Raw genomic sequence first — 57,072 nt, 5'->3', positions numbered from 1 at the left:
TGGTACGGGCGCCTCGCCGCTCACCTCCCTCAAGCACGCGGGTGGTCCCTGGGAGCTGGGTCTCGCCGAGACCCAGCAGACGCTGCTGCTCAACGGCCTGCGCGACCGCATCGTCGTACAGACCGACGGCCAGCTGAAGACCGGCCGTGACGTCGTCATCGCCGCGCTGCTGGGCGCCGAGGAGTTCGGTTTCGCGACCGCGCCGCTCGTTGTCTCCGGCTGCGTCATGATGCGCGTCTGCCACCTCGACACCTGCCCGGTCGGCATCGCCACGCAGAACCCGGTGCTGCGCGACCGGTTCGCCGGCAAGGCCGAGTACATCGTGAACTTCTTCAAGTTCATCGCCGAAGAGGTCCGCGAGATCCTCGCCGAGCTGGGCTTCCGCACCATCGAGGAGGCCGTCGGCCACGCCGAGTCGCTCGACGTGACCCGTGCCGTCGACCACTGGAAGGCGCAGGGCCTGGACCTCACCCCGCTCTTCTACGTGCCCGAGCTGCCCGAGGGCGCCGCGCTGCACCAGGTCGTCGAGCAGGACCACGGCCTGGAGAAGGCGCTCGACAACGAGCTGATCAGGCTCGCCGCCGACGCCCTGGCCGCGTCCGGTGCGGCCGACGCCCAGCCGGTCCGCGCCCAGGTCGCGATCCGCAACATCAACCGCACGGTCGGCACCATGCTCGGCCACGAGGTGACGAAGAAGTTCGGTGGCGCGGGCCTGCCCGACGACACCATCGACATCACCTTCACGGGTTCCGCGGGCCAGTCCTTCGGCGCCTTCCTGCCGCGCGGTGTCACGCTGCGCCTGGAGGGCGACGCCAACGACTACGTCGGCAAGGGCCTCTCCGGCGGCCGCGTCGTGGTCCGCCCGGACCGGGGCGCCGACCACCTCGCGGAGTTCTCCACCATCGCGGGCAACACCATCGCGTACGGCGCGACGGGCGGCGAACTGTTCCTGCGCGGTCGTACGGGCGAGCGCTTCTGCGTCCGCAACTCCGGCGCGACGGTGGTCTCGGAGGGCGTGGGCGACCACGGCTGCGAGTACATGACCGGCGGTCACGCGGTGGTCCTCGGTGAGACGGGCCGCAACTTCGCGGCCGGTATGTCGGGCGGCATCGCCTACGTCATCGACCTGAACCGCGACAACGTGAACGTCACCAGCGCCGGTGCGGTCGAGGCCCTCGACGACACCGACAAGCAGTGGCTGCACGACGTGGTGCGCCGCCACCAGGAGGAGACCGGCTCGACGGTCGCCGAGAAGCTCCTGGCCGAGTGGGACACAGCGGTGGACCGCTTCAGCAAGATCATCCCCAGCACGTACAAGGCAGTGCTCGCCGCCAAGGACGCCGCCGAGCGAGCCGGTCTCACCGAGACCGAGATCACCGAGAAGATGATGGAGGCGGCGACCAATGGCTGATCCCAAGGGCTTTCTCAACCACGGCCGCGAGGTCGCCAGGACCCGCCCGGTCGAGGAGCGCGTGCGTGACTGGAACGAGGTCTACGTTCCCGGCTCGCTGCTGCCCATCATCCCCACGCAGGCCTCGCGCTGCATGGACTGCGGCATCCCGTTCTGTCACAACGGCTGTCCGCTGGGGAACCTGATCCCCGAGTGGAACGACTACGCGTACCGCGAGGACTGGTCCGCCGCGTCCGAGCGCCTGCACGCGACGAACAACTTCCCGGAGTTCACGGGCCGTCTGTGCCCGGCGCCCTGTGAGTCGGCGTGCGTGCTGGGCATCAACCAGCCCGCCGTGACCATCAAGAACGTCGAGGTGTCGATCATCGACAAGGCGTGGGACTCCGGGGACGTCGCCCCGCAGATCCCCGAGCGCCTGTCGGGCAAGACCGTCGCCGTCATCGGCTCGGGCCCGGCGGGCCTGGCCGCCGCGCAGCAGCTGACGCGGGCCGGTCACACGGTCGCCGTCTACGAGCGCGCGGACCGTATCGGAGGTCTCCTGCGGTACGGCATCCCCGAGTTCAAGATGGAGAAGCGGCACATCAACCGCCGTATCGAGCAGATGCGCGCGGAGGGCACCCGCTTCCGTACCGGTATCGAGATCGGCCGCGACCTCAAGGCGACCGACCTGCGCAAGCGGTACGACGCCGTGGTCATCGCCGCCGGCGCGACGACCGCCCGCGATCTTCCCGTCCCCGGGCGGGAGTTGAAGGGCATCTACCAGGCCATGGAGTACCTGCCGCTGGCCAACAAGGTCCAGGAGGGCGACTTCGTGGCGCCCCCGATCTCGGCCGAGGGCAAGCACGTCGTGGTCATCGGCGGCGGCGACACCGGCGCGGACTGCGTCGGCACCGCCCACCGCCAGGGCGCGGCGTCGGTCACGCAGCTGGAGATCATGCCGCAGCCGGGCGAGGAGCGGAACCCGGGCCAGCCCTGGCCGACGTTCCCGATGCTCTACAAGGTCACCTCCGCGCACGAGGAGGGCGGCGAGCGGGTCTACTCCGTCTCCACCACCCACTTCGAGGGCGACGAGGACGGCAACGTCCAGTGGCTGCACCTCACCGAGGTCGCGTTCGTCGACGGCAAGCTGACCCCGAAGCCGGGCACGGAGCGCACGATCCCCGCCCAGCTGGTGACGCTGGCCATGGGCTTCACCGGCACGGACGTCGAGAACGGCCTGGTCTCCCAGTTCGCCCTGGAACTCGACGCACGCGGCAACATCGCCCGCGACGCCGAGTTCGCGACCAACGTCCCCGGCGTCTATGTCGCCGGCGACGCCGGCCGCGGCCAGTCCCTGATCGTCTGGGCGATCGCGGAGGGCCGTTCGGCCGCGCGTGGTGTCGACCGGTTCCTCGCGGGTGCGAGTGATCTGCCGGCTCCGATCCGTCCGACGGACCGTTCCCTGATGGTCTGACGTTCCGTCCCAACAGACGTCCCGTACAACGGTGTACGGAACTGAACGCGGCGCCTGCCTTGTCCCCGACCGGACTGTGGCGGGCGCCGTGGTGCGTCCGGGGGCGGGACGGGGCGTCAACTCACCTTCAGGTCCTGGAACTTCACGGTGGCGTCCTCCGTGTACGCGCCCACCCGGCCGTGCAGGTAGGGGCGTTCGGTGTCGGTGAAGGTGACCAGGGGGCGGTCGGGCCGGGCGGCGAGGGTGACTTCGAGTGCGGGGCCGTGCTGTTCGACGACGACCTTGTGGTCCTTGCCCACCGGGAACCTCTCCTTCCCGGTGGCCAGGAAGCGCTGGCCGCCGGGATAGTCGGGGTCCCGCTTGCCCAGTTCCCAGCCGTTCGGCTTCAGGGTGATGTAGTAGAAGTGCTCGGGGTCCGTGTACGCCCAGACCAGCCACGGCACTTCCCAGGGGTTGGGGGCGCCCTCGCGCAGCTGCCGTATCGTCCGCATCCGGGCCTCGTAGCGCAGATCGCCGTACGAGGCCGTGCTGACCACCAGTCCGGCATGTGTGGTGCCGGGGTCCTCGGCGACCATGGGCGACAGGGTCAGCGAGTCGTCGTCGCCCCGGTTGGTGCCATGGCCGTTGAACACCGAGAACCAGCGGCCGTGCGTGGAGCCGTCGGCCCACGGTTTGACCGGTGCCGCGGCGTCCTCGCTCCGGCACTGGCCGAGCGTGACCGCGAGTACGGCGATCAGCGCGCCGGCCAGTGCCAGCAGGGTGAGGAGGCGTCCTCTTCGCTCCGGCGGAGTCGCCGGAATCCGCCATGGGGGGTCCGGAGGCGACGAGGTCATGCCGTCGAGTATGGCCTCGGGGAGGCGAGCGTGACCGGTACATCGGCGGCGAAGTCCTCGTCCAGCTGGGCGAGTACACGCTCAGCGGCCTGTCCGTCCCCGAACGGGTTGCCCGCCCGCGCCATGCGCCGGTACGCGGCGGGGTCGTCGAGCAGCGCCGTCGCGGTGCTCACGATGGCGTCCGGATCCGTGCCGATCAGCTGGGCCGCGCCCGCGTCCACCGCCTCCGGGCGCTCGGTGGTCGTCCGCAGCACGAGCGCCGGCTTGCTCAGGCTCGGCGCCTCCTCCTGGATGCCCCCGGAGTCCGTGAGTACGAGGTCGCACTCGGCGAGGGTGGCGGCGAAGTCCACGTAACCGAGCGGCTCGATCAGGGAAATGCCGGTCCTGCCTTCGAGTTCGGGCAGCAGGACGTCCCGTACGGCGGGACTTTTGTGCAGCGGCAGCACGATCTCCACGTCCCCGCGCTCGGCGAGCCGGCACAGCGCCCGGCCCATCCCGCGCATGCGGTCGCCCTGGTTCTCCCGGCGGTGCAGCGTCACCAGGATGCGTTTGGCTCCGGTACGGAAGGCGGAGGTCCCGGAGCCCTCGCCGAGCACCCACAGCAGGTTGTCGATCACCGTGTTGCCGGTGGTGAACACCTGCTCCGGGGGCACGCCCTCGTCCAGCAGGTGCTGGGCCGCGCGCGGCGTGGGCGCGAAGTGCCAGCGGGCGATCCGGCCGATCAGGCTGCGGTTGAGCTCCTCCGGGAAGGGGTTGTCGATGACGCCGGTGCGCAGCCCCGCCTCGACGTGGGCGACCGGGATCTTCTCGTAGAACGCGGCGAGGGCTCCGGCGAGCGCGGTGGTGGTGTCCCCCTGGACCACCACGAGGTCGGGCCGCTGCTGGCGCATGACCTCGCCGAGCTCGCCGACCAGGCGGGCGGTCAGTTCGGACAGCTGCTGGCGGCTGCGCATCACGTCGAGGGCGATGCGGACGTCGACGCAGAGCAGCCCGAGCATCTGGTGCAGCATCTCGCGGTGTTGTCCGGTGGTGACGACGATCGGGTCGAACCGGGTGCCGGTGGACATGGCCCGTGCGACGGGTGCCAGTTTGATCGCCTCCGGCCGGGTGCCGAGCACGAGCATGGCGCGTACGGGCACGGCTGACGTGGGTGTGGACATGGGCCCCCCTAGGGCATACGCGAGCGCAGTCGCGCGAGGGTGATGAGAGAGCAGATGAGATGAGAGATCAGCGATGAGAGAGCCGCGACGAGAGAAGCCGCGACCTCGGAGCAGCGAGGAGCAGCGAGGAGCGACGCACGAGCGGCGTGCGGGCGGCGCTCGTGCCGCATGCGGTGGTGAGGGAGCGGGCGCGCGCGGGGACTCGGCGCGCCCCGGCGGCCCTCAGGTACGGGCGGTCTTCAGCCAGCCCCGCTGGCCGGTCAGGGTCCGCCAGAACCCCCACCAGCCGGCGGCGAACCAGATGTAGCCGTAGAAGACGAAGACATGCGCGAGCAGCACCGAGCGCAGCAGGCCGAGGTCCCGCTCCCGCTTGGCGTACACGAAGCCGTACGCGTACGCGGCCGTGAACGACAGCAGATACGGGCCCAGCAGCCACATGGGCGAGACCAGCGGACGGCCCACGTGGAGCGAGGCCACGACCGTGGCGCCCAGCGCGACGAGGAAGGACAGCGGCAGCAGCGAGGTGAGCAGGATGAGCACCGGGCTGGACAGGTGGTAGAGCAGGTCCAGTGCCGCTCGGGTCGGGACCTCCCGCAGGATGAGCGGGACGAGGTTCGCCGACTGCAAGTGCCCCTGGAACCAGCGGGATCGCTGCCGGATCAGGCGCTTGAGGTCGAGTACGGCCTGCTGGGACACCGAGGCGGTGGTGCAGTGCTGGTTGGTCCAGCCCTTGGCGAGCAGCCGCACCCCGAGGTCGAGGTCCTCGGTGAGGCTGTCGCTCCAGGGACCGTCGCCGTCCAGGGTGTTGAGCGCCGACAGCCGCATGAACTGGCCGTTGCCGCCCATGCCGACGCTGCCGATGAAGCGGCGCGCGCTCTGGAAGACGTCGCCGTAGACCACGAACTCCATGTCCTGCATGCGGGCGAGGAGTCCCTGCCCCCGGTTGTACATGCGCACGCAGATCTGTACGGCGCCCGTCCGCGGATCGTCGAAGCAGGGGTCCACCGACTGCACGACGTGCGGGTCGAGGCGCCCGTCGGCGTCGACCACACAGAGCACGACATCGGCGGGGTCGCGGCCCGCGAGCAGACCGGACGCCCGCAGGTGGCGCACTCCGTCGTTGAGCGCGGCTCCCTTGCCCCGGCGCGCGTTCGGCAGATCGCGCCGCAGCAGCCGGACCCGGTCGGGGTCGGCGGCAAGCGCGATCTCGCCCGTACGGTCGTCCGACGCGTCGTCGATGACCAGGGCCATGAAATTCCCGGCGGGCAGAGCGGTGATCCGCGCCAGGCTTTCGGCAAGCACTTTCTCCTCATTGAGGCAGGCGAGGAGGAATACGTAGAAACGCTCTCTTCGAGGCCCGCGCGCCCGGCGTATTCGACGGCGGGAGAGCGCGAAGAGACTGGTGTTGTAGCAGCCGGCCATCACGATCAGCGTGATGCTGGCCCAGAGCAGCAGTTCATTGATCATGACTGCTCCTGGTACTGGCATTCGCCCGGGCTTCGGGTTCTGTCCTCCTGCGCAGCCTGATCCGCGCCAGGATTATCAGGAATGCCGTCAGGCAATAGAACAGGAATCCGATTCCAGCGGTTTCCTGTAACGCTTTGGCCAAAGGCATGCCGGGTATTGCCTCCGGCGCGGCCATCGCCCCTGCCAGAGGCAGAAGAGCCCCCAGGGCGGGTCGTCCGTACATCGTCCCCCCACTTTTCATCACGCGTCCCCAACGCGTGAAAAGCGAACGTAGCAGACAAGGGTAACGGTCAAGAAGGATGAGTTGAAATTGCCGTCAGAGGTCTCGTCGGTGGGGTCGAATGGCCCTCGAAGAATGCACCGGCCGGCCCATTGACACTCTTCGAGATCGCGCAGAAGAATCTGGGCCTTATTTCTCGGCGAATGGCTTTGCCAATAGTTGGCAAAGTGGGGGGAATGGATCATGAGATCAGTGTGGAAACCGTCAGAAGGGTACCGGGGACTGTCCCGGGTCACCCTCGTTCTGATGCTCGTCGCCGCCCTGCTGGGCGGCTCCTTCATGGCCTCGTCCGCACAGGCGGGCCCCGGCGGCAGGCACCACGGCGAGGGCCGCGGCACCCGGTCCGGAATGAACCGCGTCGACCTCAAGAGCTGGGCCGCGGCCCAGGTCAAGGCCGACAGGGCGCGCCACGCCAAGCACCACAAGACGTCCGCGCGGCTCGGCGCGGCGGTCACGACCCTGGCATCCCCGGCCTCCGCCGGCACGGCGGTAAGGGCCCAGGCCGCGGTGTTCCGACAGGAGGACGTCGCCGCCGCGGCGGACCCGGCGACCCTCGTCCTCTACGACACGGCGGGCCCCTACGGGCAGTTGGGCGAGCTGTACGCGATGGCCGAGGCCAACCTCGCCGGCCACTTCGGCACCGTGACCGCCAAGCCGGTCCAGCAGTACACCGCCGGCATGCTCGACTCGTATGCGGCCGTTGTCTACATCGGCTCCACCTACTACGGCGGTGACATTCCGGACGCGATCCCCGCCGCCTTCTATCAGGACGCGGCCGCCACCACGAAGCCCGTGACCTGGATGGGCGCCAATATCTGGGGCATGGCCAACGCCGTCGGCATCGCCCCCTTCACGCAGAAGTACGGCTGGGACCCCACGAGTTCGTACTACGAGGACGGCGGCAGCGTCGGTACGGTCACGCAGGTGACGTACAGGGGGCAGACGCTCACCCGTAAGATCCCGGCCGGACAGGATGGTGGCGTGCTGCGCCCCAATGTCCTTACGGGGACCGGATATCCCGCGGTCACCCGCCTCGCGGAGGGCCTCGACACCTCCAACGGACACACCTTCGGGTGGGCGGTCCGCTCGTCCAACCTCACCTACATCGGTGAGATCCCCTTCGCCTACGTCTCCGAGAGCGACCGTGTGATCGCCGCCGAGGACCTGCTCTTCGACGCCCTCGCACCGGCCACCGCCGACCGGCACCGTGCCCTCGTGCGCCTGGAGGACATCAGCCCCGACGCCGACCCGGCGGCCCTGAGGTCCATGGCCGACTACCTGTATTCCCAGCGGATTCCGTACGGCATCAACGTGATTCCCGTCTACACGGACCCCAACGGCACCTACAACAACGGCGTGCCGCAGACCGTCACCCTCTCGCAGCGGCCCCAGGTGGTCAGCGCCCTGAAATACATGCTGAATCGGGGCGCGGTCCTCATGGACCACGGATTCACACATCAGTACGGCAATATCGCCAATCCCTACAACGGAGTGACCGGAGACGACTTCGAGTTCTACCGGGCGCACGTGGACGCCTCGAACAACGTCGTCTACGACGGCCCGGTCGCCGAGGACTCCACCGCCTGGGCCCAGGGCCGAGTCACCAGTGCGCTGGCCGAGTTCACCAAAGCGGGACTTCCGAAGCCGACCCTGTGGACCACCCCGCACTACGCGGGATCGGCCGCCGACTACAAGGTCTTCAGCGCCGCCTTCAATGCCCGGCTCGAACGTTCGCTGTATTTCGCCGGAACACTGAGCGGCACCTCGGCGGACCCGAACCGGTTCATCGGACAGTTCTTCCCCTACGTGGTCCGTGACGTCTACGGGACCAAGGTGATTCCGGAGAACATCGGGAATTACGAGCCCACGGCGTTCAACAACCATCCGCCACGGCTGCCCGCCGACCTCATCGCCTCGGCCAAGGCCAATCTCGCGGTGCGGGACGGATTCGCCAGCTTCTTCTACCACCCCTACTACGCGCTCCAGCCGCTGAAGGACACCGTCGCCGGGATCAAGGCCCTCGGCTACACATTCGTCAGCCCGGCCGCCCTGTGAGGGCACACGCCCTGAGGAGGACCGCTGCCACCGTGGCAGCGGTCCTCCTCGCCGTGGGCGGCTGCACCGAGCACCGGACGGCGGTCTCGAAGGACGGGAGGAAGACCTCGGCGGACGAACGGGGCACCGCGGCCGCCCTGCGCGGCATCACCCTGCCCTCCTGGAACCGGACCGACTACGACAGCCCGGCCGCGGCCCGGTATCTGCGCGACATCCGGGCCACCGGCGCCCACTGGGTCACCTTCACCCCGACCTGGTACCAGACCCACCCGGCCGACTCCGCCCTGCACACCACCGAGGAGACCGCGAGCGACGGCAGTCTGACGCGGATCGTCCGCCGCGCCCACCGGGCCGGCCTCAAGGTGATGATCAAACCGCACGTGGACCTGCCCGGCGATGTCGACCGCGCCGAGATCCGCCCCCGCGACCGGGCCGCCTGGTTCGCCGCGTACCGACGGTTCATCACCCACTACGCGGACCTGGCAGCCGACACCGACACCGAACAGCTCGCCGTGGGAACGGAGTTGGCGGGCGTCTCCGCCGACCGGGCCGACTGGGCGAAGGTCATCGCGGCCGTACGGCAGAGGTACGAAGGCCCCCTGACCTACGCCGCCAACTACGACGAGTACCGCAAGGTCCGCTTCTGGAAGGAGCTCGACCTCATCGGGATCGACGCCTACTGGCCGCTGTCCGAGAAACCCACCGACGACCCCGGACGGCTGCGCCGCGCCTGGAAGCCGATCGCCGCGCGCCTTGCCGCCTTCTCCGAGCAGCAGGGCCGCCGGATCCTGTTCACCGAGGCGGGCTACGTCAGCCAGCGGGGCTCCACGACCGCCCCCTACTCCTGGACCGTCAGCGCCCGCACCGGCAACGCCGAACAGGCCGCCGCCTACCGGGCGTTGCTCGACACGTTCGAGGGTCGCCGGTGGTGGGCCGGAGTCTGCTGGTGGATGTGGGACGACTGGCCGGACAGCGGCGAGACCCCGGCGAAGCTCGCCTACAGCCCGCACGGCAAGCCCGCGGAGGAGGTACTGAAGGAGAAGTGGACGCGCTGAGCCGCACTCGGACCCGTCCGGCGTGAGCCGAGGGGCAGGAGCTACGGCACGTGGTACGTCTCGCCGTACACCTTCCAGGTCAGCGGCGGCTTCAGCGCGAGGTTCCCGTCGTGGAGGAACCTCCGCTGGGCCGTGTCGATGCGGGTCGTGTCGCGGTCGGGGTTCTTCGACTTCATCGTCGTACGGCGGATGTCGAGGAAGACGTCCAGGTACGTCTTCTCGTCGCCGCCCGCGGAGGGCGGGTCGGCCTCCCTCGCGGCGCGCTCGCGCAGACCGTGGAAGCTGTCGGCGTTCGTGCCGGGGCCGTGCATCACCATCGCGTCGTAGTAGATGAACTGGCCGAGCGTGCCGAGGCCGTCGAGCTTGGCGAGGCGCACGGCCGGGTCGAAGTAGACGCGGTCGCGTTCGGCGTCCTGGGCCGCGCGGAAGGCCCCGACCCGCGCCTCCTTCTTCCATGCGGCCGGGAAACCTTCCAGGCCGGCGTGCGAGTCCGTGCCGTCCACCTTGCGCAGCGCGGGCAGGTAGCGGGCGAGCCCGTTGCCCGGATGGTCCTCGGTGTAGCCCTCGACCAGGGTGAGCAGGTCGTGGGTGCCCGTGCAGAAGCCGATGACGCCCGCCGTGTAGCCCTGGCCGTCGCCGATGTCCTCCACATAGCCGTACGCGCCGCGCCAGTCCAGCGTGGAGTTCTCGGCGCTCGCCACGATCTGCTGGGCGAGCTCCTTCTCGGCCGGTGCGGCGAGCCCGGGCGGCCGGTCCGCGATCGGCTCGTCGTCGTCGGACCGCCCGGCGCGCTTGCCGTCGTCCTGGCGGGCCTGCTGCCGCGCCGCCGTGGTGCTCCCGTCCCTGCCGTCCGCCGAGTCCGTGTGGAGGTACGGGACGAGGCAGACCGCTGCTGTGACGAGGACGGGGACGGCGGCGAAAAGCAGACAACCGGCTCGTTTCATGGCGCACAGACTACGGCCGGGCGGCGCCCGGCCCGTCCCGTTCGCCCCGGATGCTCCCCGGCGGTCGCGCTGCCGGCGCGGCGCTCAGGCGCCGCTCTTCAGCGCCGCGACCTTCCCCGCCACGAGCACCACCATCAGCACCAGCAGACCGGCGCACACCGCCGCCTGCACCAGGGTGCGGCGGCTGCCGCGGGGCGCGTAGGCGTAGGCGAGGGTGACCAGACCGCCCGCCAGCAGACCGCCGAGGTGGCCCTGCCAGGACGTGACGAACGCGGAGAGGACCAGCCAGAGCAGCAGGCTGCCGATGAAGCGGTTCACGGCGCGCATGTCGGAGCCGAGACGGCGCGCCATCACGTAGTACGCGGCCCCCAGCCCGAAGATCGCACCCGAGGCGCCGACCGTGTGGTCGCCCGGCGCGATCAGCAGGACGAGGACCGAGCCGCCGAGCGCGGAGAGCAGGTACAGGGCGAGATAGCGGACCCGGCCGAGCTGGGTCTCCACGACGCGGCCGATGCTCCACAGGGAGAACATGTTCATCGCGATGTGCGCGATCCCGAACGTCCCCTCGGTGGGCGGCAGATGAAGGAACGCGCCGGTGAGCAGCCGGTACCACTCGCCGTCGACGACACCGCTCGCGTGGAACTCCGGCGAGTACGCGCTCTGCCAGTAGTAGTGACCGCCGTCCGGACCCAGCAGCTCCGCGCCGAGCATCTCGAACCGGTCCACCACCGCGGGGCGCACCAACTCGGCCAGATACGCCAGCACGTTGAGACCGATCAGTACGTACGTCACGACCGGTACCGCCGAGATGCGGCCGCCGAAGACCGTGCGGGCCTGCCGGACCGACCGCGCCCCCTCCCTCACGCACTCCGGGCACTGGTGGCCGACGGACGCCTCGCGCATGCAGGACGGACATATGTGGCGGTCGCACCGGGTGCAGCGCACATGGGACTCCACCTTGGGATGGCGATAACAGGTGGTGACGTCGGACTCGGTGGTCTCGGCGGACTCGGATTCCACGACCGGCTCCTTGAAGCACGTACGAAGGGACTGCGCAGCCACTGCGCAGGGACGATGAGCCGGTGGGGACGGCGGCGAACAAAATAGCGAACCTGGGGGACGGCCGGGAGGACGGGGCACCGGTGACGTAGCCTCGACTCCTCCGTCCTGGACCGAAGGGAGCCCCGCATGGCCGCGATCAGCCTCGCGAAGGTGGAGGAGACCGCACCCGCGCTGGTCAGCCTGTACAAGAGCGCCGGAGTCTCCCTCACCAAACACGGGCTGAGCGACCAGCGGGCCGCCGTCTACCTGGTGGTCGACTACTCGGGCTCGATGAAGCCGTACTACCAGGACGGCAGCGTGCAGGCGCTCGCCGACCGCGTGCTCGGCCTGTCCGCCCATCTCGACGACGACGGGCGGGTCCCGGTCGTCTTCTTCTCCACGGACATCGACGCCGAGACGGACATCGAGCTCGCCGACCACCGGGGCCGGATCGACCGGATCGTGGCCGGGCTCGGCCACATGGGCAAGACCAGCTACCACCTCGCCATGGACGCCGTCATCGACCACTACCTGGACAGCGGCACCAAGGACCCCGCCCTCGTCGTCTTCCAGACCGACGGCGGACCGATCAACAAGCTCGCCGCCGAACGGTACTTGTGCAAGGCGGCGCAGCTCCCGCTGTTCTGGCAGTTCATCGGCTTCGGCGACCCGGGCAGCAGGCAGTTCGAATTCCTGCGCAAGCTCGACGAGTTGGCGGTGCCGCAGAAACGGCCCATCGACAACGCGGGCTTCTTCCACGCCGGTTCGGACCCGCGCAAGGTCTCCGACGACGAGTTGTACGACCGCCTCGTGGGCGAGTTCCCGCACTGGCTGGCGGCCGCCCGGACGCAGGGGATCGTGCGGTGATCAGACTGCTCCCCGCCGCCGGACGCACCGCCGTGGCCTGGAAGAACGGTGGCGGGGTGACCCGCGAGATCGCCGCCTGGCCGCAGGGCGCGGGCATGGACGACTTCGTGTGGCGGGTCAGTCTGGCCGAGGTCGGCGCGGACGGCCCGTTCTCCGCCTTCGCCGAGGTCGACCGCACGCTCACGGTCGTCGAGGGCGCGGGCATGGACCTGACCGTGGACGGCAAGCGGCAGATCCTCGACACCCGCCTCGTACCGCGGGACTTCCCCGGGGATGTCCCCACCGACTGCCGGCTGCTCGACGGGCCGGTCGTGAACTTCAACGTCATGTGGCGCAGAGGCCTGGAGCCGGCCCCCGCCGTCGCCGTGGTGCGCGGCCGGGTGCCCTTCGCCCTCAGGCCGGGCACGGCCATGCTGGTCCTCGCGCTCGACGCGCCCGCGGAGGTGTCGGGGCTGCGCCTGGAGCCGTACGACGCGGCGCTGCTCACGGACGGCGGCACGGTGCTGCACGCGGCGGGGTCGGCGGCGGTCGTCCGGCTGACCACTCCGCCGGCTCCGGACGAGGCGTGAACAGCCTTCGCGGGCAGGGCTGACGTCCCCGTTGGCGTAGCCCGCCCCGCGTGCCACCCTGATGTCGATCCCACGGGGAGGGCGACGTATGGACGGCGCACGATCGGTGAACGGGACGACGGGAAAGGGCAGTTCGCGGGCGCCCGCCGGAGCGAGGCCGGACGTGGCCCGGCCGGCCGGGGGCAGCCCGGCGGCCGCGAGGCCGAACGGCCGGGGCGACGGGCCCGGTTCGGGTGAGCGGCTCGCCGACTGGGCCGACGGGCGGCTAGGGGGTGTTTTGAAAGTCCTGTGCGGTGCCCGCGGTGTTCGGTGCGTGCCCTCGGCGTGCCGGACGAAGGCCCTCGTACTGGACGTACTTGGGGCTTTGGCCGGTGCGGCGAGGGTGCGTGCCGGGCGCCGTGGGTGCTGTGCGGGACTTTCAAAACACCCCCTAGGGTGTGCGTCGCGCCGGTGGCCGCGTTCGTCGTCACCAAGCGGGTCTGTCTCGGGCTGCAGCGCCGGGACCGGGACAAGGTGCTGCACGGCAGGGAGTCGGGCACCATCAAGCGGCTGCCGCACGGCGAGTTCGTGGAGATCCACGAACCCCTCTCGCAGGCACAGCTGTTCACGCTCACCCAGCACGAGCAGAGCCCGCCCTACGAGGTGGGCGCGCTCGTCGACGCGAACGGGGTCCGCCGCCCGGTCAAGCCCTCCCAGCGGCTGCGCGCCCGGCTCGCCCAGGCCATGTTCGGCCCCGGGACACGGCCTGGGGCCATGTTCGGCCCCGGGACACGGATCGCGAAACCGACGGCCGAGGAGTACCAGGAGCTCACGAGCGGCGACCACCACCACTGAGCACATCGGCCCGGCACTGCTGCGGGCTGCCCCAGGCTCCCAGCAGGGCACGGGACTTGGTCAGCCACAGGGACAGGTCGTACTCCGCCGTGTAGCCGATCGCGCCGTGCAGCTGGAGGGCGGTGCGCGCGGTGGCGTACGCGGCCTCGCAGGCCGTGACCTTGGCGGCGGCGACATCGCGCTCCCGCATGGTCAGCGCCGCGCCGAACAGCAGCGGGCGGGCGAACTCCAGGGCGATCCTCGCGTCCGCCAGCCGGTGCTTGACCGCCTGGAACGAGCCGATGGGAACACCGAACTGGGTGCGCTGCCCGACATACGCGACCGTCCTGTCCAGCAGGGCGAACCCGACGCCGAGCGCCTGGGCGGCGGTCGCGAGCCGGGCCAGCAGCAAGGCGCGGGCGAACGGCGGGCGTGGGGCGAGCAGTTCACCCCCTGAGGCGAGGTGAGTGAGACGCCGGGCCGGGTCGAGGGAGGGGCGGACCGGGCCGTGCCCGGGGGCGAGATACAGACCGTCGCCCGTCAGGGACAGCCGGACGTCCGCCGCGTCGCCGTCCAGTGCGTGCGACCCGGAAGGCGCGAGCGTCGCCATCGCCTCACCGGAGGCCAGCCGGGGGAGCAGCCGCTTGGCGGGCCCGGGGTCGGCCGCCTCCGTGAGCAGGGCGGCCGCCGCGACCGTCTCCACCAGCGGGCCGGGTACCGCATGGCGCCCCAACTCCACGAAGGCGACGGCCAGTTCGACGGGCAGGACACCCACCCCCTCGTACGCCTCCGGAATCGCCAGCGCGAAGACGCCCGCCTGCGCTGTGCGGGACCACAGCGCCCGGCCGGACGTGTGGTCGCCGCGGCTCCAGTCCCGTACGACCGAGGGGGTGTCCGCCGACGTCAGCATCGCGTCCAACGAGGCGGCGAACGCCCGCTGTTCGGCGTCCAGGAGGAAACGCATCAGCGGCGGCCCTTCGGCAGGCCGAGCAGGCGCTCGGCGATGATGTCGCGCTGGATCTCGTTGGTGCCCGCGTAGATGGGGCCCGCGAGGGCGAAGACGTACCCCTCGCACCAGTGCGTGTCCGCCAACTCGCCTTCCGCGCCCAGGAGTTCGAGGGCGGTTTCGTGCAGGGCGATGTCGTACTCGGACCAGAAGACCTTGTTCAGGCTCGATTCCGGGCCCAGGGACTCGCCGTCGAGGAAGCGGGAGGCGCCCGCGTAGGCGAACAGCTCGTACGCCCGGGCGCCGATCAGTGCGTCGGCCACCCGGTCCCGCGCCGAGGCGGGGCTCCCCTGCGCCTGCCACAGCCCGAGCAGCCGGTCGGCACCGGCGAGGAAGCGGCCCGGTGAGCGCAGTGTCAGCCCCCGTTCGTTGCCCGCCGTCGACATGGCGACCTGCCAGCCCCGGCCCGGCTCGCCGATCACGTCCTCGTCCGGGACGAACACCTCGTCGAGGAACAGCTCCGCGAAGGCGGGCCTGCCGTCGAGGCGGCCGATGGGACGGACGGTGACCCCGGGGGCGTGCAGGTCGAACATCAGATAGGTGAGCCCCTGGTGGGGCTTCGGCAGGCCCGCCTCGCTGCGGAACAGACCGAAGGCACGGTCGGCGAAGGCGGCACGCGACGACCAGGTCTTCTGCCCGCTCAGCAGCCAGCCCCCGTCCGTGCGCACCGCGCGGGAGGTCAGCGAGGCGAGATCGGAACCGGCCTCCGGCTCGGACCACGCCTGCGCCCAGACGACCTCGCCCCTGGCCATCGGCGGCAGCACCCGCGCGCGCTGCTCCTCGGTGCCGTGGTCGAAGAGCGTGGGGGCGAGCAGGCTGATGCCGTTCTGGCTCACCCGGCCCGGCGCACCCGCCGCCCAGTACTCCTCCTCGAAGAGCAGCCACCGTACGAGGCCCGCGTCCCGCCCGCCGTACGCCCCCGGCCAGGACACCACCGACCAGCGGTCCGCGGCGAGCTCGGCCTCCCAGGCGCGGTGCGCCGCGAACCCCTCCGCGGTCTCCAGGGAGGGCAGCGGCGGCGAGGGGACGTGCGCGGCGAGCCAGTCCCGGGCCTCGGCGCGGAAGGCCTCGTCGGCGGGGGAGTGCGTGAGATCCATCGCGGCGTCCTTCCCCGGGCTCTCGCCCACCTTCCCTAACAAGTGTTTGGTAGGTTAGCGTGGCGCTATGACAGACGTCGAGACTCCGGCCTACGTACCGGGGCACGGCCTGCTGAAGGAGCGCACCGCCGTCGTCACCGCCGCCGCCGGTGCCGGGATCGGCGGGGCCATCGCGCGCCGGTTCCTGGAGGAGGGCGCGCGGGTGCTGATCAGTGACGCCCATGCGCGCCGGCTGGGGGAGCACCAGGCCGCGCTGGCGGATGAGTTCGGGGACGACCGTGTCCGCGCCCTGCCCTGTGACGTCACCGACGAGACACAGGTCCGGGCGCTCTTCGACGAGGCCGTCGGGCTGCACGGCCGCCTCGACGTCGTCGTCAACAACGCGGGCCTCGGCGGCACCGCCGACCTCGTCGACATGAGCGACGAGCAGTGGTCCAGGGTGCTCGACGTGACACTGAACGGCACGTTCCGGTGCACCCGGGCGGCACTGCGGCTGCTCAGGGAACAGGGCGGCGGCGGTGTGATCGTCAACAACGCCTCCGTCGTCGGCTGGCGCGCCCAGGCAGGACAGGCCCACTACGCCGCGGCGAAGGCCGGTGTCATGGCGCTCACCCGCTGCGCGGCCATCGAGGCCGCCGCCTTCGGAGTGCGGGTCAACGCCGTGTCGCCGAGCCTCGCCATGCACCCGCACCTCACGCGGGTGACCTCGCCCGAACTCCTTGAGGAGCTGACCGCCCGCGAGGCCTTCGGCAGGCACGCCGAGCCGTGGGAGGTGGCCAACGTGATCGTTTTCCTGGCCTCCGGCTACTCCTCGTACATGACGGGCGAGGTCGTCTCGGTCAGCAGCCAGCACGCCTAGGACGACAATGACCCCGTGCCTACCAAGAAGAAGCCCCAGGTGACCGCCGCGAGTGGGCGCGCGGCCGCCGCCGCTCCGGCCCGCCGCCGCGAACTCCTCGACACCGCCGCGGAGGTCTTCGCCGAGCAGGGGTACAACGCCACGACCGTCCGCAAGATCGCGGACCACGCCGGGATGCTCGCGGGCAGCCTCTACTACCACTTCGACTCCAAGGAATCGATGCTGGAGGAGATCCTGCGCACCTTCCTGGACGAGCTCTGGGAGGGCTACGACACCGTCCTGGACGCCGAACACGGCCCCCGGGAAACCCTGGAAGCCCTGGTCACCGAGTCCTTCCGGGAGATCGACCGGCACCGCGCCGCCGTCGCGATCTACCAGAAGGAGTCCAAGCAGCTCGCCCCGCAGGAGCGCTTCGCGTTCCTCGCCGAGTCGCAGCGCAGGTTCGAGAAGGCGTGGCTGTCCACGCTGGAGAGAGGCGTCGCCGCCGAGGTCTTCCGGGCCGACCTCGACATCCGGCTCACCTACCGGTTCGTGCGCGACACCGTCTGGGTCGCCGCTTCCTGGTACCGGCCCGGGGGGCAGCACAGCCCGGAGGAGATCGCCCGGCAGTACCTGTCGATGGTCCTCGACGGGATCGCCGTACGTGAATAGCCCTTCTCAATAAGGGAGTTGACATGTCCGAGGCCTACATCGTCGAAGCGGTCCGCACGCCCGTGGGCCGGCGCAAGGGAGGCCTGGCCGCAGTCCATCCGGCCGACCTCGGGGCGCATGTGCTGAAGGCGCTGGTCTCCCGCGCCGGGATCGACCCGGCCGCCGTCGAGGACGTCGTCTTCGGCTGCCTGGATGCGGTGGGGCCGCAGGCCGGGGACATCGCCCGCACCTGCTGGCTGGCGGCCGGACTGCCCGAGGAGGTGCCGGGCGTGACCGTCGACCGACAGTGCGGCTCCTCCCAGCAGGCCGTGCACTTCGCCGCCCAGGGCGTCCTGTCCGGCACCCAGGACCTGGTGGTCGCCGGCGGCGTCCAGAACATGACGCTGATCCCCATCGCCTTCGCCTCCCGCCGGGCCGCCGAACCGCTCGGCCTCACCGAGGGCCCCTTCGCGGGCAGCGAGGGCTGGCGGGCGCGCTACGGCGACCGGCCCGTCAACCAGTTCCACGGCGCCGAACTGATCGCCGGGAAGTGGGGGATCACCCGGCGCGATCAGGAGGAGTTCGCTCTGCGCTCGCACCTGCGGGCGATCCGCGCCATCGACGAGGGCCGCTTCGCGCGCGAGACCGTGGCCTACGGAGAGGTCACGGTCGACGAGGGCCCGCGCCGCGACACCTCACTGGAGAAGATGGCCGCCCTGGCCCCCGTCGTCGAGGGCGGCACGATCACCGCCGCCTGTTCCTCACAGGTCTCCGACGGGGCCGCCGCGATGCTGCTCGCCTCCGAACGGGCGGTCCGGGAACACGGGTTGACGCCCCGCGCCCGCGTCCACCACCTCTCCGTGCGCGGCGAGGACCCCATCCGCATGCTGTCGGCGCCCATCCCCGCCACCGCGCACGCCCTGAAGAAGACCGGCATGACCATCGACGACATCGACCTCGTCGAGATCAACGAAGCCTTCGCCCCCGTCGTCCTCGCCTGGCTCAAGGAGACCGGCGCCGACCCCGACAAGGTCAACGTGAACGGCGGCGCCATCGCCCTCGGCCACCCCCTGGGCGCCACCGGCGTGAAGCTGATGACGACCTTGCTGCACGAACTGGAGCGCACGGGCGGGCGGTTCGGACTCCAGACGATGTGCGAAGGGGGCGGGCAGGCGAACGTCACGATCATCGAGAGGCTGTGAGCCGCGCCAGGTCCCGCACCGTCCTGTCCGCCTCGGAGACGATCCGCTCCACCAGCTCCGCGCACGAGGGCAGGTCGTCGATCACCCCGGCGACCTGACCCGAGGCCATCACCCCGAGATCCGTACGCCCGTCCACCATCGAGGACTTCAGGAGCATCGGGGTGTTCGCGGCGAGCAGGACCTGGCTCCAGGACAGGTCCTTGCCGTGGCGCAGGGCTAGCCCGTCGCGGATCATCCGCGGCCAGGACAGCCCGGAGATCTTCCGGAAGGCCGCCGCTCGCCGAACCGCCTGCAGCAGAGCCCGCGTTCGGCCCGACCTTTCGAGCGCGTCGACGAACTCCGTGCGCAGCATGCGGTGCGGCAGACCGTCCACGGCCGTGGTGACCGTGATGTCCTTGACCGTCGCCGCCAGGTACTTCGCCTTCACCGCGTCGGGGACCGTCGAGTCGGAGGTCAGCAGGAAACGCGTGCCCATGGCGACCCCCGCCGCCCCGAACGCCAGCGCCGCGACCAGCCCGCGCCCGTCGTGGAAGCCGCCGGCCGCGACGACCGGGATGTCCACGGCGTCCACCACCTGCCCCAGCAGCACCGTCGTCGCCACCTCACCGGTGTGCCCGCCGCCCTCGCCGCCCTGCACGATCACCGCGTCCGCACCCCAGGCGGCCACCTTCTCGGCGTGCCGCCGCGCCCCGATGGACGGGATGACGACCACGCCCGCGGCCTTCAGCTCGGCGATCAGCTCGCGCGAGGGGGCGAGCGCGAAGGACGCGACGCGCACGCCCTCGTCGATGATGATCCGCACCCGCTCGCCCGCGTCGCCCGCGTCCGCGCGCAGATTCACGCCGAACGGCGCGTCCGTACGGGACCGGACCTCGCGTACGGCCGCCCGCAGCCCGTCGAGCGTCATCGTCGCGGAGGCCAGGATGCCCAGCGCCCCCGCGTTCGCCGTGGCGGACACCAGCCGGGGGCCCGCCACCCATCCCATGCCGGTCTGCACGATCGGGTGGCGGACACCGACGAGCCGGGTCAGGGCGGTCTCCATCAGCGCCCGGCCGGATCTGCGACCTCGCGGTCACGGGCGCGGGCCGGGTCGATGACCTCGCGGATCAACTCCAGCTCCCGGGAGGTCGGTTCGCGGGTGTACGGCACCTCGTCGGGGACGTGCAGGGCGAAGCCCGTCGCCGCCCGCACCTGCTCGACGGTGACGCCCGGGTGCAGCGAGGCGAGCCGCATCACGTGTCCCGGTGCGGCGAAGTCGAGGACGGCGAGGTCGGTCACCACGCGCGGGATGCGATGGAAGCGGGCCGTGCGCGGGTGCGCGGCCGCGCGGTCGTGGCCCACGCCGCACACCATGTCCACCGACTCGACGAAGACCCGTGGGGAGTGCCTCGCGACCCAGTAACTGGTCGGGTTGTTCAGGGTGTTGACCGGGGCGCCGCGCACACCGAGCAGCTGACGGGTGGGCCGGTCCCAGTCGCCGATGGAGGAGATGTTCTGGTTGCCGTGGCGGTCGAGCTGGCTCGCGCCCATCATCACGTGCCTCCGCCCGCCGGTCACCATCGTCAGATGCTGCCGATAGGGCAACCAGCCCTCCACCGTGCCGTCGAGGCCGACGAGCATCGCCTCGCCGTCGGTCAGCAGCAGATCGGGCGAGAAGGTCCGCTTGGCGAGTCGGGCGCCGAACGACGGGATCAGGCCCATGGGACTGGCGAGCACCTCGCCGTCGTCCCGCCAGGCCTCGGCGCAGGCGATCACGCAGTACTCGGCTCGGGTGACCCCCGTACCGGTCATGGCCGGCGCTCCTTCTCTTCCTGCTGCCACGCCCGCACGGCGTTCTGGTAGGCGTGCTCGTCGCCGTCGAGGAAGCGGTCGGCGAACTCGGCGTAGGGCGTGGTGGCGTACAGCTTCTGAAAGGGCTCGTCGCGTCCGTAGTCAGGGGCGCAGGACGTGAAGTGCGCGCCGTTCGGCGTCTCGACGACGCCCGTCACGCCGGACCGCTTGAGCAGCAGTGTCTGCGGCGCGGCCTCCTTCGTCAGCTCCGCCGTGTCGACGATCCGCTCGCACGAGACGTACGCGGCGTCCGCCGCCTCGCAGAACAGGTCGTCGAAGTACGGGTCGGGGCCCAGGTACTGGCCGTTGCCCAGCCGGTCCGCGCGGTTCATGTGGACCAGAGCGGCGTCCAGCCGCAGGGCGGGCATCGCGACGAACTCCTCCCGCACTCCGGACGACGCGTCCGCGTACGGTGAAGTCACCGTCCGCAGACCGGGGTTGACCCGCATCACGTCCGAGCCGATCCCGGCCCGCACCGGCAGGAACGGCAGCCGGTTCGCGGCGGCGTGCAGCCCCCACATGAACATCGCCTCGTCGACCTCCGTCAGCTCGAAGGCGCTGCGCTCGCGCGCCGCGCGGTAGTGCGGTTCGAGGGGGATCGAGTCGAGGGTCACGAAGGCGGTCACGAGCTTGCGTATCCGTCCGGCCGCGGCGAGCAGCCCGACATCCGGGCCGCCGTACGACACCACGGTGAGATCGGTGATGTCGGACCGGAGCACTGCTCTCACCAGGGCCATCGGTTTGCGGCGCGATCCCCAGCCGCCGATGCCCAGCGTCATGCCGCTCGCCAGCCGGGAGACGACCTCACCGGCGGTCATGGTCTTGTCGGCCACCTACGCATCCTCCTTTCCGAAGGTGTCGGGCTTCGCGAAGGTGTCACGGACCCGGTCGGCGAGCCCGCTGAGGTTCGCCTCGAAGGTGAAGCCCTGCTCGAAGCGGTAGCTGCGGCGTACGTCGACGGGGTCGATGCCGTTGATGGCCGCCTTGGCCAGCCGGAGCAGCTGCCCGTCCTTGGCGGCGATCTCACGCGCCAACTCCAGGGCTGCTGCGGGGAGTTCGTCGCGAGGCACGACCTTCCACACCGAGCCGTGCGCGTGCAGCTCGGCCGCGTTGGCGGTGCGCGAGGTGTAGTACAGGGCGCGCATCAGGTGCTGCGGTACCAGCCGGGCCAGGTGCGTGGCCGCGCCGAGGGCGCCCCGGTCCAGCTCGGGCAGGCCGAACGTGGCGTCCTCGCTCGCCACGATCGCGTCCGCGTTGCCGACCAGGCCGATCCCACCGCCCAGGCAGAAGCCCTGGACCGCCGCCACGACCGGCACCTCGCACTCGTACACCGCCGCGAACGCCTCCGCGCATCCGCGGTTCGCGCCGATCAGCGCGCGCTGTCCACGCGCCTGGATCTCCTTGATGTCCACCCCCGCGTTGAAACCGCGGCCGGTCGCCGCGAGCACCACACAGCGGATCTCCGGGTCGCGGCCCGCGGCGCGCACGGCCTCGGCCAGCTCGAACCAGCCGCGCACCGGCAGCGCGTTCACGGGCGGGAAATCGACCGTGACGACGGCAACTCCCTTGCCGGGGGCCGAGTTTTCCGGTGAGGAGGTGGAGACACCCATGGGCGCATCAGCTACCTTTCCACCTAACGTTTGTTAGGTGGAAAGGTAGCAGCGAATGGAGTGGAACGGGAAGGTCGTGGTCGTCACGGGCGGCACGCGGGGGATCGGTGCGGGGATCGCGCGGGCCTTCGCCAAGGCAGGTGCCCGGGTCGTGGTCTGCGCGCGCCACGCCCCCGAAGCCCCGCTGGACGGCGTCGAGTTCACCCCCGCCGATCTGCGAGATCCGATCGCCGTGCACGACCTCTTCGCCGCACTGCCCCGGCTCGATGTCCTGGTCAACAACGTGGGCGGCACGCCGTACCGGCTCCTCGCGCAGACCGATGCCGAGCGGCACGCGCGCGTGATCGAACTCAACCTCCTCGCACCGCTGACCGCCTCGCTCGCCGCGTACGACCTCCTGCGGCGCGCCAGGGGCTCGATCGTGATGATCGGCAGCGTGAGCGGGACCCGGCCCTCGCCCGGTTCGGCGGCGTACGGGGCGGCGAAGGCGGGCCTGGACAACCTCGCCCGTTCCATGGCCGTCGAGTGGGCCCCGGACGTCCGGGTCAACACACTCGTCGTCGGCATGGTCCGCACCGAGCAGGCACACCTGCACTACGGGGGCGAGGACGCGATCGCCGCCGTCTCGCGCACCGTCCCGCTGGAGCGCCTCGCCGAGCCCTCCGACATCGGCGAGGCCGCCGTCTTCCTCGCCTCGGGCGCCGCCGCGTACATCAGCGGGGCGAGCCTGCTGGTCCACGGAGGCGGCGAGCGACCCGCCTTCCTCGACGCCGCGACCGCCAACAAGGCGAACCACGAAGAGACCGGGGAGAGTTGAGATGGGATCTGCACCGCTGCTGTGCGAGGGGCGGGTCGTGGTCGTCACGGGTGCCGGCCGCGGGCTCGGCCGGGCGCACGCGCTCGCGTACGCCGCCGAGGGCGCGCGTGTCGTCGTCAACGACCTCGGCGTCGGCCTCGACGGCTCGCCGGGCCCGGGCAGCCCCGCCCAGCAGGTCGTGGAGGAGATCCGCGCGGCGGGCGGCGAGGCGGTGGCCCACGGCGGCGACATCGCGACGGCCGAGGGCGCCGCCTCGCTCGTCCGTACCGCCCTGGAGACGTACGGCCGCCTCGACACCCTGGTCAACAACGCGGGCTTCCTGCGCGACCGGATGCTGGTCAACCTCGACGAGGACGACTGGGACGCCGTGATGCGCGTTCACCTGAAGGGGCACTTCCTGCCGCTCAAGCACGCGGCGGCGCACTGGCGGACCGAGGCGAAGGCGGGCCGGACACCGCGGGCCCGCATCGTCAACACCAGTAGCGGAGCAGGGCTGTTGGGCTCGGTCGGACAGGGCAACTACAGCGCCGCCAAGGCCGGGATCATCGGGCTGACCCTGGTCGCCGCGGCCGAGACGGCGCGGTACGGGGTCCAGGTCAACGCGATCGCGCCCGCGGCCCGCACCCGGATGACCGAGGACGCCTTCGCGGCGACCATGGCCGCCCCCGGCTCCCCGAACGCCTTCGACGCGATGGCCCCAGAGAACGTGTCCCCGCTGGTGGTCTGGCTCGGCTCCGACGCCTGCGCCGGTGTCACCGGACGCGTCTTCGAGGCCGAGGGCGGCCGTATCACCGTCATGGAGGGCTGGCGCCCGGGACCGAGCGCCGACAAAGGGGCCCGCTGGACGCCCGCCGAAGCGGGCGACACCGCCGTCAGGCTGCTCGCCGGGGCGGAGGTTCCGGGGGTGGTGTACGGCGCACAGTGAGTCGTGCGATGTGCGTACGGCATACGGGAGTTGTGCGTCGCACTGGACCGCGCACCGCCGCGCTGGGGAGGATGCCCGAAGGGGGCGGCGACACGGGGAGGGGACTCGGGGTGGGCGCAGCGGATCCCTCGGCACGAGCAGGACGAGCAGGACAGGCAGCGGGAGCAAGGGGACCAGCGGGAGCAGCGCGAGCACGTCACGGAGCGCGCGTACAGCCCGTCGACGTTCCGCTGCTCGGCCGCACCGACAGCCTCGCCCTCCTGGACGCCGCCCGCGAACTGGCTCGCGCCGGGCACCCCCGACGCGTCCTCGTCGAAGGCCCCGCGGGCGTCGGCAAGACTGCCCTCGTACGCCACTTCCTGCGCGGCTGCCCCCGCGTCCTGTACGCGGCCGGGGAGGAAGCCGAGTCCCACCTGGCCTTCGGCGTACTCGAACAACTCCTGGGCGCGAGGTCGCGCTGGGCGGACCCGCCGGCGGCGGGCGCGGAGCTGCTGGAGGCGCTGGACGCGGAGCAGGACGCGATCGAGGAGAACGGGGAGGAGAACGGGGAGGGGTCGGTTGCGGGTGCGCCGGTCGCCGTCGTCCTCGACGACGCCCAGTGGGCCGATCACCCCTCGCTCCAGGCGCTGGCCTTCGCCGTACGGCGGTTGCGGGCCGACCGGGTGCTCGTGCTGGCCGTCGTGCGGGATGCCGCCGATCCGGGTCTGCCCGCCGGGACACGACGCCTGTTCACGGCCGATGACGTCGTACGGGTACGGCTCGACGGACTCGACCCGGCTGAACTGAAGCTGCTGAGCGGGGAGTTGGGCGTACCCGGGATGACCTCCCGCGCAGCCGTACGTCTGCACGCGCACACCGGCGGCAACCCCCTGCACGTAAGGGCCCTGCTGGAGCAGGAGGGCTCCGGGCTGCTGGAGGCGCTCGCGGAGCCGGACATCACCCCGCCCGCCCCCAAGTCGTTCACCGCACTCGTACTGACCCGCCTCTCGGCGAGCCGGCCGGCGACCCAGGCCCTGGTCTGCGCCGCGGCGGTACTCGGCGCGCACTGCGCGCCGGCGGACGCGTGGGAGGTCGCGGGGGCGGGCCGGGGCGGTGCGGTGGGATCGCGCCGACCCGGAGGGGCCGTCGATCCCGCTGATCCCGACACCGCCGAAGCCCCCGGAACCGCCGAGACCCCCGGTACCCCCGAGGGCCCCGAACCCCCCGTCACCCCTTATGGCCTCGACGCGCTCGAAGCCCTCGAAGAAGCCGTGCGTGCCGGGCTGTTGGCCGAGGCTCCCGGGGACCCCCTGATCCGCTTTCCGCACCCCCTCGTCCACGCCGCCGTCTACCACCAGCTCGGTCCCTCGCGGCGGGCCGCGTTTCATCTGCGGGCCGCCGCCGTCGCCAGGGACGAGGCGGAGCGGCTGCGGCACCGGGCGCTGGCGGCCAGTGGTCCCGATGCCGGGCTTTCGGCGGAACTCGCCGCCCTGGGAAGGAGGTTCGCCGCAGAGGGCGCCTGGGCCGATGCCGCGGGACAGCTGACGACCGCGGCGCGGCTCTCCGCGGACCCGGGGACGTACGAGCAGTGCACGCTGGAGGCCGTCGAGTGCAGGCTGCTCGCCGGTGACGTACCGGATGTCGGCGAAGTCGCCCGCGAGACAGCACGGTTCGCGCCCGGCGGATGGCGCAGCTATCTGCTCGGACGGCTGAGCCTCTTCGATCTCGGCAGGGCCGAGGCGCTGCTCACCGACGCCTGGCACCGCTGCGACCCGAGGACCGAACCGGTGCTCGCGGCGCGCATCGCGGGCCAGTTCGCCGCGCTGCACGGCAGCATGGCGCACGGCACCGAAATGGCCGAGTGGGCCGAACTGGCGCTGCGGCTCGCGCCGGACGACACCGCCACCGACATGATCCGCTACCTGCGGCTGACCGGCCTCGCGATGAGCGGCCGGGCCGCGACCGCCCTGGGCGCACTCGGCCCGCTGCCCGACCCGGCGGTGGCGACCCCGGCCCAGCTGGAGGAACTGCTCGGCCGCGGCAGCCTGCGCGAGTTCACCGGCGATCTCACGGGCGCCGTAAGGGACTTGACCGGGGTCTTCGGTGCCTGTCACGGACGGGCGGCCTCCTTCCGGGTGGTCACCGCGACCTCGCTCGCCTCCGCCGAGTACCGCGCAGGCCGCTGGGACGACGCCACCGTCCACACCGACCTGGCCCTGTCGCTCGCCGCCGACACCGACCAGCCGCACATCGCCCTGTACTGCAGGATGCTCGCCACGCTGGTGCACGCGGCGCGCGGCGCGTTCGGCAGGGCGCAGGCCCACGCGCGCGTGGCCGGCGACTACGCCCGCGGGGGCCATGTGAACCCCACCCTGTGGGCCGCCCTCGCCGAAGGCCACCTCGCCCGCGCCCAGGGCCGCCCGGCGGACGTCGTCATCGCCCTGGAGCCGCTCCTCGGCCTCGGCCCGCGCGGCGACTTCGAGGAACCCGGGACCGTGCCATGGGCCGACGTGCTCGCCGACGCGTGGTCCGCGCTCGGCGACGAGAAGCGCGCGGCACAGGTCCTCGCCCCGTACGAGGTCCTCGCCGCCCAGCGCGGCCACCACGGAGCGCTGCTCCTGGCCGCCCGCGCCCGCGGCACCCTGGAGGCGGCGCGCGGCGACAGCGCGGCCGCCGAGCGCGCGTTCCGCTCCGCGCTCAAGCACGCCGTCCATGTCGAGGCCCCCTTCGACCGTGCGCTGCTGCACTTCGCCTACGGCGGTTTCCTGCGCCGTACGGGCAAACGCACCCGGGCGGGGGAGGAGCTGCAGCGGGCCCGCGACCTCTTCGTACGGCTGGACGCCCGACCCGATCTGGAGCGCTGCGAACGGGAGTTGGCGGCGTGCGGGGTGCGCCCCGCCGACCGGGAGCCGCGGATGCGCGGCGCCGCGCTGCTCACCCCGCAGGAGCTCGCCGTCGCCCGCCTGGTGGCGTCGGGGCTGACCAACCGGCAGGTGGCGCGCGAACTCGTCATCAGCGTGAAGACCGTCGAGTACCACCTCGGCCGCATCTTCCCCAAGCTCGAAGTCGACTCGCGCACCCGGCTCGCGACCCGGCTGGCCGAGGAGCCCTGACCGCGCAGCCCTGCGCGCGAACCCCGGGATTTCCCCGGGGCGCACCCCAGGGCGCCCGAACGCCTGTGTCCGTACCGTCGGTTGGGCTGCGCGTACGCAATCCGTCGCGGAGCGACTGAAGTCAGGCTGTAGTCAGGCTGTAGTCAACGGGGGACCAACAGCGATGACCGACACCTTCCACCACCTGGTGCCCGCGACCGCGCACGCCCAGGTGCGGGCCGTGGCCGAGCGCGTCGTCCAGGAGCTCGCACTCACCGCGGACAAGGTCGCCGTACATCACGCGGAGCCCGCGCGGTATCCCCTGCCCGCGGACGAGAGCGCCGCGGAGCACCTGATCGCCAGGCGCTTCGAGGGTCTCTCGGAGGAGGAGAAGAGGCGTGCGGCCGCCCGGGCACTGGCCGACCTGGACGGCGGCCCGGGGCGTGCCGCGCGCCTCGGCGAACTGGTCCGCGTCGACCTGCGCTCACCGGCGTCCGTGGACGCGCAGGCGAAGCGGCTGGGCTTCCCGGACCGGCTGAGGTTCCCCGTGGACCACCTGAGGAAGCTGCCGGCTTCTCTCCTCCCCGAGGAGTCGGCGCCCGTCACCGGCGAGGGCGACGGGTGGGTGTACGAACCGCTCCGGCGTTTCCACTGGTTCGGCCTCGACGAGGTCGCCGAGTACCCGAGGACGTACTTCGTCACGCTGGTGCTCGCCGACATCGAGTGGCTCGGCCTCGCCGAGTACGTCCACCAACTCCTGGACCTGGTCAGGAGGAGGGTTCTCGGCGGGCTCTCCGCCGCCGTGGGCGAGCCGGTCGGCACCGCGGGCGGGACCGCGAGTGTCCGCGTCGGCATGGCCGTCGGCGCGGCCGTCGGCTGGGTCCTCGACCGGCTCAAGGGGCTGTACGGCGACGAGGTGTTCCGGCCGGTCACGGTCGGCACCGTGCTCCCGGCGCCGCCCGCTCACCATTGGCCGAACCCGTCGTCGACCAGGGCTGCGGCGGCCACTGTCGGCAGACGTACGACTGGCGCGTGTTCGACCGGGTTCCGGGTCGCGCGCCAGGTCGAGCCCCCGACCGCGTGCCCGGCTGATCGCCCGGCGGTGCGCCCGGCCGGGGCGCGCGGAGCGGGACCGTGGCGGATACGGGGCTGCCACGGCCCCAGGGGGAGCGGGACCGGAGGGTCGCTGCCTGTCTAGCGGGAGAGACGGGCAGCGGCCTTCCGCTGCCGGTCGGCCATGACATCGAGGAAGCGGATCACGGTCTGCAGTTCCTCCGTGCTGAACTCCTCGCAGGCCTCGACCACATCGCGTGCCCAGTCCTCGAAGAGGACGGCCAGTTCGGCGATCTTCCGCTCGTTCAGTTCGACGACCACCCGTCGCTTGTCGGTGGGGTGCTTGACCCTCTCGACGAAGCCCTTGCCCTCCAGCCGGTCGACGAGGCCCGTGACGGAGGCGGGGGCCAGGCCCGTGCGCTCGGCCAGGTCCTTCGCGGTGAGCGGGCCGAACCGCTGGAGCAGGTCGAGGGTCTTGGTCTCGGTGGCGTTCAGGCCCTGCTTCTCGGCGACCGCCGCATGGAACATCACCGTGACGCCGCTGTGCTCGCGGCCCACGGTCATGAGCTGCTCCAGGGTCCTGGCCCGCCGTTCGGCGTCGCTCGGCGCGCCCTTCGTACTCCCCGCGCCCTCGTCGACGTCTTCGTGCTTGTCGCTCGTCCTGCTCGCTCCGCTGCCCATGAGGTCAGGCTAACAAATATTTCGTTCGGTCGAACTAAGTACTTGCGCCCGGAGTGGATCGATGCAAGTCTTTCGTTAGTCCGAACGAAATAAATCCAGGGAGCCCTGATGTCCACGAGCCTCGCCGCGCCCGCCGCCGCCCCGCCGACGGCCGACCCGTACCCCCGCCGCTGGGCCGCGGCCGCCGTGATGATGATCGCGGCGCTGATGGACCTGCTGGACGGCACGATCGTGAACGTCGCCCTCCCGTCCATCGGCCGTGACCTGCACGCCTCGCAGAGCGCCCTGCAGTGGCTGGTCTCCGCGTATCTGCTGGGCTTCGCCGCCGCCCTCATCGTCTCCGGCCACCTCGGGGACCGGCTCGGGCGCAGGAGCCTCTTCCTCGCCGGTACGGCGGGCTTCGGGCTGGCGAGCCTCGGGTGCGGGATCGCCCAGACGCCCGGCCAGCTGATCGCGGCGCGCGCCGCGCAGGGCGTGATGGCCGCGGTCCTGATGCCGCAGGTGCTCGGCTCGTTGCGCACGCTCTTCCACGGCAAGGAACGTGGAGCGGCCTTCGGGATGTACGGCGCGATGGCCGGATTCGCCTCCGCCCTCGGCGTGCTGCTCGGCGGACTGCTCACCGACGCCGACCTGTTCGGCTGGGGCTGGCGTTCGGTGTTCCTGGTGAACGTGCCGGTGGCCGTCGCGACCCTGGTGGCAGGATTCGTCCTCGTTCCCTCGACGCGTGAGCGCTCCGCCGGGCGACCGGACGTACGGGGGAGTCTGGTGCTCGCCGCAGGCCTGGTCGCGATCGTCCTGCCGCTGGTGCAGGGGCGCAGCAACGGCTGGCCGCTGTGGGGCTGGGTCTGCCTCGCCGCCGGGGTGCTCGCGGTCGTCGGACTGGGCGTGGTCGAGGCACGCCGGCGCGGCACGGCGACGGTGCCGCTGCTGCCCGCACGGGCCTTCCGGCTGCCCGCCTTCTCCGTGGGCGTCCTCGTCCAACTCCTCTTCTCCATCGGTATGCAGGGCTTCTTCCTGGTCTTCGCGATCTGGCTGCAGGGCAGCGAGGGCTACACACCGATGCAGGCGGGTGTGGTCGTGGTCGCCTTCTCCGTGGGCGGGTTTTTGACCGCGCCGGTGGCCGACGTGCTGGCCGTGCGGTTCGGGCGCCTGGTGCTCGCGGCGGGCGCGCTGATGATGGCGGGCGGGTTCGGCTGGGTGTGGTCCGCCGTGGCCGACTCCGCCGCCGCGCACACCGGGGCGTGGCCGCTGGTTCCGGGACTGGTCATGGCAGGGGCCGGGCTGGGGTTCCTGGTCGTGCCGCTGGTGAACGTGGTGCTGTCCGCCGTACCCGCGGAACTCGCGGGCGGGGCCTCCGGGATCTTCTCCACCGCGCAGCAGTTCGGTGGGGCGCTGGGGGCCGCGGTGATCGGGACGGTGTTCTTCGGGCACGTGGGGGAGGGGCTGACGGGGGCGGTGACCGCGGCGATGCCGTGGGTGGTGGGCGGGTTCGTGGTCTGCGCGGGGCTGTGCGGGGCGTTGCCTCGGCGGGGGGTTTCGCAGGAGGCGTGACGCGGGGTCCGTACGGGGGTGGGGGCGCGGGGCCTGTCGGGTCCCGCGCCTTCATGCGAGCCGGGGTGGGGGCCGGACGCGCTCGTCCTCGAACGCCGGACGGGCTAAGCCCGCCTCCCGTACCCCCGTACCGCCTCCCCGAACGCCCTGCGCAGTGCATCCCCACTGCCGCACCAGTCCCTCATCGCCCGCAACGTCTCCCGGTCCCGCCGCCTGCCCAGAACCGCCACCGCCTCCTTCCAGTCGTCCTGGTCGGGGTCCGCGCAGCGCAGGGCCCGGGCGGCCAGTTCCTCGGGCGGGGTGGTGATGCCCAGGGAGGTTTCGAGGAGGGTGGCTATGGCCGCGTGGCCGGTCTGCTGGTCGGCGGCGGCGAACGCCTCGGCCCCGACGCGGAGTTCGACCTCGATGGTCACGCCGCCGTCCTCCGCGAAGCGACGGGTCACCGTCTCGTGGCCGGATCCGTGCGCCCGCTCCAGGCCGGCGCGCAGCTCGGCCTCGACATCGAGGGTCAGCCGGCGCTGTGCCTCGGCCAGGGCCTCCGGCCGGCCCTGCGCCCCGTGCTCCAGGAGGGCACGCACACAGCCGGGGGAACCGCGGCGGGCGGCGGCGACCAGCGGAGGTTCGCCCGTCGGACCGGGAAGGTCGGGGTCCGCGCCGGCCGCGAGGAGCTGCGCCACGATCGCGGCCTTGCCCCGCTGGACCGCCCACGTCAGCGCCCGGAACCCGAACGCCTCCTCCCGGTCGGGCCCCGCCCCGGCCGCGAGCAGGGCGCGTACGACGTCGGCGTGACCGCCGCAGGCCGCACCGCACAGGGGCGAGTCGGAGCCCGCGCTGAGCCGGTCGGGATCGGCGCCGGTCGCCAACAGAAGCCGTACGACACCCGGTCGGTCACTCACGGCCGCCAGATACAGGGCGCTCTGGCCGTCCTCGTCGAGCGATTCGGGGCTCGTGCCGGACCGCAGCAGCCGTACGACCGCGTCCTCGTCGCCCTCGTACACGGCGGTGAAGAGGCGGGCCGTGGGCTGTTGCGTGCTCATCCTTCGACCCTCGCTCGCCCGGGCCGCGCGAAGCAAAGTCATTTGGGGTGTTCTGTCTCACTCGTGTGGTGTGACGTCCCACCGGCCGCTCGCCGCTCACCACCGTCCACGCGCCGCCCGCCCACCGCGGTCTACGTGTCGCACTCCAGCACCGTCCGGCACAGCGCGCAGCGCGCCCGGACACGTCCCCGGACCGGCACCCTGATCCGCTGGTGGCAGGTCGGGCAGGGGAAGGAGACGCGCAGCGGGTCGCGGCCGCCCGCGGTGAACGTGTACGGCACCCCGGGCGGCGGGCCCGGCGCGTGATGGTGGTCCTGGGCGTAACGGCGGTCCTTCGCGTAGCGGCGGCGGCCCGCCCAGCCGGCGGCGGTCAGCGGGGGCTGCTGCTCGTCGCGGCGGGCCTGGGCCATCCCTTTCGTGTACGCGGTGTACGCCTGCGGGCTGGTGAACCACACGGAGGGGTCCTCGCCGAAGACCAGCGCGCGCTTGGCGAGGACGTAGCCGAACTCCTCCGGGGTCAGGTAGCCGAGCTTCTGCGAGGACGTCGCGTCCTCGCGGTAGGCGTCCAGGAGCAGCCAGCCCGCACCCAGATACGTCGCCGCGGTGTCCGTGAGGATCTCGTTGTCGCGCGTGCCGGGGAAGGAGAGGTCGAGGCGGTGCAGATAGACGTGCATCACCTCGTGGGCCAGGGCCGCGCCGATGTCCCGGCGGTGGGTGCGGAAACGGTCGTTGAGTTCCACGAAGTACTCGGGGCCCGCGGCGAGTTCGACGTTCGCCGCGTGCTCCATCTCGCGGAAGCCGACGATCAGCCGGGCGTCGGGCAGGTGGTAGTGCCGCACCATCTCGCGGGCCACCCGCTGCGCGCCCAGATGCAGGTCGTCCATGTCGCTGAAGGCCACGTCGGCGGGGACCACGCTGGTGGCGAACGTGTGGACGGTGTCGTACGAGAGCCGTTTGTAGAGCGCGGTGATCGCCGCCCGCACCGTGTCCAGATGCGGGTAGCCGTGCTCGACGGGTCCGCCGTTCGCCACGTCCGCACCCCCTGAAGACGCCAGCCCTGACCTCTGGCCTCCACTGTAGGCGGGGCTCGGCCCGGCGGCGGGGCAGGTGCGGGCGCATGGCGGGGGCGACTGGCCGGAATGCGGTTCTTGCCGGGCCTCCCCGTGCTCCCAATAATGCGCACATGCTTGGCAGGAGCATGCCAGTCACGCTTCCGCCTTGCGTTCAACCCCCCACGGAAGGAAGCACGTTGACACTCTCCAGGAAGTTCAGCGGCGTCAAGAGAGCCCTGGCCGTCGGCGCCGTCACGCTCGCCGCACTCTCGCTCCAGCCCCTCTCCGCGCACGCGGCGCCACAGCCCGTCGTCGGCGGGACCCGGGCCGCACAGGGCGAGTTCCCGTTCATGGTCCGGCTCTCCATGGGCTGCGGCGGCGCCCTCTACACCAAGAGCATCGTCCTGACCGCCGCGCACTGCGTCGACGGCTCCGGGAACAACACCTCCATCACCGCAACCGCCGGCGTCGTCGACCTGCAGAGCAGCAGCGCGATCAAGGTCAAGTCGACGAAGGTGCTCCAGGCGCCCGGCTACAACGGCAAGGGCAAGGACTGGGCGCTGATCAAACTCGCCAGGCCCATCGAGCTGCCCACCCTGAAGATCGCCACGACGACCGCGTACAACAACGGGAACTTCACCGTCGCCGGCTGGGGCGCCACCCGGGAGAACGGCGGCCAGCAGCGCTACCTGCGCAAGGCCACCGTCCCCTTCGTCGACGACGCCACCTGCGGACAGGCGTACGGCAGCGACCTCGTGCCCGGCGACGAGATCTGCGCCGGGTTCGTCGCGCAGGGCGGCGTCGACACCTGTCAGGGCGACTCCGGCGGCCCCATGTTCCGCAAGGACGACACGGGCGCGTACCTCCAGGTCGGAATCGTCAGCTGGGGCCAGGGCTGCGCGGAGCCCGGCTACCCCGGCGTCTACAGCGAGGTGTCCACGTTCGCGACGGACATAGCCCGGGCGGCCTCCGGACTGTAGAGGGCGCGCTACGAGTACGGTGCGGGGCCCCTGCTGCGGGGCCCGCACACTGAGATACTCCGGACCATGACCAAAGATCAACAGCCCGCGATCAAGGCGTCGTTGCGGACAGGCGACAAGGACGAGGCGCTGGAGCAGCGCCTCGACGACGAGCTCACCGCCTTCAACGCCCGGGCGACCGGCGCCGGCACACCCACCCCGCTCTCGGTGCGCGTCACCGACGACGCGGGCGAACTCGTCGGTGGGCTCACCGCCTGGATCTGGGGCAGCTGCTGTGCCGTCGACATGCTGTGGGTGCGGGAGGACCAGCGGCACGCGGGCTGGGGGAGCAGGCTCCTCGTCGCGGCCGAGGAGGAGGCCGCGCGGCGCGGCTGCACCGAAGCGATCGTCTCGTCCTTCACCTTCCAGGCCCCGGACTTCTACCGCGGCCACGGCTACCGCGAGACGGGCCGCACCGAGGGCATCCCGGGCGGCCACCAGGACGTGCACCTCCACAAACTGCTCGCGCCCGCGACCGACTGACCCCGAACTCCCCCAGCAGGCCTACGAGTTCACCGAGGGGATTTCGAGGCGCGGCCCAGCCGTGGAGGCCTCCTGAAGCTCCAGCAGCCACACCTCGTTGGCGCCCTCCCGCAGCACGGGCCCGGGAACGTACAGGCTCGTCTGCGGGCCCGCCGACCAGTAGCGGCCCAGGTTGAAACCGTTGACCCACACGAACCCCCGCGTCCAGCCAGGCAGTTCGAGCAGGGCGTCCCCGGCGCCGCGCACCGTGACGGTGCCGCGGTACAGGCCGCGGGCGCCGTCCCCGGGCAGTGCGCCGAACGGCACCGCCTCGACACCGGAGTCGAACGCGTCCAGGCGAAGCCCCCGCGCACGCACCCCGTGCAGATACTGCCGCTCGTGCAGCACACCCCCCGCGATGCCCTTCGACTCACCGGAACGCGGACCGTAGTTGACCCTCCCCAGCGACTCCACCCACAACTCCACCCGCGCGGGCCCCACGACGGGCTCCTTCAGCTCGGCCGCGTCCTCGCTCAGCACCCCGGCCGCGACCCCGTCGACGTACACCACCGCGAGATCCCGCAGCCCGCGCACCGTCAGCGGATACGGCTGGCGCGGACCGGGAATGTCCACCGTGTAGCGGACCAGGCCCCGGTCCACGTCCAGTTCCTCGAAGGTCGGCGGCACGGGGTGCACGGCGTCAGGCCCGCCGAGCGTGTCCAGTACGGCGTCCAGGGGCGCCCACGCGGTGAGTTCGACCTCGGCGGACGCCTCCAGCGCGGCCGGGGCGGGCGGCACCTCGGGCAGCGGGCCGTCGGCGCACGCGGCGAGGACCTCGCGAAAAAGCCAGAACTTCTCGGTGGGACGCCCGAGTTCGTCGATCGGCGCGTCGTAGTCGTAGGAGGTGACATCCGGCTCCAGCGGACCGTCGTGCAGCGCACCGCCGCCCCGGTTGGCGCCCGCCCAGCCCGCGAAGTTCGTGCCCCCGTGCGCCATGTACAGGTTGACGGACGCCCCGCACTCCAGGATCTCCCGCAGCGCGTCCGCCGCGTCCCGCGCATCCCGTACGACATGACCGCCGCCCCAGTGGTCGAACCAGCCGCACCAGAACTCCATGCACATCAGCGGACCCTCCGGCCGGTGCCGGCGCAGCGTCTCGAAGCCCGCGCGCGCATCGGAGCCGAAGTTCGCGGTCGCGAGCACGTCGGGGATCGAACCGCCGGTGAGCATGTGGTCCTCGGGCCCGTCCGACGTGAACAGCGGCACGCTCACACCTTCGCCGCGCAACAGGTCCGCCAGCCACCCCAGGTACACCTGGTCCGAGCCGTAACTGCCGTACTCGTTCTCGACCTGCACCATGATCACCGGGCCGCCGCGGTCCAGCTGCCGCGGCACGATCTCCTTCAGCAGCCGCCCGAACCAGCGCTCCACATGCGCGAGGTACCGCTCCTCCCGCGTCCGCACCCGGGCACCCGGCTCACCGGTCAGCCAGTGCGGCAGTCCGCCGTTCTCCCACTCGGCGCAGATGTACGGTCCAGGGCGCACGATCGCCCACAACCCCGCCTCCCGTGCCGCGTCCAGGAAGCGGCCCAACTGCTCCACATCCCGGAAGTCGCCCGGACGCGGCTCGTGGAGGTTCCACGGAACGTATGTCTCCACACAGGTGAGACCCATCGCCCGCAGCATCCCGAGCCGGTGCCCCCACTGCTCCTCGTGCACCCGGAAGTAGTGCAGCGCGCCGGACAGCAGCCGCACCGGCCGCCCGTCCAGCAGAAAATCCTTGTCCCCCACAGTGAACTCGCTCATCCATCCAGCCTCATGCCTGGCGGCGACCGCGTCCATGGACAAAGATCATGGCTGCTTGGACGCAGCGAGGACGAAAGAAGGCGGGAGGAAAGCGGATGTACCACACCTGGATGCGCTATTTCACGCCCGCCCCCGTCCACCACCGGCTCGGCCTCGTCTGCCTCGGCGTCGGCCTGCAGTACGGCGAACTCCCCGTCGTCGGACCACGCACCCTCGACCACCACGTCGCCGTCGTCATCAGCGCCGGCAGCGGCTGGTACGAGAAAGCGGACGGCCACCGCCTCACCGTCACCGCACCGGCCCTGATCTGGCTCGTCCCGGGCATCCCGCACCACTACGGCCCCGACTCCGGCTGGGACGAGTGCTTCGTCGCCTTCACCGGGGCAGCCGCAGCGACGTACACCGAACTCGGCTGCATCGAACCCGACCGCCCCGTCGTCCCCCTCGCCGACGCCGAGGGAGCCCGCGCCACCGTCGCCCGCATCGCCCGCGCCGCCCGCCGCGGCAACCCCCTGCTCGAAGTGGAAACCGCGGCCGCCGTCCACGAACTGCTCGTCGTGCTGCGCCGCGCCCGCGCCGACACGACCCCCGACGGTCACCAAGTACTCCAGGCTCTCGCCCGCGACGCCTTCAAACCGCTGTCCGTCGCCGAACACGCGGCCCGGCACGGCATGACCCCCGCCGAACTGCGCACCGCCGTCCGCCGCGGCGCCGGATGCAGCCCCAAGGACTACCTCCTCGGCATCCGCCTCGGCCGCGCCAAGGAACTCCTCGCCGCCACCGAACTCCCCGTCGCCGCGGTGGCCCGCCGCGTCGGCTACGACGATCCCGCCTACTTCTCCCGCCTGTTCACCCGCCGCGTCGGCATGGCACCGGTCCGCTTCCGCGCCCAGCAGGCCCGCACGGTCCCCGGCGGCCGCAGCGACCGCATCCCCGATCCGGACGATCCTCCGATGATCGAACGGCCACCCGCCCCCGGCCGTCCTGCGGTCTAGGGGGTGCCCTGCCGCCACATTCCCGTCTGCCCCGCGACGCCATGCATGCACCTGACGCCGCAGGGCCCGCCCGCCCTCCGGGCGGACGACGGGCATATGACGGCAGGGCCTAGGGTTGACGCCCATGACCACCAGCAACAACCACGCCGTCGACCCCGCCGTCCGCGCCGAACTCGCCCGGCTGCGCGACAGCATCGACAACATCGACGCCGCCGTCGTCCACATGCTCGCCGAACGCTTCAAGTGCACCCAGCAGGTCGGCCACCTCAAGGCCAACCACGCACTGCCGCCCGCCGACCCGGACCGCGAGGCCCAGCAGATCACCCGGCTGCGCCACCTCGCCGAGAACGCCAAACTCGACCCGGCCTTCGCGGAGAAACTCCTCAACTTCATCATCGCCGAGGTCATCCGCCACCACGAACGCATCGCCGACGACACGGGCAACGGCAGCACGCACCCCGGTGAGTGACAACGTCGGTACGGGGGAGTGACAGGGGGCCCGACGGAGTGCATCCTTCGCTGAGCACTCCTGCACTCCTTGTCAGGCCGTGAGCACACGCCGTGAGGCCGCCCGGGCCTAAGCTGGTTTGTCCAAGTGAGGGGACGTCGGGCAATGCCGTCGGATGCCAAGATCCTCATCGTCGACGACCATGAGGACACGCTGTACGCGCTGGAGAGCGCCCTGACCCCGCTCGGCTACCTCGTGGCCCGGGCGACCAACGGCGACGACGCGCTCAAGGAAGTCCTGCGCGGCCACGTGGGGCTGCTCCTGCTCGACGTGCGCATGCCCGGCGTCAGCGGCCTGGAGGTCGTCCGCTACATGCGGCGCCTGGAGCAGACCCAGCACATACCCGTCCTCCTCCTCACCGGCTTCGGCCCCGACGCCGAACTCACCGCCACCGCCTTCCACCTCGGCGTCGCCGACCTGATCATGAAACCCATCGACCCATGGGCCCTGCGCACCAAGGTCCGCTACCTCTACGACGCCCATCAGCGCCACCAGGCCCTGGAACGCGAACTGCGCGAACTGCGCACCCTGATCAGGGACCACCTCCCGCACCCCGTCCTGGACCACCCCGACGCCCGCGTCCCCCTCCAGCGCGAACCCCGCAACGGAACACTGGAGCAGGACCGGACCTGAACAGGACGTAGCCCAGCGGCAGAGCCGGAGCTGACATAACGGGGCATACGGGTCGACCGCTGTGTCCCGCCGAAGCCATCGGGCAGCATGTCCCCATGTCCGTACTGACGCGCGACGAAGCGCAGACCCGTGCCAAGCTCCTCGATGTCCACCACTACGACATCGAACTCGACCTCACCGTCGGGGACGACACCTTCGACTCGCGCACCGTCATCCGGTTCACCGCCGGAGCCGACGCGGACACCTTCGTCGAGCTGAAGCCCGCCGAACTGCGCTCCGTCACCCTCGACGGAAACCCCCTCGACCCCGAGACCCTCGCCGAGAACCGGCTGCCGCTCACCCACCTCACCGCAGGCGAGCACGAACTGCGCATCGACGCCGCCATGCGCTACTCGCGCACCGGCGAGGGCATGCACCGCTTCACCGACCCCACCGACCAGGAGACCTACCTCTACACCCAGCTGTTCATGGAAGACGTCCAGCGCGTCTTCGCCGCCTTCGACCAGCCCGACCTCAAGGCCGTCTTCGAACTCACCGTCAAGGCCCCCGAAGGCTGGACCGTCCTCGCCAACAGCCTCACCGAACATCTCGGCGACGGCCGTTGGAAAGCCGCCCCCACCCCCCTCATCTCCACCTACCTGGTGTGCGTCGCCGCCGGCCCCTGGCACTCCGTACGCACCGAACACCGCGGCCTGCCCTTCGGCATCCACTGCCGCCGCTCACTCGCGCCCTACCTCGACGCCGACGCCGACGAGATCCTCGACATCACCAAGCAGTGCTACGACCGCTACCACGAGAAGTTCGAGGAGCCCTACCCCTTCGACTCCTACGACCAGGCGTTCGTCCCCGAGTTCAACGCCGGCGCCATGGAGAACCCCGGCCTCGTCACCTTCCGCGACGAGTTCGTCTACCGCTCCGCCGTCACCGACACCGAACGCCAGACCCGCGCCATGGTCATCGCCCACGAAATGGCCCACATGTGGTTCGGCGACCTCGTCACCCTGCGCTGGTGGGACGACATCTGGCTCAACGAGTCCTTCGCCGAGTACATGGGCTACCAGACCCTCGTCGAAGCCACCCGCTTCACCGACACCTGGGTCGACTTCGGCGTCGCCCGCAAGTCCTGGGGCTACGACGCCGACCAGCGCCCCTCCACCCACCCCGTCGCCCCCGACCCCGACGCCGTCCCCGACACCGCCTCCGCGATGCTCAACTTCGACGGCATCTCCTACGCCAAGGGCGCCTCCGCACTGCGCCAACTCGTCACCTGGCTCGGCGAAAAGGACTTCCTCGCCGGTATCAACACCCACTTCGCCCGCCACAAGTTCGCCAACGCCACCCTCGCCGACTTCATCGACTCCCTCGCCTCGGGAACCGAACGCGACGTCCACGCCTGGGCCGACGCCTGGCTGCGCACCACCGGAGTCGACACCCTCACCCCGCGCCTCGACCGCGCCGACGACGGCACCCGCACCCTCACCGTCGACCACCAGGGCAGCCGCCCCCACCGCATCTCCGTCGGCCTCTACGACCAGGACCTCACCGACGAAGGCCGCCTCACCCTGCGCACCCGCCTCGAACTCGACGTCCCCCAGACCGAATCCTCCCTGCCCATCGGCAAACGCCCCGCCCTGCTCCTCCTCAACGACCAGGACCTCACCTACGCGAAGGTCCGCTTCGACCCCGACTCCTTCGAAACCCTCACCACCACCCTCTCCGGCCTGCCCGAACCACTGACCCGCGCCGTCGTCTGGAACGCCCTGCGCGACGCCGTACGCGACGGCGAACTCCCCGCCCTCGCCTACGTGGAGGCCGCCCGCACCCACCTCCCGCGCGAGACCGACCTCGCCCTCGTCCAGGGCATCCTGTCCTTCGCCACCGCCCAGGTCGCCGACCGCTACCTCCCGGCCGTGGACCGCCCCACCGCCCTCGCCACCCTCACCGACCTGTGCCGCGACCTCATCCGCCGCACCGAGGACGGCACTCACCCCGGCCTGCGCCTCACCGCCGTACGCCACTTCATCGACGTCGCGAGCCAGCCCGACACCATCAGCGCCTGGTTCTCCGAAGGCACCGTGCCCGGCGGCCCCGAACTCGACCCCGAACTGCGCTGGCGCATCCTCGGCCGACTCGCCGTTCTCGGCGCCATCGACGACGCCGTCATCGACGCCGAACTCGTCCAGGACCCCAGCGCCAGCGGCCAGGAAGGCGCCGCCCGCTGCCGAGCCGCCCTGCCCGACCCGCAGACCAAGCGGAAGGCATGGGAGGAGATGTTCACCACCGACGACCTCTCCAACTACCTGTTCACCGCCACCGCCCAGGGCTTCTGGCAACCCGAACAGGCCGACCTCCTCAAGGAGTACGTCGAGCGGTACTGGACCGACGCCGTCGCCGTCGCCGCCCGCCGAGGCCCCGCCATCGCCGAAGCCGCCGGCCGCTGGGCCTTCCCCGTCCACGCCGTCTCCCCCGAAACCCTCCGCCAGGGCAAGACCTGCCTGACCGACGCCGACCCCATCCCGGCCCTACGCCGCAAACTCGCCGACCAACTCGACGACCTCGCAAGGGCGTTGAAGGTCCGAGACTCCCACTGACAGCAACACGAAGACACGGGGGCTGATCCACCAAAAGCGATCAGCCCCCACGCACCTGCAGTCGCGTACGCACGGAAGGGTCCGTGCCGGTACGTCTCTGCCCGTCGCGTAGCAGGCTCCCAGCCGAGTTTCGCCGTTCTCGGGTGCCGGGCAGTACGCCCACGCGGCGACGGGCAAGACGTACCGGCACGGACCCGACCCACAACGGACCCCCCTGCGAACGGCGCCCACGCCAGCAGACGGCACGGACCCGACCCACAACACACCGCACCCCCTGCGACAGGCGCCCCCGCCAGCACTAGCACGTCCGTCCCCACCCCACATTTCCTCCGCACGGCAGTACCCCCTTTCGGGTCGGATCGTTGTCCCGACCGGGCGCGCCGAACCGAAACGTGTACAGGCTTGGATTCCCCCTGCCGCGCGCCCCGGAGGACCCCCATGAGCACGCAGCCGCACCTCGCCTCAGGACCCGAAGGCCCCGACGCACTGCGGCCGTTGCTCGCCACCGTCCTCAACGCCCTCGAAGAAGGCCGAGAGGCCCGCGGCGGCCCCCTGCCCGCCGGAGGCCCCGAAGCCGTCACCCGCGCCGTACGCGAAGCAGCCGGCGACGTCCTGCCCGAGCACGGCAGCGACAACGCCCTGCACACCCTCGTACGGGCCCTCGCCGCCGGAGCCGCCGACCCCGCCCACCCCCTGTGCGCCGCCCACCTGCACTGCCCGCCCCTCGCCGTCGCCACCGCCGCCGACCTCGCCGCGAGCGCCCTCAACCCCTCCCTGGACTCCTGGGACCAGGCCCCCGCCGCCTCCGCACTCGAAGCCCTCGTCACCCGCGCACTCGCCCAGGAGACCGGCGCCACCGACGCCCTCGTCACCACCGGCGGCACCGAATCCAACCAACTCGCCCTGCTCCTCGCCCGCGAGAAACATGGCAGCGTCCAACTCCTGTGCGCAGCAGGCGCCCACCACTCACTGCACCGCGCCGCCTGGCTCCTCGGCCTGCCCGACCCCGTCGTCGTGCCCGCCCCCGCAGGAACGATGGACCCCGCCGCCCTCGACGAAGCCCTCACCGAACTCCACGGCCCCAAAGGCTCCCTCCTCGTCGCCGCCACCGCCGGAACCACCGACGCCGGACTCATCGACCCCCTGCCCGACATCGCCGACCTGTGCGAAACCCACGGCGCCCGCCTCCACATCGACGCCGCCTACGGCGGAGGCCTCCTCTTCAGCAACCGCCACCGCACCAAACTCGACGGCCTCGAACGCGCCCACACCGTCACCCTCGACCTGCACAAACTCGGCTGGCAACCCGTCGCCGCAGGCCTCCTCACCGTCCGCGACCCCGGCGACCTGCACCCCCTCACCCACCACGCCGACTACCTCAACGCCGACGACGACACCGAAGCCGGCCTGCCCGACCTCCTCGGGCGCTCCCTGCGCACCACCAGGCGCCCCGACATCCTCAAAATCGCCGTCACCCTCAAAACCCTCGGCCGCACCGGCATCGGCGCCCTCGTCGACCAGGTCTGCGACCACGCCCACGAGTTCGCCGACCTCATCGAGGCACACCCCCACTTCGAGCTCTACGACCGCCCCACCATCAGCACCGTCCTCTTCCGCCCCGCCCATGCCTCCGACGACGCCCTCGCCGCCGCCCGCCGCACCCTCCTCCACGAAGGCCGCGCAGTCCTCGGCCGCGCCCGACTCGACGGCCGCCTCTGGCTCAAAGCCACCCTCCTCAACCCCCACACCCGGCCCGGCGACCTGGCCGGACTCCTGAAACTGGTGGAAGGACACACCCCCCGATGAACCCCACGCCCACCCCTCCACGCCACGAACCCGAAGCACCCCGCGACCTGGTGGGCATCGGCATCGGCCCCTTCAACCTCTCCCTCGCCGCCCTCGCCCACCCCCTCACCCAACTCGACACCGTCTTCTACGAACAACGCCCCGCCTTCGACTGGCACCCCGGCCTCATGATCGACGGCGCCACCCTCCAAGTCCCCTTCCTCGCCGACCTGGTGACCCTCGCCGACCCCGCCAGCCACTGGACCTTCCTCAACTACCTCAAAACCCTCGGCCGCCTCTTCCCCTTCTACTTCGCCGAGCGCTTCCACATCCAACGCGCCGAATACGACGCCTACTGCCGCTGGGTCGCAGACAGCCTCCCCGGACTCCACTTCGCCCACCAGGTCGACGCCGTCCGCTGGAACCCCGAACGAGACGTCTTCGAAGTCGACTTCACCCAACTCGACAGCGACGGCGAAGCCGAGGCACTCGGCCGCGCCCACACCCGCAACATCGTCCTCGGCATCGGCACCGCCCCCCACATCCCCGAACCCCTCAAACCCCTCGTCGAAGCCCCCGGCGTGCCCGTCATCCACGCCGCGGACTACCTCGCCTTCCGCGACAAGTTCCTCACCGCCGAGCACATCACCGTCATCGGCGCCGGACAGTCAGGCGCCGAAGTCTTCCTCGACCTCCTGAGAAACCGCCCCGCCGGACGCGAAAGACTCCACTGGCTGGCCCGCACCGAAGCCTTCGCCCCCATGGAGTACTCCAAGCTCGGCCTCGAACACTTCACCCCCGACTACACCCGCTACTTCCACGCCCTCAACGAACCCGTCCGCGACCGCCTCCTCGCCACCCAGTGGCAACTCCACAAGGGCATCGACGCCGCAACCCTCGCCGCCATCCACGACGAGCTCTACCGCCGCACCCTGCACGGCGGCTGGCCCGACGCCGTCCTCACCCCCGGAGTCAACGTCCGCACCGCAGGCCGCGTCGCCACCACCAAAGTCGAACTCCACCTCGAACACATCCAGCAGGGCGCCCGCTCCCGGCTCACCACCGACGCCGTCATCCTCGCCACCGGCTACCGCGAACGACCCCTCGACCGCATCCTCGCCGGCCTCGACCCCTACCTCCGCCGCGACAGCAGCGCCCGCCCCCGCATCGACGACCAGTTCCGCCTCGTCCTCGACCCCTCCGTCACCGGCCACGCCTACGTCCAGAACGCCGAACTCCACAGCCACGGCGTAGGCACCCCCGACCTCGGCCTCGCCGCCTGGCGCAGCGCCACCATCCTCAACTCCGTCACCGGCAAGGACCCCTACCCCCTCCCCGGCCGCACGGCTTTCACCACCTTCGGCCTGGAACCCGCCCAGGCCCCGTCGTTGCCGCACCCCAGGGCGAACACCGTGCAGCTCAGAGGATGAAGCAAACGGTCAGCCACCCGCCGTGGAGCCACAGTCCACGGGGAGCTGCCCTGCCACCAGGTTCGCCGGAAGCAACGTGATCTTGTCCGCAGGAACCCGCAGATCCCGCTTCGATTCCGGGTCCCAGAGCGCAGCCGTGCCGTCGACGACCCCGAAGGACAGATAGACGCGTGAGGGGTCCAGACGGCCGCCCACCACGGGAATCTTGCTGACCGACTCGACGGGGACCAGACACACGGGCTCCGCGTGAATGCCGAAGTACGGGGCCGGTACCTGCCTGGCGGCGACATCCGCCTTGGCCCGCTCACCCGCCTGGGACGGCGGATCGAGGATGAGCAGCATGCCCGCCAACAGGTAGGCGAGGAAGACCGTCAGGACAAGGACGGGCATCGTCACCCTCTCGACCATCACGAGACGGTAGTGGACGACGTAGCCGATCACACCACCGACGGCGAGAGTCAGGGCCAACGCCGTCACGAAGACCCACGCGGAGGCCAGAAACCTCCACACCTGAGCAATGTCCATGTCCTCCGGCGGAATGCCGAACTCCGCTCCATAGAACACGTGAACAGCCGCACCCCAGCCTGCGAGGCCCGGCAACGCCGCAGGGAGAAGCGCGACCGACACGGTAGCGAGAATCTGCCGACCGGCCAGCTGGCGGAACAGCAGATACACACCTCGGCCGCACCACATGCAGGCGGCAAGCGTGGCGAGGCAACCGGCCATGAATCCCGGTCCCCAGTGGAGCGCAGCCACCCCGTAGACCAAGGGCGCAAGCAGCAGCGTGGGGAGGAGCAGAGCCCGGACCCGTGAGCGTTCGCCGGCCGGCTCGAGCAGAACGAGCCTTGCGGCCGCCGCCCAAATCGACACGCCCGCGACCGCCAGGGGAAGCAACACCAGCGGAGTGAGCCCCAAACCGACTGCCCACGGGCTGCAGAACACCGACGGCACGCTCAGCAGAAAGCCCCGTACACCGATCTTCCGGGCCTCCCGGTCCGAGATACTCGCCGCCCCATAGGTGTCCGCATTGCGCAGCACGGGCGGCCGAGCCCGCACGACCGACCCGCGCTCAGGTTCCGGCCACCCCGGCAGCACCTTCCGGGCGAAGCTGTCCGCGGCCTGCGGGGAAGACGGCCCTGTGACAACACGTGATGTGTCGTACCAGCCCAGGCGCTGAGCCCACCGCTGCACCCTCCGCAGCGGAACAGGGGAGGACTCATGGACAAGCCACGTGGGCTCATGCTGCCCCCTGCTGGGCAACAGGTCGAGCACGCGCGGAGACAACTCGACAGCGAGCCGATCGGCCAACGCCTCGATCTGGCGGCGCGCAGCCAACGCGGCCCGCCGCTCATCACCCCACAGCCGGACCTCGACCTCGATGAACACCGTGTCGTGACGCTCACTGCCGTCCAGAGGGGACACCCGGCTCTCGCTCAGGACACGCCACCCCTTGTCGGCGAAAGCCTCTCGAACCTGCCCAATGTCCCGTCCCGCACCGCGCAGTTCAACGATCGCCAGAACCCGCTGGTCATAGTGGAGCCGCATACCCAAGGCCGCCCTCCCCGGAAAACACCTGATCACCCAGCACACCAGAAACCGCCCCCGGCCGAAGGCGTCTCACGGATCAGCCATGGAACAAAGCGCGCTCACCAGGATGTTGGGCCAGCCATGACCACCACCGCATGGACCGCAGCCCACCGCTCAGCCGTCATCAACCCCCACGAAGACATCAAACTCTTCGAACCCCGCAGCTTCACCGACCAGACCGTCCGCCAAGCCCTACGACCGGCCGGCACAGGCACCGCATACCGGATCCGGCTCAGCAACCGCTACGGGAAAGAACCCCTGCACATCGCCGGAGCACACACCGCCACACGGACCAAGGGCAGCGGCATCGACGTCTCCACGGACACCGCCCTGCACTTCGACGGCGCCACCGCTGTCACCCTCCCCGCCGGCGAAGAGATCTTCAGCGACCCCGTCGAACAGACCCTCCGCGCAGGGCAGGAACTCGTCGTCAGCCTCTACCTGCCGCAGTACACCGGACTCACCACCTACAACCCTGTGCCCTACGACATCGGACACGCCGCCCCCGGCAACCAGCTCAGCGCCGAAACCCTCCAAGACCCCGAGGAGTTGACGACCGGACACTTCCTCACCGGAATCGACGTCCGCGCACCCGAAGGCACCCGCATCGCCGTCGCCTTCGGCGACTCCTGGATCGAAGGAGCCTTCACCACCCCCGGCGCCGACAACAGCTTCCCCGGCCAACTCGACCGCCGACTCACCCGCGGCTGGATCGTCAACACCGGCATCTCCGGCAACCGCCTGCTCACCGACGAGATCGGCGAACACCTCCTCGCCCGCATCGAGCACGACGTCCTCACCGTCCCCGGCGCCAGCCACGTCCTCATCCACATCGGACTCAACGACCTCGGCCTGCCCGGATTCACCTCCTACCCCGAACCCGGCACACCGCCCACCGCCGCCCAACTCACCGCCGGACTCACCACCCTCGCCGACCGCCTCCACGCCGCCGGCCTCACCGTCATCGGCTCCACGATCGGCCCCTACCAGGGCACCCTCTATGACGGCTACGACAGCGAAGCCGGCCAAGCCGTACGCCGCGAGGTCAACGCCTGGCTCCTCGGCGACAACCACCCCTTCGACGCCGTCACCGACGTCGCCGCCGCCGTCGCGGACCCCGCCCGACCCGACCGCATCCGCGACGAGTACAACGCCGGCGACGGCCTCCACGTCAACGACGCCGGCGCAAAAGCCATCGCCGACGCCGTGGACCTATCCCTGCTGGACCTGTAAAAGACGCAGCCCTAGAAAACCGGCGTACCGTTCCGCGTCAGCTTCCAGTCCACCGACGCGAAGTCCTTCGGATCCAGCACACCCTTCGCCGTCACCCACTCCGCGATCCGCGTCCGGATCTCCGTCGACTCCGACCACACCTCCTTCGCCGACGCGACATGCGGGAACGCACCGCCACCATTCGCCCGGTAGTTGTTCACCGCCAACACGAACTGCTGCGCGTCATCCAACGCCGCACCGCCGTACGTCAGATTCCTGATCCGCGAACCCGCCGCCTGCGCGATGTCGATGTCGAACCGGAAACCCGACACATAGTCGTAGTTGTAGTCCGGACGGCCACCCGCATTGGTCAGCTTCTCCACATCGACCACCGCATCGGCCGCCGTCTGCACGAAGTACTCCGCCGAGTACTCCAGATACGCCCGCACCTGCGCACCCGTCAACACCTTCGCGACCAGCGTGTTGTCGTACACATACAGACCCGACAGATCCCGGATCGTCACCTTCCCGGCCGGGATCTCCGACGTACGCGAGAACGGCGACGCCTGCGCGATCACCGGCAACGACGCATACTCCGTCCCCACCAACGCCGCCTTGACCACGTCCTCCTGCACCTTGGTGATCAGATCGATGATCGCAGCGTCCTTGTACCGCGCGTCCACCGTCGTCAACGTCTCAGTCGCCGTACCGACCACCTGATTGACGTACGCCACGACCACGTCGTGCTCGTCCTTCAACAGCTTCGTGATCTTCGGATCGTCCGCCACCGAATTCGAGTTGCGCACCGACGACGCCACCGACTCGACCTGCCACCGGCCCTTCTCGAAAACCAACTCGAAGTCGAAGACCGACAACCGCTCCGCATACGCCAACGGCTCCGACAGGACCACCGTCCTGCCCGTCTTCGTGTTCGTGACCTTCAACTCCGGGATCTCCACATGCGCGTGACCCACCAGAATCGCGTCGATCCCCGGCACCTGCTGCGCCACCAACGCCGCCGAGTTCTCCACATACGGCAGCTGATCACCGTACGACGACGTACCCGAAGAACCCGAGTGCGCCGACACGACCACCACGTCCGCACCCATCGACCGAAGCTTCGGCACCCACTTCGCCGCCTGCTCCTCAAGACCCGGGAACGTCAACTTCCCCTGCACATACGCCTTGTCCCAGATCGCGATACCCGGATTCGTCAGCCCCAGCACCGCCACCTTCACCGGCGGCGCACCCTTCACATGGAACTTCTTGATGAAGTACGGCGCAAACGCCGGCTTCAGCGTCTTCGCGTCCAACGCGTTCGCGCCCAACAGCGGGAAGTGAAGCTGCGACTCGAACTTCCGCAGCGTCTCGATGCCGTAGTTGAACTCGTGGTTGCCCAACGCCGCAGCGTCGAACCCGATCGCGTTCATCGCCTGCGCCATCGGGTGCACCGGACCACCCTTCGCGGTGATCGGATCCACCTTCGCGTAGTAATACGTCAGCGGCGTCCCCTGGATCGTGTCACCCGCATCCAGCAGCAGCGTGTTGCAACGACCCTTCTCCGCACGGATCTCGTTCACCAGCGTCGAAATCCGCGCCAGACCCTGCGCGTTGCCCGCCTTGTCCGCGTACTCCGCGTTCTTGAAGTAGTCCCAGTTGAAGACATGACCATGCAGATCGGTCGTGCCCAGCACCGTCAGCGAATACCGCTTCCGGCCCTTCGCGGCTACCCCGGACGCCTCCGCCGCCTGCGCACCAGGAGCCGCGACCGCACCGGCCAGCGCAACCCCCGCCCCGGTCACAGCGGACTTCTTCAGGAACTTCCGACGGTTCAACGGCATCTCTAGTACTCCTCGGGGAACGGTCAACAACGCGCGTAGATTCTGACCCACCCACCGCACCTTGAACAGATCCCGGACGTTTCCATCTGGTGACCAGCAGGCAGCGCAAACCCCTTCCGCAGAAGGCATCAACTGACAGAGTGGGACGTATGCCACCCACCGCAGAGGAACCCCGCCCCCACCTCCCCTACGGCACCCCCGACGCACCCCGCATCGCCGTCCGTGGCGAAGCCCACCTCGAAGTCGACCCGGAAATCGCCCGCATCGGCATCACCGTCGCCGCCCGCGGCAAAGACCGCCGCACCACCCTCGACGACCTCACCCGCCGCAACACCACCACCCTCGACCTCATCAAAACCTACGGAGACGCCGTCGAACGCCTGGAAACCGGCGCCTTCTCCATCACCCCCGAACTCCGCGAACACGGCCGCGGCGAACGCATCCGCGCCTACCTCGGCCACGTCCACATCACCGCCGAACTCACCGACTTCACCGCCCTCGGCGAACTCACCACCCGACTCGCCGACCTCGACATCACCCGCGTCGACGGCCCCTGGTGGGCCCTGCGCCCCGACTCACCCGCCCACCGCGAAGCCCGCCAAAAAGCAGTCCACGAAGCCGTCCAACGCGCCCGCGAATACGCCGGCGCCCTCGGCACCACCCTCGCCGCCCTCGTCGAAATCGCCGACCTCGGCGCCGAAAACACCCAGCCCTACGCCGCCGAAGCCCAATCCGGCCGCCGCATGCGCTCCATGGCCTACGCCGCCGACATCGAGGACACCGCCGCACCCCTCGACCTCGAACCCCAACGCCAACACGTCCACGCCCAGGTCAACGCCCGCTTCACCATGACGCCGCCGACGCTGTAAAAAAGACGCAACGGCGCTCATCGGAGCAACGCGGCGCACAATTCAACCCTTGTCAACAAGCCTTCACCGAAAGGTTGTTGAGTAGTCATGCAGAGCCAATTACCTACCGATCGGTAAGGCCTAGGCTCAAACCATGCGCCGAGCAAAAATCGTCTGTACCCTGGGCCCCGCCACCGACACATACGACCAGATCAAAGCCCTGGTCGAAGCCGGAATGGACGTAGCCCGCCTCAACCTCAGCCACGGCACCTACGCCGAACACGAGGAGCGCTACCACCGCGTCCGAAAGGCCTCCGACGAAACCGGCCGCAGCGTCGGCATCCTCGCCGACCTACAAGGCCCGAAGATCCGACTCGGCCGCTTCACCGAAGGTCCCGTACTCCTTGAACGCGGAGACACCTTCACCATCACCGTCGAAGAAGGCACCGAAGGCGACCGCCAGACCTGCGGCACCACCTACCCCGGCCTCGCCGACGACGTCACCCCAGGCGAACGCATCCTCGTCGACGACGGCAAGGTCTGCCTCGAAGTCACCACCGTCGACGGCCCCCGAGTCCACACCACCGTCATCGAAGGCGGCATGGTCTCCGACCACAAGGGACTCAACCTCCCCGGCGTCGCCGTCTCCGTCCCCGCCCTCTCCGACAAGGACGAAGCCGACCTCCGCTGGGCCCTGCGCACCGGCGCCGACGTCATCGCCCTCTCCTTCGTCCGCAGCGGCAAGGACATCGAGGACGTCCACCGCATCATGGACGAAGAAGGCCGCCGCCTCCCCGTCATCGCCAAGGTCGAAAAGCCCCAGGCCGTCGACAACATCGACGACATCGTCGCCGCCTTCGACGGCATCATGGTCGCCCGCGGCGACCTCGGCGTCGAAATGCCCCTCGAACAAGTCCCCATCGTCCAAAAGCGCACCATCAAACTCGCCAAGCGCAACGCCAAGCCCGTCATCGTCGCGACGCAGATGCTCGACTCGATGATCGACAACTCCCGCCCGACCCGGGCCGAGGCCTCCGACGTCGCCAACGCCGTCATCGACGGCACCGACGCCGTGATGCTCTCCGGCGAGACCAGCGTCGGCAAGTACCCCATCGAGACGGTCCGTACGATGGCGAAGATCGTCGAGGCCGCCGAGGAGGACATCCTCGCCAAGGGGCTCCCGCCGCTGACCGAGCGCAACAAGCCCCGCACCCAGGGCGGTGCCGTGGCCCGCGCGGCCGCGGAGATGGGCGACTTCCTCGGCGCCAAGTTCCTTGTCGCCTTCACCCAGTCCGGCGACACCGTCCGCCGCCTCTCCCGCTACCGCTCCCCGATCCCCCTGCTCGCCTTCACCCCCCTCCCGGCCACCCGCTCCCAACTGAACCTGACCTGGGGCGTGGAGACGTTCCTCGGCCCGCACGTCGACTCCACGGACGCGATGGTCGACCAGGTCGACGAACTCCTCCTCAAGTACGGCCGCTGCCAGAAGGGCGACATCGTCGTCATCACCGCCGGCTCCCCGCCCGGAGTCTCCGGCTCGACAAACCTCGTCCGGGTCCACCACATCGGCGAGGACGACAGCCCGAAGTAGCTTCAGTACTTGGGGCCCACGTGGGCATACATGAGGGCTACGGAGGCTTTGCGGGCGATGGAGATGTTGCGCCCGTTCGGCTGTTTCCAATCGACGTCGAGGGCGTCCAGGGTGCTGGTGAAGAGCTGGATGATGTCGCCGGACAGGTTGGTGAAGAAGTACCGGGGGTATTCGTAGCGTTTGCGTTCCCCCGCGATCGCCTTCTCGGTCCAGTTGGTGATGCGACATCCGTCGGAGTGGATGAGGCCGCGGATGAATTGCCACGGGTGGGTGTCGACGATGTCCTGTTGCCAGGGTTCGAGAGCGATCTCTCGGTTGTGTTTCTTGCCGGGGCCGTGTTGGGGGAACAGGCAGGGCCAGTGCTTGCTGTAGCAGGTGACGTATTGGCAACCCTGGCGCTGGACGCGAAAGACCTTGTTCGTCGGACGGAGGGTTTGCACGGCCTCTGCGCAGGCGTCGATCAGGCCGGGCCAGGCGTCCGCGCACGCGATGCGGAGGAAGTGGACGCCCCGCCGAGAAGGGCTGATGCAGCCGTCGCCGAGGTAGAGGCCCAACAAATAGGGGTATGCGGCCGGGTCGTCAGGTTGTTCCGGGGCACTGCTGCATCGGGGGCAGGGATTTGCGCGACGCGAGTCGAGCGGCTCGATGCGTATCTGCCAGGAGCGGATAGCCGCCCTGGAGATGCCCAACTCCTTGCTGACGGAATTCATGCTGCGTCCCTGGCTGACCAGAGCGAGAGCCCGCTCGCGTGTGCCCATGTCGTACATGCGGCCACTTTGTGAGAGTGATCGCCGCGACACGCAGCAAAAAGCGGATGTTCACGAGAACGGGAACATCCGCTTTCTGATGGTGACCTTGTAATCCAAGGAAAAGTGCCCCGAGTCGGATTCGAACCGACGCTGGATGGGTTTTGAATCCATGGCCTCTACCGCTGGGCTACCGGGGCCCCTTTGAAACAAAGGTCAGCGGTCGCCCGCCGTGTCACCACCTTACCGTAGCCAGGCGGGCTCTCGGGAGCAGTATCCCCGCCCGTCTGCGAGCGCGCCCGGGGTCAGGCCGCACCCCTCCGATGCGGCCCACCCTGTAGCCGGAGAGGCCGCCCCGAGACGTACCCGTCGCAGCCGACGCCGGCGCAGACGATCGGTGCTGAGCCGCCGGCGACTCCACGTGAAGATCATCAGCAACCGGCGAACCTATGAGGTCACCGCACTAGGTAGGCTCTAGGTGCATCGCCCCGCCCTGCCTGGAACAAGGAGCGCCCCCGTGACCGCCCCCGAGTCGCCCCAGCCCGTGGACGCGCCCGACGACGACAAGTCGCACGTGCCTCCGCTGACGACCCGTGTCGTCATCGCCGAGGACGAGGCGCTGATCCGTCTCGACCTCAAAGAGATGCTCGAGGAAGAGGGTTACACCGTCGTAGGTGAGGCGGGTGACGGTGAGCAGGCCGTCGAGCTGGCCCGTGAGCACCGTCCGGACCTGGTGATTCTCGATGTGAAGATGCCGAAGCTGGATGGCATCTCGGCGGCGGAGAAGATCGCCGAGGAGAGTATCGCCCCGGTGCTGATGCTGACCGCGTTCTCGCAGCGCGACCTCGTCGAGCGGGCGCGTGACGCGGGTGCGATGGCGTACCTCGTGAAGCCGTTCAGCAAGACGGACGTGGTGCCGGCGATCGAGATGGCGGTGTCCCGGTTCACCGAGCTGAAGGCGCTGGAGAGGGAGATCGAGGATCTCACCCAGCGGCTGGAGACGCGGAAGCTGGTGGACCGGGCGAAGTCGGTGCTTCAGACGGAGTACGGCCTGACGGAGCCCGCCGCGTTCCGGTGGATCCAGAAGACGTCGATGGACCGGCGCATGTCGATGCAGCAGGTCGCCGAGGCGGTCATTCTGGACGCCGAGGAGAAGAAGTCGGCGAAGGGCTGAGCCCGCCGCAGGCCCGGTACGTACGACGAGGCCCGCACCCCTGCCCAGGGGTGCGGGCCCCGTCGTGTGCCCGGGGGTGTGTCAGTCCTCGCCGAGGTAGGCCTTGCGGACGGACTCGTCGGTCAGCAGGTGCCGGCCGGTGCCGGAGAGGACGATGTTGCCGACCTCCATGACGTGTCCCTGGTCGGCGAGGGAGAGGGCTGCCTGGGCGTTCTGCTCGACGAGCAGAATCGTTGTCCCGGAGGCCTTCAGCTCGGCGATGGTGGACATGATCTTCTGCATCATGATCGGGGAGAGGCCCATGGAGGGTTCGTCGAGCATGAGCAGTTTGGGCTGGGACATGAGGGCGCGGCCCATGGCGAGCATTTGCTGTTCGCCGCCGGAGAGGGTGCCCGCGGCCTGCTTGCGGCGCTCTCCCAGGATGGGGAAGAGGTCGTAGGCGCGCTGGATGTCCTTCTCGATGCCTGCCTTGTCCTTGCGGAGGAACGCCCCGAGGTGGAGGTTCTCGGCGATGGTGAGGCGGGGGAAGATGTGCCGGCCTTCGGGGGAGTGGGCGAGTCCGAGGGCGACGATCTTGTGGGCGGGGACGTGGGTCAGCGGCTTGCCGTCGAAGACGATGCGGCCCGAGGTGGGCTTGAGGAGTCCCGACAGGGTGCGCAGGGTGGTGGTCTTGCCGGCGCCGTTGGTGCCGATGAGGGTGACGACCTCGCCTGCTTCGACGCTGAAGGAGATGCCCTTGACGGCTTCGATCTTGCCGTAGGCGACCCTGAGGTCCTCGACCTCGAGCAGTGCGGTCACTGGGCGTCTCCCTTGGTGCTGGTGCTGCCGGGTGTGTCGGCGGCTTCGGCCGCTTCCACTTCGGCGATCTCGGCGTTTCCGGGGGCGCCTTCGAAGGGCTCGCCGAGGTAGGCGGCGACGACGCGTTCGTCGGCCTGGACGACGTCGGAGGTGCCCTCGACGAGCTTTTCGCCCTGGACGAGGACGGCGACGCGGTCGCACAGGTTGAAGATGAAGCGCATGTCGTGCTCGATGACGAGGACGGCGATGCCCTTGTCACGGATGGCGAAGACGAGTTCCTCGGTGGCCCGGGTCTCCTGGGGGTTCATGCCTGCTGTCGGCTCGTCGAGCAGCAGGAGGCCCGGCTCGCTCGCCAGTGCCCTGGCGATTTCCAGCTTGCGCTGTTCGCCGTAGGGGAGGTTGCGGGCGAGGTGGTCGCGCTTTTCGGCGAGGCCGATGAACTCGAGGAGTTCCATGGCGCGTTCCTCGGAGGCGCGTTCGGCCTTCTTGAAGCCGGGGCCGCGCAGCAGCGCGGACCACAGCCCTTCCTTGGTCCGGGTGTGGCGGCCGACGAGCACGTTTTCCAGGACGGTCATGTTGGCGAAGAGCCGGATGTTCTGGAAGGTGCGGGCCATGCCGGCCTTGGTGACCAGGTGGGGCTTGGCCGGGAGGACTTTGCCCTGGTAGCGGACGGTGCCCTCGGTGGGGATGTAGAGGCCGGTGAGGCAGTTGAAGAAGGTGGTCTTGCCGGCGCCGTTGGGGCCGATGAGGCCGACGATCTCACCGGTGTTGACGGTGAAGTCGACGCTGCGTACGGCGGTGAGGCCGCCGAAGCGCATGGTGACGCCGGAGGCTTCGAGTACGGGAGTGCCGGGCGTGGGCTCGGTGGTGGTGTTCGTGGTCATTTCGGTTCTCACGCCCCTGCCTTGGAGACGCCGACCGTGCCTTCGGGGAGCGTTGCGTCTTCGGGTACGTCGAGTTGGTCGGTCTCGTGGTATTCGAGCTGCTGTCGCTTGTTGGCGACGATTCCTTCGGGGCGGAAGCGCATCAGGACGACGAGCGCGACACCGAAGAAGAGCAGCTGGTAGTCGTTGAGGAACTGCAGCTTGGTGGGGATGACGTAGAGGAGTGTCGCGCCGATGAGCGGGCCCGTGATGGTTCCCATGCCGCCGAGGATGACGGCGGCGAGGAGGAAGGCGGAGCTGGGCGGGACGGGTCCTGCGAAGACGTACATCTCGGGTACGACGGTGTGCTGGACGTGTGCCTGCACGGTGCCGGCGAGGCCGGCGAGGGTGGCGCCGAGGGCGAAGGCGATGAGCTTGACGCGGAAGCCGTTGATGCCCATGGCGGTGGCGGCGGTCTCGTCCTCGCGGATGGCGACCCAGGCGCGGCCGATGCGGGAGTTGCCGGCGCGGGCGAAGACGGTGACGACGATGGCGGTGACGAAGAGCATCAGCCAGAAGTAGTTGGCGTAGGAGCCGAGGGTGAATCCGGCGATGGTGTGCTCGGCGCCGAAGTCGTAGCCGAAGATCACGAGGTCGGGGATGTTGGGGATGCCGTTGGGGCCGTTGGTGATGTTGGGCCCGGAGGTGCCGTCGAGGTTGCCCATGGCGATGCGGAAGATTTCTCCGAAGCCGAGGGTGACGATGGCGAGGTAGTCGCCGCGCAGCCGCAGGGTGGGTGCGCCGATGAGGACGCCGAAGATGAGGGATGCGGCGGCGCCGGTGAGGGCGGCGGCCCAGAAGGGGAACTTGACGTCGAAGGTCGACGCGGTGCTGCCGGAGACGAGGGCCGCGGTGTAGGCGCCGACGCCGAGGAAGGCGACGTATCCGAGGTCGAGGAGTCCGGCGAGGCCGACGACGACGTTGAGGCCGAGGGCGACGGTGGCGAAGATCAGGATGCTGACGGCGAGGAGGGTGAACTCGTCGGTGTCCTGGGTGAAGGGGAATGCCGCGGCGGCTGCGAAGGCGGCGCCGACGGTCACCTGGCGGTGCTTGGTGGTGAGGGCACGCAGGCGGGTGGTGAGTCCGGCGCGGGCGAGGCCACCGAGGGCGAAGCCGGTGATGATGAGGAAGCCGACGAAGAGTTCGCCGTAGGGGGTTTCGATGCCGTAGGCGGCGACGAAGAGGCCGAGGGCGAAGGCGGCGATGATGATGCCGATTTCGACCCAGGGGTTGAGTTCCTTGGGCTGCTTGAGGCGGCCGTGGGCGGTCCCGAGGATCGGGGCGGTTGCCCTGGCGAAGCGGCTGCTGGTGGGGTCGGTGTCCCGGGGGAGGGGGAGACCGAGGGCGGCGAGCAGGGTGATGAGTGAGGCGCCCGCGGCGACGAAGCCGCCGGGGTCGAGGTTCACGACCCCGCCGAGTTCGCCGGCGATGGCGACGATGGTGTACCAGGTGGTGGCGAAGGTGCCGAGGGCCATCAGCAGTACGGGGGTGTTGCTGCCGGCGGGGTTGAGCCAGCCGAGGCCGCGTACTCCGAAGCCTGCGAGGGCGTAGAGGAGGGTGAGGGCCGCGCCGATGAGGGTGAGGACCTGGAGACCGCCGGGGTAGCCGGTGACGGTGAGGTCGCCGGGGAATTCGGTGGTGTAGGTCCAGGAGAGGAAGGTGCTGGCGAGGGTGGCGGCTGCTCCGATGGCGAGGGCGAGGCGTGCGCCTGCCTCGGGGAGCGGGATGACCGGGGCGGTCTTGTGAGTCTCGGTGGTGGTCATCGGTATCACGCCCTGTCCGCGACGCGTTCGCCCAGTAGGCCTTGTGGCCTGACGAGGAGGACGACGATGAGGAGGACGAAGGCCCAGACGTTGGCCCAGGCGCCGCCGCCGAGCTTGTCCATTCCGGGGATGTCCTGGATGTACGTGATGGAGAGGGCTTCGGCGAGGCCGAGGACGACGCCGCCGAGCATGGCGCCGTAGATGTTGCCGATGCCGCCGAGGACGGCTGCGGTGAAGGCCTTGAGGCCGGCGATGAAGCCCATCTCGTAGTTGATCTGGCCGTACTTGAGGCCGTAGGAGACGGCGGCGACGGCGGCGAACGCGGCGCCGATGGCGAAGGCCATGACGATGATGCGGTCGGTGTTGACGCCCATGAGCTTGGCGGTGTCGGGGTCCTGCGAGGTGGCCTGCATGGCGCGGCCTGCGCGGCTCTTGGAGACGAAGACGCCGAGCATGAACATGCAGAGCGGAGCGGCGAGCAGGAGGAAGACGTCGGCGCGCTGGAGCTGCAGGTTGTCGGTGATCTTGAAGGCATCGCCCTGGAATTCGGGGAAGCTGCGGGCCTTCTTGGCGTCGGGGTAGAAGCCCCAGACGAGCTGCTGGAGGGCGATGGAGAGGCCGATTGCGGTGATCAGCGGGGCCAGGCGTGGCGCGTTGCGCAGGGGCCGGTAGGCGAATCTCTCGGCGGCGGTGCCGACGGCCACCGAGGCGATGACGCCGCCGATGATCATGAGCGGGATGGCGAGGACCAGCGAGGTGCCGCTGGGGAGCCAGATGTAGATGGTGAGGGCTCCGAAGCCCCCGATCATGTAGATCTCGCCGTGGGCGAAGTTGATGAGCTGGACGATCCCGTAAACCATGGTGTAGCCGATGGCGATGAGGCCATACAGGGCACCGAGGGTCAGGCCGTTGGCCAGCGTTTGCGGCAGTTCGTGCACCGCAGGGCCTCCGATGAGCGTGTCGGATATGACTCCGCGGGGGGGGGGGGTTT

General features: G+C 70.4%; 48 protein-coding genes, 1 tRNA gene and 1 pseudogene (1 of these 50 only partly in view). 27 read left to right on the top strand and 23 right to left on the bottom strand.

Annotation, left to right across the window (positions count from 1 at the left end):
• Nucleotides 1-1,411 carry the end of a glutamate synthase large subunit gene (gene gltB, locus ACN6LB_RS28640; protein WP_445028403.1) on the top strand. 3,182 nt of this gene lie to the left of the window's left edge, so the window shows 1,411 of its 4,593 coding nt (coding positions 3,183-4,593); its start codon lies beyond the left edge, outside the window; its stop codon occupies nt 1,409-1,411.
• Nucleotides 1,404-2,864, top strand: coding sequence for a glutamate synthase subunit beta (locus tag ACN6LB_RS28635; RefSeq protein ID WP_356140177.1), 1,461 nt, complete (start codon nt 1,404-1,406; stop codon nt 2,862-2,864). The genes gltB and ACN6LB_RS28635 overlap by 8 nt, the downstream gene beginning before the upstream one ends.
• A gap of 116 nt (nt 2,865-2,980) precedes the next feature.
• Here the strand turns inward: ACN6LB_RS28635 and ACN6LB_RS28630 are convergent, their stop codons facing one another.
• The 3 genes from ACN6LB_RS28630 to ACN6LB_RS28620 all read right to left on the bottom strand — a co-directional run bounded on the left by ACN6LB_RS28630 (nt 2,981) and on the right by ACN6LB_RS28620 (nt 6,324).
• Nucleotides 2,981-3,697, bottom strand: a complete 717-nt coding sequence (locus ACN6LB_RS28630; protein WP_445028402.1) for a calcium-binding protein — start codon at nt 3,695-3,697, stop codon at nt 2,981-2,983.
• Nucleotides 3,694-4,857 (bottom strand): non-hydrolyzing UDP-N-acetylglucosamine 2-epimerase, encoded by a 1,164-nt coding sequence (wecB, locus tag ACN6LB_RS28625; RefSeq protein ID WP_445028401.1) that lies wholly within the window; start codon nt 4,855-4,857, stop codon nt 3,694-3,696. Before wecB ends, ACN6LB_RS28630 begins: the two co-directional genes overlap by 4 nt.
• 222 nt (nt 4,858-5,079) lie before the next feature.
• Nucleotides 5,080-6,324: a glycosyltransferase family 2 protein gene (locus ACN6LB_RS28620; protein ID WP_356140174.1), complete on the bottom strand. Its 1,245-nt coding sequence runs from the start codon at nt 6,322-6,324 to the stop codon at nt 5,080-5,082.
• Between the two features lie 526 nt (nt 6,325-6,850).
• On the opposite strand from ACN6LB_RS28620, the gene ACN6LB_RS28615 reads away from it, so the two are divergent.
• Nucleotides 6,851-8,659, top strand: a complete 1,809-nt coding sequence (locus ACN6LB_RS28615; protein ID WP_445028400.1) for a DUF2334 domain-containing protein — start codon at nt 6,851-6,853, stop codon at nt 8,657-8,659.
• Between the two features lie 32 nt (nt 8,660-8,691).
• A complete protein-coding gene (locus ACN6LB_RS28610; protein WP_445028399.1) occupies nt 8,692-9,714 on the top strand; it encodes a glycoside hydrolase family 113 in 1,023 nt (340 codons plus the stop codon).
• A gap of 41 nt (nt 9,715-9,755) precedes the next feature.
• Here ACN6LB_RS28610 and ACN6LB_RS28605 read toward each other — a convergent pair whose 3' ends face one another.
• Both ACN6LB_RS28605 and ACN6LB_RS28600 read right to left on the bottom strand, forming a co-directional pair.
• On the bottom strand, nt 9,756-10,658 hold the full coding sequence (locus ACN6LB_RS28605) for a chitosanase (protein ID WP_445028398.1): 903 nt from the start codon (nt 10,656-10,658) through the stop codon (nt 9,756-9,758).
• Between the two features lie 84 nt (nt 10,659-10,742).
• Nucleotides 10,743-11,678, bottom strand: coding sequence for a rhomboid family intramembrane serine protease (locus tag ACN6LB_RS28600; RefSeq protein WP_445028397.1), 936 nt, complete (start codon nt 11,676-11,678; stop codon nt 10,743-10,745).
• A gap of 168 nt (nt 11,679-11,846) precedes the next feature.
• Here ACN6LB_RS28600 and ACN6LB_RS28595 point away from each other — a divergent pair, with 168 nt between their 5' ends.
• From ACN6LB_RS28595 to ACN6LB_RS28585, 3 genes and pseudogenes are all read left to right on the top strand, one after another.
• On the top strand, nt 11,847-12,566 hold the full coding sequence (locus ACN6LB_RS28595) for a vWA domain-containing protein (RefSeq protein WP_445028396.1): 720 nt from the start codon (nt 11,847-11,849) through the stop codon (nt 12,564-12,566).
• Complete coding sequence (locus ACN6LB_RS28590; protein WP_445028395.1) at nt 12,563-13,135, top strand: HutD/Ves family protein; 573 nt, start codon at nt 12,563-12,565, stop codon at nt 13,133-13,135. The genes ACN6LB_RS28595 and ACN6LB_RS28590 overlap by 4 nt, the downstream gene beginning before the upstream one ends.
• Before the next feature lie 441 nt (nt 13,136-13,576).
• A pseudogene (locus tag ACN6LB_RS28585) lies at nt 13,577-13,969 on the top strand (ubiquinol-cytochrome c reductase cytochrome b subunit); the annotation flags it as partial.
• Here ACN6LB_RS28585 and ACN6LB_RS28580 read toward each other — a convergent pair.
• Nucleotides 13,944-14,912: an acyl-CoA dehydrogenase family protein gene (locus tag ACN6LB_RS28580; protein WP_445028394.1), complete on the bottom strand. Its 969-nt coding sequence runs from the start codon at nt 14,910-14,912 to the stop codon at nt 13,944-13,946. The pseudogene ACN6LB_RS28585 and the gene ACN6LB_RS28580 overlap by 26 nt on opposite strands.
• Nucleotides 14,912-16,051, bottom strand: coding sequence for an acyl-CoA dehydrogenase family protein (locus tag ACN6LB_RS28575; protein ID WP_445028393.1), 1,140 nt, complete (start codon nt 16,049-16,051; stop codon nt 14,912-14,914). The genes ACN6LB_RS28580 and ACN6LB_RS28575 overlap by 1 nt, the downstream gene beginning before the upstream one ends.
• A gap of 67 nt (nt 16,052-16,118) precedes the next feature.
• Between ACN6LB_RS28575 and ACN6LB_RS28570 the strand changes: the two genes are divergently transcribed.
• From ACN6LB_RS28570 to ACN6LB_RS28560, 3 genes are read left to right on the top strand one after another with little or no spacing between them, the layout of a single operon-like run.
• The gene (locus ACN6LB_RS28570) at nt 16,119-16,910 is read left to right on the top strand and encodes an SDR family oxidoreductase (protein ID WP_445028392.1); all 792 of its coding nucleotides are present in this window, start codon (nt 16,119-16,121) and stop codon (nt 16,908-16,910) included.
• A 15-nt stretch (nt 16,911-16,925) separates the two neighbouring features.
• A complete protein-coding gene (locus ACN6LB_RS28565) occupies nt 16,926-17,561 on the top strand; it encodes a TetR/AcrR family transcriptional regulator (protein ID WP_356140163.1) in 636 nt (211 codons plus the stop codon).
• Between the two features lie 23 nt (nt 17,562-17,584).
• Entirely contained in the window at nt 17,585-18,742 is a 1,158-nt protein-coding gene (locus tag ACN6LB_RS28560) for an acetyl-CoA C-acetyltransferase (RefSeq protein ID WP_356140162.1), read from the top strand.
• On the opposite strand, the gene ACN6LB_RS28555 is transcribed toward ACN6LB_RS28560, so the two are convergent.
• From ACN6LB_RS28555 to ACN6LB_RS28540, 4 genes are read right to left on the bottom strand one after another with little or no spacing between them, the layout of a single operon-like run.
• The gene (locus tag ACN6LB_RS28555) at nt 18,726-19,784 is read right to left on the bottom strand and encodes an NAD(P)H-dependent flavin oxidoreductase (RefSeq protein ID WP_445028391.1); all 1,059 of its coding nucleotides are present in this window, start codon (nt 19,782-19,784) and stop codon (nt 18,726-18,728) included. The genes ACN6LB_RS28560 and ACN6LB_RS28555 overlap by 17 nt on opposite strands.
• A complete protein-coding gene (locus ACN6LB_RS28550; protein WP_445028390.1) occupies nt 19,784-20,533 on the bottom strand; it encodes a CoA-transferase subunit beta in 750 nt (249 codons plus the stop codon). Before ACN6LB_RS28550 ends, ACN6LB_RS28555 begins: the two co-directional genes overlap by 1 nt.
• On the bottom strand, nt 20,530-21,405 hold the full coding sequence (locus ACN6LB_RS28545; RefSeq protein WP_445028389.1) for a CoA transferase subunit A: 876 nt from the start codon (nt 21,403-21,405) through the stop codon (nt 20,530-20,532). The genes ACN6LB_RS28550 and ACN6LB_RS28545 overlap by 4 nt, the downstream gene beginning before the upstream one ends.
• On the bottom strand, nt 21,406-22,182 hold the full coding sequence (locus tag ACN6LB_RS28540) for an enoyl-CoA hydratase family protein (RefSeq protein ID WP_445028388.1): 777 nt from the start codon (nt 22,180-22,182) through the stop codon (nt 21,406-21,408).
• 55 nt (nt 22,183-22,237) lie between these two features.
• On the opposite strand from ACN6LB_RS28540, the gene ACN6LB_RS28535 reads away from it, so the two are divergent.
• The 4 genes from ACN6LB_RS28535 to ACN6LB_RS28520 all read left to right on the top strand — a co-directional run bounded on the left by ACN6LB_RS28535 (nt 22,238) and on the right by ACN6LB_RS28520 (nt 28,193).
• A complete protein-coding gene (locus ACN6LB_RS28535; protein ID WP_445028387.1) occupies nt 22,238-22,999 on the top strand; it encodes an SDR family oxidoreductase in 762 nt (253 codons plus the stop codon).
• A gap of 1 nt (nt 23,000) precedes the next feature.
• Nucleotides 23,001-23,924: an SDR family oxidoreductase gene (locus tag ACN6LB_RS28530; protein ID WP_445028386.1), complete on the top strand. Its 924-nt coding sequence runs from the start codon at nt 23,001-23,003 to the stop codon at nt 23,922-23,924.
• A gap of 110 nt (nt 23,925-24,034) precedes the next feature.
• Entirely contained in the window at nt 24,035-27,016 is a 2,982-nt protein-coding gene (locus tag ACN6LB_RS28525; protein ID WP_445028385.1) for an AAA family ATPase, read from the top strand.
• A gap of 163 nt (nt 27,017-27,179) precedes the next feature.
• Entirely contained in the window at nt 27,180-28,193 is a 1,014-nt protein-coding gene (locus ACN6LB_RS28520) for a hypothetical protein (RefSeq protein WP_445028384.1), read from the top strand.
• Here the strand turns inward: ACN6LB_RS28520 and ACN6LB_RS28515 are convergent.
• Nucleotides 28,190-28,729: a MarR family winged helix-turn-helix transcriptional regulator gene (locus ACN6LB_RS28515; protein WP_445028383.1), complete on the bottom strand. Its 540-nt coding sequence runs from the start codon at nt 28,727-28,729 to the stop codon at nt 28,190-28,192. The two genes, ACN6LB_RS28520 and ACN6LB_RS28515, sit on opposite strands and share 4 nt — an antisense overlap.
• A 108-nt stretch (nt 28,730-28,837) precedes the next feature.
• On the opposite strand from ACN6LB_RS28515, the gene ACN6LB_RS28510 reads away from it, so the two are divergent.
• Complete coding sequence (locus tag ACN6LB_RS28510) at nt 28,838-30,280, top strand: MFS transporter (RefSeq protein ID WP_445028382.1); 1,443 nt, start codon at nt 28,838-28,840, stop codon at nt 30,278-30,280.
• Between the two features lie 104 nt (nt 30,281-30,384).
• On the opposite strand, the gene ACN6LB_RS28505 is transcribed toward ACN6LB_RS28510, so the two are convergent.
• The gene (locus ACN6LB_RS28505) at nt 30,385-31,317 is read right to left on the bottom strand and encodes an ankyrin repeat domain-containing protein (RefSeq protein WP_445028381.1); all 933 of its coding nucleotides are present in this window, start codon (nt 31,315-31,317) and stop codon (nt 30,385-30,387) included.
• A 131-nt stretch (nt 31,318-31,448) separates the two neighbouring features.
• Entirely contained in the window at nt 31,449-32,348 is a 900-nt protein-coding gene (locus ACN6LB_RS28500) for a hypothetical protein (protein ID WP_356146808.1), read from the bottom strand.
• A gap of 218 nt (nt 32,349-32,566) precedes the next feature.
• Here ACN6LB_RS28500 and ACN6LB_RS28495 point away from each other — a divergent pair, with 218 nt between their 5' ends.
• Nucleotides 32,567-33,349: a S1 family peptidase gene (locus ACN6LB_RS28495; RefSeq protein ID WP_445028380.1), complete on the top strand. Its 783-nt coding sequence runs from the start codon at nt 32,567-32,569 to the stop codon at nt 33,347-33,349.
• Between the two features lie 66 nt (nt 33,350-33,415).
• Complete coding sequence (locus tag ACN6LB_RS28490) at nt 33,416-33,871, top strand: GNAT family N-acetyltransferase (RefSeq protein WP_356146802.1); 456 nt, start codon at nt 33,416-33,418, stop codon at nt 33,869-33,871.
• 21 nt (nt 33,872-33,892) lie between these two features.
• On the opposite strand, the gene ACN6LB_RS28485 is transcribed toward ACN6LB_RS28490, so the two are convergent.
• Nucleotides 33,893-35,656 carry a glycoside hydrolase family 35 protein gene (locus tag ACN6LB_RS28485; protein ID WP_445028379.1) on the bottom strand — a complete coding sequence of 588 codons (1,764 nt, stop codon included), beginning with the start codon at nt 35,654-35,656 and terminating at the stop codon, nt 33,893-33,895.
• 95 nt (nt 35,657-35,751) lie between these two features.
• Between ACN6LB_RS28485 and ACN6LB_RS28480 the strand changes: the two genes are divergently transcribed.
• From ACN6LB_RS28480 to ACN6LB_RS28455, 6 genes are all read left to right on the top strand, one after another.
• Nucleotides 35,752-36,651: a helix-turn-helix domain-containing protein gene (locus ACN6LB_RS28480; protein ID WP_445028378.1), complete on the top strand. Its 900-nt coding sequence runs from the start codon at nt 35,752-35,754 to the stop codon at nt 36,649-36,651.
• A gap of 124 nt (nt 36,652-36,775) precedes the next feature.
• Nucleotides 36,776-37,120 carry a chorismate mutase gene (locus tag ACN6LB_RS28475; protein ID WP_356146793.1) on the top strand — a complete coding sequence of 115 codons (345 nt, stop codon included), beginning with the start codon at nt 36,776-36,778 and terminating at the stop codon, nt 37,118-37,120.
• Between the two features lie 144 nt (nt 37,121-37,264).
• On the top strand, nt 37,265-37,792 hold the full coding sequence (locus ACN6LB_RS28470; RefSeq protein WP_356146790.1) for a response regulator: 528 nt from the start codon (nt 37,265-37,267) through the stop codon (nt 37,790-37,792).
• A 95-nt stretch (nt 37,793-37,887) separates the two neighbouring features.
• The gene (gene pepN / locus ACN6LB_RS28465) at nt 37,888-40,383 is read left to right on the top strand and encodes an aminopeptidase N (RefSeq protein ID WP_445028377.1); all 2,496 of its coding nucleotides are present in this window, start codon (nt 37,888-37,890) and stop codon (nt 40,381-40,383) included.
• 438 nt (nt 40,384-40,821) lie between these two features.
• On the top strand, nt 40,822-42,189 hold the full coding sequence (locus ACN6LB_RS28460) for a pyridoxal phosphate-dependent decarboxylase family protein (protein ID WP_445028376.1): 1,368 nt from the start codon (nt 40,822-40,824) through the stop codon (nt 42,187-42,189).
• Nucleotides 42,186-43,598 (top strand): lysine N(6)-hydroxylase/L-ornithine N(5)-oxygenase family protein, encoded by a 1,413-nt coding sequence (locus ACN6LB_RS28455; protein WP_445028375.1) that lies wholly within the window; start codon nt 42,186-42,188, stop codon nt 43,596-43,598. The genes ACN6LB_RS28460 and ACN6LB_RS28455 overlap by 4 nt, the downstream gene beginning before the upstream one ends.
• A gap of 9 nt (nt 43,599-43,607) precedes the next feature.
• Here the strand turns inward: ACN6LB_RS28455 and ACN6LB_RS28450 are convergent, their stop codons facing one another.
• Nucleotides 43,608-45,143 carry a hypothetical protein gene (locus ACN6LB_RS28450; RefSeq protein ID WP_445028374.1) on the bottom strand — a complete coding sequence of 512 codons (1,536 nt, stop codon included), beginning with the start codon at nt 45,141-45,143 and terminating at the stop codon, nt 43,608-43,610.
• A 123-nt stretch (nt 45,144-45,266) separates the two neighbouring features.
• Between ACN6LB_RS28450 and ACN6LB_RS28445 the strand changes: the two genes are divergently transcribed.
• On the top strand, nt 45,267-46,418 hold the full coding sequence (locus ACN6LB_RS28445) for a GDSL-type esterase/lipase family protein (protein WP_445028373.1): 1,152 nt from the start codon (nt 45,267-45,269) through the stop codon (nt 46,416-46,418).
• An 11-nt stretch (nt 46,419-46,429) separates the two neighbouring features.
• On the opposite strand, the gene ACN6LB_RS28440 is transcribed toward ACN6LB_RS28445, so the two are convergent.
• Nucleotides 46,430-48,238 carry a bifunctional metallophosphatase/5'-nucleotidase gene (locus ACN6LB_RS28440; RefSeq protein ID WP_356144217.1) on the bottom strand — a complete coding sequence of 603 codons (1,809 nt, stop codon included), beginning with the start codon at nt 48,236-48,238 and terminating at the stop codon, nt 46,430-46,432.
• 149 nt (nt 48,239-48,387) lie between these two features.
• Between ACN6LB_RS28440 and ACN6LB_RS28435 the strand changes: the two genes are divergently transcribed.
• Both ACN6LB_RS28435 and pyk read left to right on the top strand, forming a co-directional pair.
• Nucleotides 48,388-49,107 carry an SIMPL domain-containing protein gene (locus tag ACN6LB_RS28435; protein ID WP_445028372.1) on the top strand — a complete coding sequence of 240 codons (720 nt, stop codon included), beginning with the start codon at nt 48,388-48,390 and terminating at the stop codon, nt 49,105-49,107.
• Between the two features lie 133 nt (nt 49,108-49,240).
• Nucleotides 49,241-50,677, top strand: a complete 1,437-nt coding sequence (pyk, locus tag ACN6LB_RS28430) for a pyruvate kinase (RefSeq protein ID WP_445028371.1) — start codon at nt 49,241-49,243, stop codon at nt 50,675-50,677.
• A gap of 2 nt (nt 50,678-50,679) precedes the next feature.
• Here pyk and ACN6LB_RS28425 read toward each other — a convergent pair whose 3' ends face one another.
• Together ACN6LB_RS28425 and ACN6LB_RS28420 are read right to left on the bottom strand one after the other, a co-directional pair.
• The gene (locus tag ACN6LB_RS28425; RefSeq protein WP_445028370.1) at nt 50,680-51,444 is read right to left on the bottom strand and encodes a transcriptional regulator; all 765 of its coding nucleotides are present in this window, start codon (nt 51,442-51,444) and stop codon (nt 50,680-50,682) included.
• A gap of 106 nt (nt 51,445-51,550) precedes the next feature.
• Nucleotides 51,551-51,623 (bottom strand) — tRNA-Leu (locus ACN6LB_RS28420).
• Between the two features lie 317 nt (nt 51,624-51,940).
• On the opposite strand from ACN6LB_RS28420, the gene ACN6LB_RS28415 reads away from it, so the two are divergent.
• Nucleotides 51,941-52,597 carry an ANTAR domain-containing response regulator gene (locus ACN6LB_RS28415; RefSeq protein WP_356144209.1) on the top strand — a complete coding sequence of 219 codons (657 nt, stop codon included), beginning with the start codon at nt 51,941-51,943 and terminating at the stop codon, nt 52,595-52,597.
• Between the two features lie 81 nt (nt 52,598-52,678).
• Here ACN6LB_RS28415 and ACN6LB_RS28410 read toward each other — a convergent pair whose 3' ends face one another.
• The 4 genes from ACN6LB_RS28410 to ACN6LB_RS28395 are packed head-to-tail and all read right to left on the bottom strand — an operon-like array spanning nt 52,679 to nt 57,019.
• Complete coding sequence (locus tag ACN6LB_RS28410; protein ID WP_445028369.1) at nt 52,679-53,395, bottom strand: ABC transporter ATP-binding protein; 717 nt, start codon at nt 53,393-53,395, stop codon at nt 52,679-52,681.
• On the bottom strand, nt 53,392-54,279 hold the full coding sequence (locus tag ACN6LB_RS28405) for an ABC transporter ATP-binding protein (RefSeq protein WP_445028368.1): 888 nt from the start codon (nt 54,277-54,279) through the stop codon (nt 53,392-53,394). Before ACN6LB_RS28405 ends, ACN6LB_RS28410 begins: the two co-directional genes overlap by 4 nt.
• Nucleotides 54,280-54,287: 8 nt before the next feature.
• Nucleotides 54,288-56,081, bottom strand: a complete 1,794-nt coding sequence (locus tag ACN6LB_RS28400) for a branched-chain amino acid ABC transporter permease (protein WP_445028367.1) — start codon at nt 56,079-56,081, stop codon at nt 54,288-54,290.
• A gap of 5 nt (nt 56,082-56,086) precedes the next feature.
• Nucleotides 56,087-57,019, bottom strand: a complete 933-nt coding sequence (locus ACN6LB_RS28395) for a branched-chain amino acid ABC transporter permease (protein ID WP_356144201.1) — start codon at nt 57,017-57,019, stop codon at nt 56,087-56,089.
• Nucleotides 57,020-57,072: the final 53 nt, after the last annotated feature.

It is taken from the genome of Streptomyces sp. SAS_270 (assembly GCF_052543295.1).
Note: the sequence above shows the minus strand (reverse complement) of the source record. Positions and strands in the feature narration are given on the sequence as shown.

Excerpts from the sequence above, each read along its gene's own strand:
- ACN6LB_RS28635 (WP_356140177.1), top strand. The coding sequence starts at position 1,404 with ATGGCTGATCCCAAGGGCTTTCTCAACCACGGCCGCGAGGTCGCCAGG.
- ACN6LB_RS28630 (WP_445028402.1), bottom strand. The coding sequence starts at position 3,697 with ATGACCTCGTCGCCTCCGGACCCCCCATGGCGGATTCCGGCGACTCCG.
- wecB (WP_445028401.1), bottom strand. The coding sequence starts at position 4,857 with ATGTCCACACCCACGTCAGCCGTGCCCGTACGCGCCATGCTCGTGCTC.
- ACN6LB_RS28620 (WP_356140174.1), bottom strand. The coding sequence starts at position 6,324 with ATGATCAATGAACTGCTGCTCTGGGCCAGCATCACGCTGATCGTGATG.
- ACN6LB_RS28615 (WP_445028400.1), top strand. The coding sequence starts at position 6,851 with ATGCTCGTCGCCGCCCTGCTGGGCGGCTCCTTCATGGCCTCGTCCGCA.
- ACN6LB_RS28605 (WP_445028398.1), bottom strand. The coding sequence starts at position 10,658 with ATGAAACGAGCCGGTTGTCTGCTTTTCGCCGCCGTCCCCGTCCTCGTC.
- ACN6LB_RS28595 (WP_445028396.1), top strand. The coding sequence starts at position 11,847 with ATGGCCGCGATCAGCCTCGCGAAGGTGGAGGAGACCGCACCCGCGCTG.
- ACN6LB_RS28580 (WP_445028394.1), bottom strand. The coding sequence starts at position 14,912 with ATGCGTTTCCTCCTGGACGCCGAACAGCGGGCGTTCGCCGCCTCGTTG.
- ACN6LB_RS28575 (WP_445028393.1), bottom strand. The coding sequence starts at position 16,051 with ATGGATCTCACGCACTCCCCCGCCGACGAGGCCTTCCGCGCCGAGGCC.
- ACN6LB_RS28570 (WP_445028392.1), top strand. The coding sequence starts at position 16,119 with ATGACAGACGTCGAGACTCCGGCCTACGTACCGGGGCACGGCCTGCTG.
- ACN6LB_RS28560 (WP_356140162.1), top strand. The coding sequence starts at position 17,585 with ATGTCCGAGGCCTACATCGTCGAAGCGGTCCGCACGCCCGTGGGCCGG.
- ACN6LB_RS28555 (WP_445028391.1), bottom strand. The coding sequence starts at position 19,784 with ATGGAGACCGCCCTGACCCGGCTCGTCGGTGTCCGCCACCCGATCGTG.
- ACN6LB_RS28550 (WP_445028390.1), bottom strand. The coding sequence starts at position 20,533 with ATGACCGGTACGGGGGTCACCCGAGCCGAGTACTGCGTGATCGCCTGC.
- ACN6LB_RS28540 (WP_445028388.1), bottom strand. The coding sequence starts at position 22,182 with ATGGGTGTCTCCACCTCCTCACCGGAAAACTCGGCCCCCGGCAAGGGA.
- ACN6LB_RS28535 (WP_445028387.1), top strand. The coding sequence starts at position 22,238 with ATGGAGTGGAACGGGAAGGTCGTGGTCGTCACGGGCGGCACGCGGGGG.
- ACN6LB_RS28530 (WP_445028386.1), top strand. The coding sequence starts at position 23,001 with ATGGGATCTGCACCGCTGCTGTGCGAGGGGCGGGTCGTGGTCGTCACG.
- ACN6LB_RS28520 (WP_445028384.1), top strand. The coding sequence starts at position 27,180 with ATGACCGACACCTTCCACCACCTGGTGCCCGCGACCGCGCACGCCCAG.
- ACN6LB_RS28515 (WP_445028383.1), bottom strand. The coding sequence starts at position 28,729 with ATGGGCAGCGGAGCGAGCAGGACGAGCGACAAGCACGAAGACGTCGAC.
- ACN6LB_RS28510 (WP_445028382.1), top strand. The coding sequence starts at position 28,838 with ATGTCCACGAGCCTCGCCGCGCCCGCCGCCGCCCCGCCGACGGCCGAC.
- ACN6LB_RS28505 (WP_445028381.1), bottom strand. The coding sequence starts at position 31,317 with ATGAGCACGCAACAGCCCACGGCCCGCCTCTTCACCGCCGTGTACGAG.
- ACN6LB_RS28490 (WP_356146802.1), top strand. The coding sequence starts at position 33,416 with ATGACCAAAGATCAACAGCCCGCGATCAAGGCGTCGTTGCGGACAGGC.
- ACN6LB_RS28485 (WP_445028379.1), bottom strand. The coding sequence starts at position 35,656 with ATGAGCGAGTTCACTGTGGGGGACAAGGATTTTCTGCTGGACGGGCGG.
- ACN6LB_RS28480 (WP_445028378.1), top strand. The coding sequence starts at position 35,752 with ATGTACCACACCTGGATGCGCTATTTCACGCCCGCCCCCGTCCACCAC.
- ACN6LB_RS28475 (WP_356146793.1), top strand. The coding sequence starts at position 36,776 with ATGACCACCAGCAACAACCACGCCGTCGACCCCGCCGTCCGCGCCGAA.
- ACN6LB_RS28470 (WP_356146790.1), top strand. The coding sequence starts at position 37,265 with ATGCCGTCGGATGCCAAGATCCTCATCGTCGACGACCATGAGGACACG.
- pepN (WP_445028377.1), top strand. The coding sequence starts at position 37,888 with ATGTCCGTACTGACGCGCGACGAAGCGCAGACCCGTGCCAAGCTCCTC.
- ACN6LB_RS28460 (WP_445028376.1), top strand. The coding sequence starts at position 40,822 with ATGAGCACGCAGCCGCACCTCGCCTCAGGACCCGAAGGCCCCGACGCA.
- ACN6LB_RS28455 (WP_445028375.1), top strand. The coding sequence starts at position 42,186 with ATGAACCCCACGCCCACCCCTCCACGCCACGAACCCGAAGCACCCCGC.
- ACN6LB_RS28450 (WP_445028374.1), bottom strand. The coding sequence starts at position 45,143 with ATGCGGCTCCACTATGACCAGCGGGTTCTGGCGATCGTTGAACTGCGC.
- ACN6LB_RS28445 (WP_445028373.1), top strand. The coding sequence starts at position 45,267 with ATGACCACCACCGCATGGACCGCAGCCCACCGCTCAGCCGTCATCAAC.
- ACN6LB_RS28440 (WP_356144217.1), bottom strand. The coding sequence starts at position 48,238 with ATGCCGTTGAACCGTCGGAAGTTCCTGAAGAAGTCCGCTGTGACCGGG.
- ACN6LB_RS28435 (WP_445028372.1), top strand. The coding sequence starts at position 48,388 with ATGCCACCCACCGCAGAGGAACCCCGCCCCCACCTCCCCTACGGCACC.
- pyk (WP_445028371.1), top strand. The coding sequence starts at position 49,241 with ATGCGCCGAGCAAAAATCGTCTGTACCCTGGGCCCCGCCACCGACACA.
- ACN6LB_RS28425 (WP_445028370.1), bottom strand. The coding sequence starts at position 51,444 with ATGTACGACATGGGCACACGCGAGCGGGCTCTCGCTCTGGTCAGCCAG.
- ACN6LB_RS28405 (WP_445028368.1), bottom strand. The coding sequence starts at position 54,279 with ATGACCACGAACACCACCACCGAGCCCACGCCCGGCACTCCCGTACTC.
- ACN6LB_RS28400 (WP_445028367.1), bottom strand. The coding sequence starts at position 56,081 with ATGACCACCACCGAGACTCACAAGACCGCCCCGGTCATCCCGCTCCCC.